The following is a 56,360-nucleotide window of genomic DNA, read 5'->3' as shown; positions in this document are numbered from 1 at the left end:
GACGCGGTCGCGCTGACAACCGAGCCATGCAGGTCGTGGGCGTGGTCGTGATGGTGGTGATAAATCGCCAGGCTTTGTGCGTTTTTTCCGAACAGCTCGACGAAAGCCGGATCGCCGCTGACGTGTTCCGGGTGCCCTGAGCAGCAGACATGGCGATTCAGGCAGACCACTTGATCGGTGGTGCTCATGACCAAATGCAAATCGTGGGAAACCATCAACACGCCGCAGCCGTGACGGTCGCGCAGACGGGTGATCAGGCTGTACAGCTCGGCCTGGCCGGCCACATCGACGCCTTGCACCGGCTCGTCGAGCACCAGCAATTCCGGTTCACGCAACAGCGCCCGGGCCAGCAGCACGCGCTGCATTTCACCACCCGACACCGTTTGCACCGGGCTGTCGATGACGTGCTCGGCGCCGACTTCCTTGAGCGCCGACAACGCACGCGCCCGGTCCACACCCGGCACCAGGCGCAAAAAGCGCAGCACCGAGAGCGGCAGGGTCGGATCGACATGGAGTTTTTGCGGCATGTAGCCAACGCGCAGCTTCGGCTTGCGCCAGACGTTGCCGCTGTCCGGTTTCAACAGGCCAAGGACCGCGCGCACCAGGGTGGTTTTGCCGGCACCGTTGGGGCCGATCAGGGTCACGATTTGCCCCGGCTCGACGCTCAGATCAATGTTTTCCAGCACGCTTTGCCCGGCAAAGGTGACGGCAACCTGCTCAAGACGGATCAGCGCGTTGCTCATCAAGCCCCCTGGCAACCCGAGCAGAGCCCGACCACTTCAACGGTCTGGGCTTCGACGACAAATCCGACATCCTTGGCGCTGAGGATGATCGCGTCGCCGATGGATTTCTGTTGCAACTCGATGGCGGCATGGCATTCGCGGCAAATCAGGAACTGGCCCTGGTGGGCGTGTTCCGGGTGATTGCAGCCGACGAAAGCGTTCAACGAGGAGATGCGGTGCACCAGGCCGTTATCCAGCAGGAAATCCAGCGCGCGGTACACGGTCGGTGGCGCCGCGCGGCGGCCATCCTGCTCGCTGAGTACCGCCAGGATGTCGTAGGCGCCCAGCGGTTTGTGGCTCTGCCACACCAGTTCCAGCACCCGCCGGCGCAAAGCGGTCAGGCGCAGGCCCTGACGTGCGCATAAGGCATCGGCCTCAGACAATGCGCTGTGCACGCAATGAGAGTGGTCGTGGGGACGGCTGGCAATCGGTGTTTTAGGCATGAGCGGCGACGAGTTTTGTGAGAGACGTTATTATGTTACCCGTTCTCGCCTCTTCGAGTGGTCATCGTGTCCCGACTTTTTTCTATCTGTGTCGCAATTATCGCTAGTTTCCTGCTGATCGGTTCGGCTCAAGCCCAAGTCACTGTGCTCACCAGCATCAAGCCGTTGCAGCTGATTGCCGCAGCCGTGCAGGACGGCGTGGCGATTCCGGAAGTATTACTGCCGCCGGGAGCCTCGCCGCATAACTATGCGCTGCGCCCGTCCGACGTACGCAAAGTGCAATCGGTGGATCTGGTGTACTGGATCGGCCCGGACATGGAAGGTTTCCTGCCCCGCGTGCTGAAAGGTCGTACGTTACCGACCGTGGCCGTGCAGGATTTGCCTGATCTGAAACTGCGTCACTTCGCCGAAGATAGCCAGTCTCACGCCGAAGATGCCGACGAACATGACCACGATCACCGCCCTGGCACGCTGGACGCGCATTTGTGGCTATCGCCGGTGAATGCCCGGGTGATTGCGACGAAAATGGCCGCCGACCTGAGCGCCGCCGATCCTGAGAACGCGGCGCGCTATCAGAGCAACCTCAAGGCTTTCGATGAGCGTCTGGATGCGCTGGACCTGCGCTTGAAGGCTCGATTGGCCGGCATCGCAGGCAAACCTTACTTCGTGTTCCACGAAGCCTTCGACTACTTCGAAGACGCCTACGGCCTCAAGCACACCGGCGTGTTCAGCGTTGCTGCCGAAGTCCAGCCAGGCGCCCAGCACGTCGCGGCGATGCGCACGCGTTTGCAGGAAGTCGGCAAAACCTGCGTGTTCAGCGAGCCGCCGCTGCGTCCGCGCCTGGCGGAAACCCTGGTGGCCGGCCTGCCGGTGAAACTGGCGGAACTGGATGCGCTGGGCGGCTACACCCCGGCGACCGCTCAGGGGTATGAGCAGGTGCTGGAGAAGTTGGGGAATGATTTGGCGGGGTGCCTGGAGTCGTTGTAACCCCATAAAAAAGATCGCAGCCTCCGGCAGCGCCTACACCGTTCTCTGTAGGAGCTGCCGAAGGCTGCGATCTTTTGACTTTCAAAGCGCAAACGGCAACGGATTGCTCACCTTCTGCCGCTGTGCCAAGCGCAACTGAAACTCCATCGGATCGTGAATCAACACGTCCTGCCCCGCAAAAGACTCCGCTGCAATCAACCGCGACAGCCAGAACCGCACGCACGCCACCCGCAGCATGGTCGGCCACAGCTCGGCCTCCGCCGCCGTGAACGGTCGCAGCGCCGCATAGGCGCCCAGCAAGGCCCGAGCCCGTGGCCCGTCAATCAAACCTTGCTCGTCCGAGCACCAGTCATTCAAGGCAATCGCTACGTCGTACAACATCGGCCCGGAACAGGCGTTGTAGAAGTCGATCAACCCGGTCAGGTGCGTACCTTCGAACATCGCATTGTCGCGGAACAGGTCCGCGTGGATATTGGCCCGAGGCAGCGCCAGAATTTTCTCTTTTTGCTGTGTGATTTCGTCCAACGCCCGTTGCAGCAGATCGCTTTGCTCGGCGTTCAGGTGCGAGAGCAACTGCGTGCCCTCCTCCAGCATCCAGTCCAGGCCACGATCGGTCTTGCGCTTGATCATGTTGGCCTGGGTCGCCAGATGCAGATGGCCGAGCAACTCGCCGACCTGGGCGCAATGCTGGGCGTTGGCTTCCTTGATGTGTTTGCCGGCCAGGCGTGGCTGCAACAGCGCCGGTTTGCCGGCCAGTTCACGCAGGGCGATGCCATCGGTGGTGCGCAGGGCGTAAGGCACTGGCAGATCAGCCTCGTGCAACACGTCGAGCAGCTCGATGAAGAACGGCATCTCCTGAACCGGGCCGCGCTCAACCAGGGTCAGGACAAACTCGCCCTGCTCCAGGCTGATAAAGAAATTGGTGTTTTCACTACCGGCGGCAATCCCCTGGAAATCGAGCAGGCGGCCGAGCCCGTATGGGGCGAGAAAGGTTTCCAGCTCGGGCCGAGCCAGGGGGGTGAACACAGACATGGTTAAAAACTGCTCAGTTCGGGCGCCGCGATTGGGGCGGCGCCGATTAAAGTTAAGAAACTACTTCCACTCAAAGATTTTCCACGACGGAATCAACATATCCGGCTGGTCCGAGCGGATGAAGTTTGCATCCGTGCCGTCCGCGCGCACCAGAAAATACGGAGGAAAGCCTTTCTGTGTGACCTTGATCGCATACAGGAAGCCGTTTTGGCGGTATTCCTGAATGACCTTGTCCCCTTCCGTGTGGATCGTGACTTCCGGCTCAGCCTTTGACACATCGTCAGCCGCCATCACGGCCAATGGAACGGTTGCAAACAACCCAGCCAGCAACAGGCGATTTAGTGTGCGCATGATAACCTTGTCCCTTTGTCGTCAACGGTCCCGCTATTCTAGCGCCGGACCCGCCGAAAAGGTTGATCCTGCTCATGAGCCAAGCCCCCCTCGTCCTGGTGGACGGTTCTTCTTACCTGTATCGCGCGTTTCATGCGCTACCACCGCTGACCACCTCCAAAGGCCTGCCGACCGGCGCGGTCAAAGGTGTGTTGAACATGCTCAAGAGTCTGCGCAAGCAGTACCCGGACAGCCCGTTCGCCGTGGTGTTCGACGCCAAGGGCGGGACGTTTCGCGACGAGATGTTCGCCGAGTACAAGGCCAACCGCCCGAGCATGCCCGACGACATGCGCGTGCAAATCGAACCGCTGCATCAAAGCGTGATCGCCCTGGGCTTCCCGTTGCTGTGCGTCGAAGGCGTCGAGGCCGATGACGTGATCGGCACCCTGGCCCGTAGCAGCGCGGCGGCCGACCGCCCGGTGGTGATTTCCACTGGCGACAAGGACATGGCGCAACTGGTCGACGGGCACATTACCTTGGTCAATACCATGACCGGTAGCAGCATGGACGTGGAGGGCGTGAAGGAGAAATTCGGCGTCGCTCCCGAGCAGATCATCGATTATCTGGCGCTGATGGGCGATTCGTCCGACAACATCCCCGGCGTTCCCGGCATCGGCCCGAAAACCGCGTCCGGCCTGCTGGTCGGCGTGAACGGCGGCCTGACCGAGCTCTACGCGCAGCTCGACATCGTCCCGACCCTGCCGATTCGCGGCGCCAAGACCCTGCCGGCCAAGCTTGAAGAGCATAAGGAGATGGCTTTCCTCTCCTATCGCCTGGCGACCATCAAGATCGACGTGCCGCTGGACATCGGCCTCGATGACCTGCAAATGGGCGAGCCGGACCACGACAAACTCGCCGAGCTCTACACCCTGCTGGAGTTCAAGAGCTGGTTCGAAGACAACCAGCGCGACGCCAAGCGTTCCGGTCAGGCTGTGGTCGCACCGGTGGTTGAAGAAGTCATCGCCGCCACCGAACTCAAGTACACGACGATCCTCACCCAGGCCGATTTCGATCTCTGGCTGAAGAAGCTGAACGACGCCAAACTGTTCGCTTTCGATACGGAAACCACCGGCATCGACGCTCAACAGGCGCAATTGGTCGGTGTCTCGTTCGCCGTGCAGGCCAACGAAGCAGCCTACATCCCGTTGACCCATTCCTACATGGGCGCGCCGGAGCAACTGGACCGCGACACCGTACTGCGCGCACTGAAACCGATCCTCGAAGACCCGAACAAGCTCAAGGTCGGCCAGCACGCCAAGTTCGACATGAACATCCTGGCCAACTGCGCCATCGGTGGCGATCAGAACTGCGGCATCAGCGTGCAAGGCATCGCGTTCGACACCATGCTCGAATCCTACGTGCTGGACTCCACTGCGACCCGCCACGACATGGACAGCCTGGCGCTCAAGTACCTGAATCACACCACCACCAGTTTTACCGACATCGCCGGCAAGGGCGCCAAGCAGCTGACCTTTGACCAGATCCCCGTGGAACAGGCCGGGCCTTACGCCGCCGAAGACGCCGACGTGACGTTGCGCCTGCATCAAACCTTGCAGGCCAAGCTCAACGCGATCCCGAGCCTGAGCAAGGTCCTGAGCGAAATCGAAATGCCGCTGGTGCCGGTGCTGGCGCGGATCGAGCGTCAGGGCGCACTGGTCGATGACAAGCTGCTGGGCGTTCAAAGCATCGAGCTGGGCAAGAAAATGGTTGAGCTGGAGCGTGAGGCGTATGCCATCGCCGGCGAAGAATTCAACCTCGGCTCGCCGAAGCAATTGGGCGCGATCCTGTACGAAAAACTCGGCCTGCCAATCCTCAGCAAAACCGCCAAGGGCCAGGCGTCCACCGCCGAAGCCGTGTTGGCGGAACTGGCCGACCAGGATTTCCCGCTGCCCAAGGTACTGATGCAGTACCGCTCGATGAGCAAGTTGAAAAGCACCTACACCGACCGCTTGCCGGAGCAGATCAACCCGCGCACTGGGCGGATTCACACCTCTTATCATCAGGCTGTCGCGGCGACCGGGCGTTTGTCCTCCAGCGATCCAAACCTGCAGAACATCCCGATTCGTACGGCCGAAGGCCGGCGGATTCGTCAGGCGTTCATCGCGCCAAAAGGCTACAAACTGCTGGCGGCGGACTATTCGCAGATCGAACTGCGGATCATGGCGCACTTGGCCAAGGACGAAGGCTTGCTGCACGCCTTCCGCAACGACCTGGATGTGCACAAAGCCACCGCCGCGGAAGTCTTCGGCGTTGAGCTGACCGAAGTCACCACCGACCAACGGCGCAGCGCCAAGGCTATCAACTTCGGTTTGATCTACGGCATGAGCGCATTTGGCCTGGCCAAGCAGATCGGTGTCGATCGCAAACAGTCCCAGGCGTACATCGACCGTTACTTCGCCCGCTACCCCGGCGTGCTCGAGTACATGGAACGCACGCGCACCCAAGCCGCCGAGCAGGGTTTTGTCGAAACCATCTTCGGCCGTCGCCTGTACCTGCCGGAGATCAACGCGAAAAACCCGGCCCTGCGCAAAGGCGCCGAACGCACGGCGATCAACGCCCCGATGCAAGGAACCGCCGCCGACATCATCAAGAAAGCCATGGTGGCGGTGGACAACTGGCTGACGTCGTCGGGCCTGGACGCCAAAGTCATTCTGCAGGTGCACGATGAATTGGTGCTGGAAGTGCGTGAGGACCTGGTCGATCAGGTGCGTGAAGAAATTCGGGCGCACATGAGCAACGCGGTGAAGCTGGATGTGCCGCTGCTGGTTGAAGTTGGCGTGGGCAACAACTGGGATGAGGCTCACTGAGCCGTCTGAAACAGAGGTTTCTGCTGCAGCATAGTGCCGCGGCAGAAGCGGGCTCGAAGGGTGCTTAGTTCGAAAAATGCGCCGGGTTATTCCAAAGGCATTTGAAAAAATTCTGAACTAATCTCGTCAACCGCCACTCAGAGTTACTGAATGGCTGGTGAAGCCCTTCGATGCTCCTATGTTGTGTTAAGTGTTGGCAGATATCTGGACCCCGCCCTAGCGGTCCGGAACTTGAACCCCGGAACTTCCCCCTCCCCATACGAAGTCCGGGGTTTTTTTTGCCTGCGATTTATTGCTCGGCAAGCTCCGAACCCTTGTCCGCCAGCTCCATCCAGCCTGCCAGTACAGTGTAGGCGTCTTCCAGGCCCAGGCGTTTTGGCGCCGAGAACAACTGGATACTGATCGCATCACCCCAGCCTTTGCGGATATCCGACTGAACCTTGAGCAGGACGTTTTTCGCCGCGCCGTAGGTCAACTTGTCGGCTTTGGTCAGCAAAATGTGCATCGGCATGCCGCTGGCAACCGCCCAGTCGAGCATCAGCAGGTCGAAATCGGTCATTGGATGACGGATGTCCATCATCAGGATCAGACCTTTCAAACTCTCGCGACCACCCAGATAGGCTTCCAGGTGACGCTGCCAGTGCAGCTTCAACGGGATCGGTACTTTTGCGTAACCGTAGCCCGGAAGGTCGACCAGACGACGATCATCGTCTAGTTTGAAGAAGTTCAAGAGTTGCGTGCGACCCGGAGTTTTCGAGGTCCGCGCCAGGCTGGCGTGCGTCAGGGTGTTCAACGCGCTGGATTTACCGGCGTTGGAACGCCCGGCGAAGGCCACTTCAAAGCCTTCGTCGTCGGGACATTGGTCGACTTTGGCAGCGCTGAGCATGAAGGTGGACTGTTGGCACAGGCCGAGGATGGGGTTCTTGAGTTGCATGGGATTTCCGATGTGGGCGGCGCCGGGAATGGACGCGGCAAGCGGTGTCGTTTCCGTTTCAGTAGCGCCAGTATATAATGCCGCAGATTTTGTGTGCGCTTTGTCCCAGCGTAGGATGAAGTTCACGAGAGCGATAGACCTTGATTGCGCACTAGAACGCAGAACGCTCTCTACCCTGAAAAGGTCGTTTTATGACGAAATGGCTGCTAGCTGCCGGTGTCTTGATGCCGCTTTACAGCGCTCAGGCTACACAGGATCCGGAAGCTGTGTACAACCGTGTTTGTGGTGCCTGTCATTCCGGCCAACTCCCCATGGCGCCTCAAAAGGGCGATCGGGAAGCTTGGACGCCGAGGTTGGCGAAAGGTATGGAGACGCTGGTGCAACACGTGACCCAGGGTTTCAAGGCGATGCCGCCGCGTGGTTTGTGCATGGACTGCAGTGCCGAGGATTACCAAGCCATCATCCATTGGATGAGCGAGTAAACCCGGCCCATAACTCTTTAACCCTTAGCCGTAGTTGGATTAGCTGATGAACAAATTGATCGTGAGTCTGCTGTTAACCGTGGGGATCTCCGGCATTGCCCATGCTGCAGGTGATGCAACCGCTGGCCAGGCGAAAGCCGCAGTGTGTGGCGCCTGTCATGGCCCGGATGGCAACAGCATGGCGCCAAACTTTCCGAAACTGGCAGGTCAGGGCGAGCGGTATCTGAACAAGCAGTTGCACGACATCAAATCCGGCAAGCGCACGGTACTGGAAATGACCGGCCTGCTGACCAACCTGAGCGATCAGGACCTGGCCGATATTGCCGCTTACTTCTCCAGCCAGAAAGGCAGCGTCGGCGCCGCCGACCCGAAAGTCGTGGCTCGCGGTGAAGCGCTGTTCCGTGGTGGCGACCTGGCCAAGGGCCTTCCAGCCTGCACCGGTTGCCACTCGCCAAATGGCGCAGGCAATGCCGCCGCCGGCTTCCCGCACCTGGGCGGCCAGCACGCTCAATACGTTGCCAAGCAACTGACCGAATTCCGCAAGGAAGAAGGCGGCCGCACCAACGATGGCGACACCAAAACCATGCAAACCATCGCAAAAAGGCTGAGCGACGAAGATATCGCCGCGGTGTCCAGCTACATTCAAGGCCTGCACTAAGGCCGGCGGATCGGGCGTTGCGCGGGATGGACATCCCCTGCAACGTTAACGCTCGATTAATCCGTCGATGCAAGCATAAAAAGGGTGGCTTAGGCCGCCCTTTTTTGTGGCCGCTGCCGTTACACTACAGAACTGATGCCCGCCAAGACCTGTCTGAAAACAGGTCGCGCGAGGCGCGCCCAATTTGTCCAGGAGTAAAGCATGCGTAATCTGATCATCAGCGCCGCACTCGTCGCTGCCAGCCTGTTTGGCATGTCCGCCCAGGCCGCCGAAGCCCCCGCAGCACCTTACGTCGAACTGAGCAAACCGGTTCCGGTTGCCGTGCCTGGCAAGATCGAAGTGGTGGAATTGTTCTGGTATGGCTGCCCGCACTGCTACGCATTCGAGCCTGTGATCAATCCCTGGGTTGAGAAACTGCCATCCGACGTGAATTTCGTCCGTATCCCTGCCATGTTTGGCGGCCCTTGGGATGCACACGGCCAAATGTTCCTGACCCTCGAAGCAATGGGCGTCGAAAGCAAGGTTCACGCGGCGGTATTCAACGCCATCCAGAAAGAACACAAGAAGCTGGTCGACAAGAACGAGATGGCCGATTTCCTGGCGACTCAGGGTGTCGACAAGGACAAGTTCCTGGCCACTTTTGACTCCTTCGCCATCAAAGGCAAAATCGTCCAGGCTCGCGAACTGGCCAAGAAATACGAGATTTCTGGCGTTCCAACCATGATCGTCAACGGCAAGTATCGCTTTGACGTGGGCTCCGCCGGCGGTGCCGAGCAAGCCTTGCAACTGGCCGACAAACTGGTCGATCAAGAGCGAGCGGCGAACAAGGCTGCTGCCAACTAAGCGCGGCCCCTGCCATGCGCCGCTGGGGTACTGAACGCGTCGTTGGCCTGCATGAACCGCAGGTCAACACGCATCACCTGGAATCGACGGGCTTGCCCGCGGACAGTCGTCTGCGTTTGCTCAGCTTCAATATCCAGGTCGGCATCAGTACCGAGCGCTATCGGCACTACCTGACCCGGGGCTGGCAACATTTGTTGCCGCACACCGGGCGTGCCGACAATCTGCAAAAAATCGGCAACCTGCTGGGCGACTTCGATCTGGTCGCCTTGCAGGAAGCCGATGGCGGCAGCCTGCGCTCAGGCTACGTCAACCAAGTCGAACACCTGGCCCAGCTCGGGGCCTTTCCTTACTGGTATCAACAACTCAATCGCAACCTCGGTCGCCTCGGCCAGCACAGCAATGGCGTGCTCAGCCGCCTGCGCCCATGGGCGATTGAAGACCATCCGCTGCCGGGCCCCAAGGGTCGCGGCGCCATCCTGGTGCGCTTCGGCGAAGGTCCGGAGGCGTTGGTGGTCGTGATGATGCACCTGGCCCTTGGCGCTCGGGTGCGCAGCCTGCAACTGGCCTATATCCGCGAGCTGATCGGCGGCTACAAGCACCAGGTGCTGATGGGCGACATGAACACCCACGCCAGCGATTTGCTGCAAAACTCCCCGCTGCGCGATCTAGGCCTGTTGGCCCCGCAACTGGAAGCGACGTTCCCCAGTTGGCGCCCCCAGCGCTGCCTGGACCATATTCTGCTCAGCCCGACCCTGACCCTCGAAAAGGTCGAAGTGCTGGCACAACCGATTTCCGATCACCTGCCGGTCGCGGTAGAGATTCGTCTGCCGGGTTCGCTCACGGCCGATGCATTGCCCGCGTTGAGTCCTGCCCCTCGCGGAACCCATGAATGAGCGACGACGCACAGCGCTGGAAAGAGAAATACCTCAAAAGCATCGAACAACAGGAAAAGCTCGAGCGGCGCTGGGATGCCCGGCTCGACTTGCTGCGTCGCGGGCTGGTACGCAGCACCCTGGCGGCCGAGGGCACCGACCGGGCTGTTGACCTGTGCATGAAGGAAATGCGCGAAGTCGTGCGCACCGACGACATGGACGCCGGCCTTGCGGCATTGCTGCCACGCCTGGAAAAAGCCGTGCTTGATTCCGAGCAGCGCCGCGAAACCCGGGTTGATCAGGTGGGCGCGGCACTGAACGCACTGGTCTCACAGCTCCAGGCATTGCCACTGCCCAGGGAAGTCAGCCGACCGCTCAAGGCCTTCGCCAAACAACTGGACGGTCGCGTGGGCCAGGCCCGTGAGATTCCATTGTTGCTCAGTGAGTTGAGCGGCTTGCAGGGCAAAGCCCTGACTTTGCTGGAAAACCCTGCCGAACCTGGCCGTCCGGGGTTGCTGCAACGGCTGTTCGGCAGTCGCGATGCGGAAGAGTCAGCGCCAGCGGTCGCCGCCCCCTCGGTGCAACCACTGACCCCACAATCGGCCGAGCCGGTATCGGCGCCGCCCGCCGAGGTTGCCCAGACAGAAACCGATACCGCGCCAGCCCCCAGCGCACCCCAAACGGTGGTGCCGGCAGCCGAAGTCATCACTGCTGCCGCCGAGCCGGTGGCGCCCCAGGTATCAGCGGCTCCCGAGGTGGTGGCGTTTGTTCCGCCTGTTCTGCCACCTCAAGCCACGCCCGCTCAAGCATCAGAGCCGCAGCCTGGTGCCGAACCAATGATCCCGGCACCCGTGATTCAAGCGCAACCGCTCAGCAACCCTGACGAACTGACCCCGACGCCGCAGCCCGATATCCCGGTCTTCCTCGACAGCCTGCCCCTGCCGTCGGCCATGGCCCAGGCACTGGCGGCGATTGACCCGGAACACCCCGAGCACGACATCCTCTACGCCTTGCCGGATTCTCCGGAGCCGTCCTACAGCTCCGTGGCCAAGCACATAGAAGACACGCTGCTGGGCCTGCTTGATGACCTGACACTGCCGGAACGCCATCGCCCACAAGCCGAGGCCATGCGCGAGCGCCTGAAAAATGGCCTGAACTGGTATGAATTGCTGCCGATCCTCGACGATCTGGCCACGTTGATGCTGGCCATCACCGACAGCGGTCAACACGAATTTGAAACCTACCTGCAACAACTGAATGAACGCCTCGAGTCATTCCAGAGCAACCTGCAAGCCGCCAGTGCCGGCCACGCCGATAACCGCTCGGCGGCGCGCGAGATGGACACGCAAATCCGCGAGCAGGTCGATGGCTTGCAAACCAGCATGCAGGACGCAGCCGATCTGGATGACCTCAAGAGCGTGCTGGAAAACCACCTGGAAGGCCTGCTGGGCACCATGGACCAGCATCAGAAACAGCGCGACGAACGTGAGCAGGAAGTCGCGGCGCGACTGCAAAGCCTGGCCGAACGGGTCGCGCACATGGAACAGGAAGCCCTCGGCTTCCGCGAACACCTTGAAGAACAGCGCCAGAAAGCCCTGATCGACCCGCTGACCGGCCTGCCCAACCGCGCCGCGTGGAGTGAACGGCTGGAGCACGAAATCGGCGAATGGCAGCAGCACGGCAACACCTTGATGCTGGCCATGCTCGATCTCGATCACTTCAAACGCATCAACGACAACTACGGGCACCTGGCCGGCGACAAAGTGCTGAAAATCATCGCCAGCGTGTTGCGCAAACGCCTGCGCGGCTCGGATTTCATCGCGCGGTTTGGCGGCGAAGAGTTCGTGCTGTTGATGCCCGCTACCGTACCGGCGGTCGGGGCAAAATTGCTGGAAACCCTGCGCGCGTCGATTGAAGCCTGCCCTTTTCACTTCAAAGGTGAACGGGTGACGGTGACGATTTCCATGGGGTTAGCAGCGTTCAGACCCGGTGAACATAGCGATATGGTGCTTAAAAGAGCCGATCAGGCGCTGTACCGCGCCAAAAACGCCGGACGCAATCGGGTGGAATTGGGCTGAGGCTTAATTGTTCCATTTTGTTTAACGTCGTCCTTTTGCCGTCGCCGCTCAAGGCATTACGTTACACTGTTGCATTATCGTCTTTCGCGTAATGCCTTCCGCCATGAAATATTTTGCCTTCGTTGTGTCGCTCCTACTGCTGGCCGGTTGTGCCAGCGGCCCTCGCTATGACGCCAGCCACCCTTCCGCCAACTTCGACAGCCGCGTGCAGTTTGTCGTGGTGCACTACACCAACGCCTCCCTGGAGCGTTCGCTGCAGTTGTTGACCCACGGCGAAGTCAGCGCCCACTACCTGATCGGTGATGACAAGGACGCGACCATTTACAAACTGGTCGATGAAAACCTGCGCGCCTGGCACGCCGGGGAAAGTGAATGGCAGGGCCGGACATGGCTGAACTCAAGCTCCATTGGCATCGAGATCGTCAATCCAGGCTTCCGCGACACGCCAACCGGCCGCATTTGGTATCCCTACAGCGAAGCCCAGGTCCAGGCCTTGATCGTCCTGCTCAAGGACATCAGCAAACGTAACGGCATCAGCCCCCGGCACATCATCGGCCACAGCGACATCGCGCCCCTGCGCAAACTCGATCCGGGGCCGCTGTTCCCCTGGAAACGCCTGGCCGCCGAAGGCCTCGGCATCTGGCCCAACGAGCAAGCCGTGGCAAGCCGCCAGGCACAGTTCGAGGCAGAACTGCCGAGCATCGGCTGGTTCCAGGAAGAGCTCGCGCGCCTGGGTTACGCAACGCCGCAGACCGGCGAACTGGATGTTGCAACACGCCATGTGCTGGCGGCCTTCCAGATGCATTACCGCCCTGCCCGTTTCGACGGCACCCCGGACGCGCAAACTGCGGCACTGCTGCTGGTGCTTAATCAGACAAAATAATGACGCCCGCCCGACGGTCAGCGCGTTTTCTCCATCAGCAGCTATAACTCATTGGTAATTCTTCGGATGTTCCAAAATGGCAGCGGCTCGAGAGAGGTTGCGTAGCTGGTTCTATCGCCCTTGGTTTTTGGCGATGCTGGCTGCTGTCTTCAGTGCGACGCTGTTGATGGCCGGCAGCCTGTTTATGGCCATGCACCAGGTCGAGCAGGATGAAAGCCAGGAAATGAACGCCCAGGGCGAGCGCTTTCTGGCTCGCCTGGAACAGCTGTTCGGGCAATTGCGCGAAAGCCTCGACGATCTGGAAGCCCAGCCGCTGCGCAGTTGCGACGACGAAATGATCGCCACGTTGCAGCAGATCAGCTTCAGCTACCGCTTTGTCTACGAAGCGGCTTACATGGACGCTTCGCGGATCTGCTCCAACCGCCCCCGCCAGGAAGGACTGTCGGTGATCCGCCCACCGGACATCCGAGGCCCCACCTACAGCTATTGGCTGAACACCACCACCGAACCCGATGAAAACCGCGCCGCACTGATGCTGGGGCGTGGCAATTTCAGGGTCGCAACTTCTCGCGGGCATCTGACCGACATGGTCGACCTCTCGCCCGGCAGCAGCCTGCTGGTGGTGCTCGACCACGGCAAACGGGCGATTCCGGTGCTGGGCGCCGAGCAGGTCTGGCCACCCACCGAGCCTTGGCCACCGAAAAGCCGCGACGCGCTGCAGGTGACGCAAAGCCGTTTGATCTACCGCATGCCCACCAACAATCCGGAATACCAATTGGTCCTCATCACCCCGCGCACCGGCATGCATGTGCCGGCGGTCTGGTGGTGGCTGCTGCCGGCGAGTCTGGCGCTGGGGACGATCGTCGGTTTCCTGGTGTTTCTGCTGGTGCGCCAGCGCCAGTCCCTGGACGCCGAACTGCATGGCGCGATACGCCGTGGCGAACTGCAAGTCTTGTATCAGCCGATCTTCGACCTCGACAGCCGCAACTGCGTGGGCGCCGAAGCCCTGCTGCGCTGGCGACGACCGGACGGCACGCTGACCAGCCCCGACCTGTTTATCCCCATGGCGGAAAACACCGGGCAGATCCGCCAGATGACTGACTTCGTTCTGCAACGTTTGCTTGAACAGTTGGGGCAACTGCTTCGCGCCAACCCGCAGTTGTACATCTCGGTCAACCTGGCGGCCTGCGATGTGATGGTGCCGCGGATCGGCCAAGTGATGGCACGCCTGCTGACCTTGCACCGGGTCGCGGCCAAACAAATTGCCTTCGAGGTGACTGAACGCGGGTTGATTGACGTGGTGGTGGCCCGGGAAAACCTGCAAGCCTTGCGTGATGTCGGGCATCAGGTGCTGATCGACGACTTCGGCACCGGCTATTGCAGCCTGGCCTACCTGCAAACCCTGCCGGTGGATTGCCTGAAAATCGACAAGGCTTTTATCGACGCCCTGGGCCATGACGCCGCCAGCAGCGGTGTCGCCCCGCACATCATTCACATGGCCCAGGCCCTGCAACTGAAGGTGATCGCCGAAGGCATCGAGCACGAATCCCAAGCGGCGTTCCTGAGCAGCGAAGGGGTGAAGTTCGGGCAGGGCTGGCTGTTCGCCCACGCGTTGAGCGCCGTGCAGTTCATCGAACTGATTACCCGAGGCCGACGATTGGCCGGCCGCCGACTGGATGACGAAGCGTAACCGCGCCTAAACCGCCAACGCCATGTAGAACTGGGTGCCCTGCCCCGGCCGCGAATAAACCCCCATCCGCCCGCCGTGCAATTGCACGATTTCCTTGCACAACGCCAAACCCAATCCGGCGCCACCCTTCTTGCGCCCGACCTGCACGAACGGTTCGAAAATCCGTCCCTGCTGGCCGTAGGCAATGCCTTCGCCGTTGTCCTCGACGCTGATAATTACCCGCTCGCCATGGCGCCGGGCCTGCAAGCGGATTTGCCCACCGGTGGCGGTATGCCGCAAGGCATTGTCGATCAGGTTGTCGAGCACTCGATCCAGCTGCGCCTGATCGGCCTGCAAGCGCGGCAGCGGTCCTTGCACTTCTACCAGCAACTCGATGCCCTTCTCGGCGGCGGTCCCGGCAAAACGACCGTGGGCCTGTTCCAACAGGTCTTCGATAGAACACGGCCCCAGCGTGAGTTTCTGCAAGCCGTTCTGGTAGCGGGAGAAGTTCAGCAGGTCGTTGATCAATTGCATCAAGCGCTGCATTTCTTCGTTCACGGTGTCGAGCAAGTCCGCTTCGCGGGAATCCTCTGGAAACTTCGCCCGCTCGCGGAACAGACCGAACGCCATGTGCATCCCGGTGACCGGCGTGCGCAACTCATGGGAAGCACGCAGCACGAACTCACTGCGCACCCGCTCGAATGCGCGCTGCTCGGTGACGTCATGCAGCACCATCACCGCGCCGAGGATATGGCCTTGGGTGTGGCTGACCGGGGTCAGGCTGTACGTCAGCAGCCGCGACTCGCCGTCGACTTCGACGCTCAAATCTTCCGGCGCCCGCTCCAGCGTCCCGCCGCGCAGCACCAGTTGCAGTTGTTCATCCAGCTCAGGCCGTTCCAGCGCCGAGCCCAAACCCTGGCCGAGCCGATCGGTGTCCCAACCCAATTGGCGCTGTGCCACCGGGTTAAGGTGCTCCAAATGCCCTTCGCGGTCGATCATCAGCAAGCCGTCGTCGATGCTGTCGAGTACCGCTTGCAAGCGCTGCTGGCCGGCCAGTAACTCATCGACATTGGTTGCCTGATGCTCACGCAGGGCTTCGGCCATGATCCCGAAGCGTTTGGTCAGCAGGTTCATTTCCTCCGCCGAGGAAATCGGCAGCGTCACTTCGAAATTGCCTTGGCCAATGTGGTCGGCAGCCTGGGCCAGTGCCTCGATCGGCGCGCCAAAACGCCGGGCGATCCCATGGGCGGTGATGAAGCCGATGATCAGCACCGCCAGCCCCACTAAACCGAGCAGGCCGGCGATCAGCAGCGCCCGGTCGCGGGCCTTGCGCTGGGTTTCATTAATGTTGTCCAGCGCACGCTTGTGTTCGGAAATCAGGCCGTTGCGCAAGGCGTTGAATTTTTCCGTGAGGGGTTCATTGCCGCTCAAAACATGTGTGGGGTCGCGGGACTCGCTGTAGGCCTGGAGAAAACTCAGGTAATCGGTCTTGGCTTGGGTAAAACCGTACTGAGCCCCATCGCCCGGTTGCTCATGGGCGATGCCTTCATCAAGCAACTGAAAATAATGCTGCTTGGAGGCTTCGAATGCGGCCGGGTCATGCTTGTCGCTGAGCATGATGAGCAGTTGATCACCCAGGGTCTGCCTCAGCTTGAGCCCCAAATCGAGGGTGGCGAAGTTATTGCGCACCAGGGCCTCTTGAGTCCCGGCCATCTGCATCACGCTGACCAGCCCCAGCAACAAACCCAGCAACGCCACGGTGATCAGCGCGGAAATACTCAGGAACAGCCGGGTCCGCAACTTCATCGCGAGTTTCATCGGATGACGCTCACAGGTTGTACTGCTTGCGTTTGCGGTACAGGGTCGATGCATCGATGCCCAGGGTCTTGGCCGCCTGATCCAGGGTCCCGGCGGTGGCCAGCACGGCGCCGATGTGGGCCTTTTCCAGCTCATCCAGGCTCAGCGCGGCGCCCACCCGTGGCGCGTTGTTGACCGGTTGTTCGGCCATGCCCAAGTGGCTGATTTCGACGCGTTCCTGTGGGCAGATGATGCTCGCCCGCTCCACCACGTTGCGCAGCTCGCGGATGTTGCCCGGCCATCGATAGCTGAGCAGAGCTTCCCGCGCTTCGTCACTGAAGCCCCGGGCCGGACGGGCATATTCCTTGACGAAGCGCGCGAGAAAGCGATCCGCCAGGTTCAGAATGTCTTCGCTGCGTTCGCGCAACGGCGGCAAATGCAAGGTGATGACGTTCAGGCGATACAGCAAGTCTTCACGGAAACGTCCGTCGCGGACCATGTCCTCCAGGTTGAGGTTGGTCGCGGCCAGAATCCGCACATCGGCGCGACGGGTCACCGGGTCGCCGACTCGCTCATATTCCTTGTCCTGGATGAAACGCAGCAATTTTGGCTGCAACATCAGCGGAAAATCGCCGATCTCGTCGAGAAACAGCGTACCGCCATCGGCCTGGTTGACCCGGCCCAAAGTGCTTTCGCTAGCGCCGGTGAACGCGCCACGGCTGTGACCGAAGAGTTCGCTCTCCATCAGTTCAGCGGTCAGGGACGGGCAGTTGATGGTGACGCAGGATTTTTTCTCACGTTTGCTCCAGCCGTGAATGGCCCGGGCCAGCTCGCCTTTACCGGTCCCGGACTCGCCGAGAATCAGGATATTGGCGTCGGTGCCGGCCACTTGGCGAGCGGTTTCGAGCACCACTTTCATGGCCGGGCTGTGAGAATCGAGGCCATCCTTGGTTTTGCGCATCTCGCCTTCGAGAGCCTCCAGGCGCGCCGAGAGCTGGCGCACTTCCAGTTGCTTGGCGGTGGCCAGACGCAACTGGTCCGGGCTGCACGGTTTGACCAGATAATCGGCGGCGCCGGCCTGGATGGCATCGACGGCGGTATCCACGGCGGAGTGTGCAGTGACAATCACCACCCGCATCCACGGTGCCTGGATGCGCATTTGCGCCAGCACGTCGAGGCCGTTGTCTTCACCCAGGCGCAAATCGAGGAAGCACAGATCAAACACCTGACGCTGCAACAGCGCATCGGCCTGGGCGGCGCTGTTGGCGGTGGCGACGGTATAGCCTTCGTCTTCGAGGCAATAACGGAAGGTACGCAGGATGGCGGACTCGTCGTCTACCAGCAGAATGCGGCCTTGATGCTCAGTGGCTGATTCCATTTTCCTACGCTCCTTAAAGAATGATGTTGGGTTAGTCCCGGAAAAATCGGGCAAGTTGCATGGTTGATTCTGGTCCATTCCAGCCTCGGCCGGGTAGCTATCTGCTTACCCTCTCGCTAATTGGCTGATTTTGTTAGTTTTTTGCAAAAAACCCGGCATTTCGGCGATGCCCCTGCTGAATCTCTGACACCCACGCCCTCCTCTCAATTCAAAAAATCTGAAAGTTCTTACAAAACTATCGTGCATTACGCACGACCCTCAGGACGCCATCGTGCAGGATGCGTCCGAAACGATTTTCATCACTTACGTAACTAATTGATTTTATTAACTATTTTTCTTACGAAAAGCTGGCATGCAGGCTGCAATAGTCTGGTTACAGCAGGACATTTATGGAATGAACGCCCCTAACCAGATCACCACCAATGTGGGAGGAGTTTCAGGATGAATCGCCAACGTGCCGCCCAATTGCGCATCTCGCCACTGCATATCCAGCAAGGCCTGTTTGCCGTGCTCGCCCTTTTGATCACCTTGATCGGCGGCCAGCAATTCGTCCGCTGGGAACAGAGCCAGCAGCCAGAAGCGCCGCGCCTGTCGATTCAACACGCCACCCAGACCCACTTCAGTGCCGTCAGCAGCAACCTGGCTGATAGCGCCCCGATGCGAATGATGGACGTCGGCCAGGCCCAGCCTGTGGATGAGATGCCCCGTCAGGAACGTTGGGTGTTCTAAAGAACCAGACTTGGCGCGCTCGTTGCGCCGGGAAAAGCACCCACAGACACACCTTTAAATAGAAACGTAAGGAGAATCACCATGTTGAGCTGGGCAATTACATTCTTGATCATTGCCATTGTCGCTGCCGTACTGGGCTTCGGTGGTATCGCGGGCACCGCCACGGGTATCGCCAAGATTCTCTTTGTCGTGTTCCTGGTGATGTTTGTTGCTTCGTTCTTCTTTGGCCGTCGCGGTCGAGGCTGAACATGAGCGTTTTGTTGAAGACACTGGCAGCCGCCCTGCTTCTGGGCGGTGGTGCCATGGCGATGGCGGCCAATGATGGCCAGGCGCGGGCCAACGAGTTGTTGAACGCAGACCCGCAGTATCGTGAAACCTGGACCAAAGTGGTCAAGAAGGAAGAGCGTCTGCCGGAATGGGTGATGAACCTGACGGGCGACGCCGAACAAATGAACGCCGTTCAAGAGGATGGTGACAAGTACCTGGTCGGGCCACTGTGCGAAACACAGCAGACGTGCCTGAACAAACGCTTGCTCGTGGCGTTCAGCTTCAACAAGAAGGATGCCTACGCGATGCTGGTTGAAGTGCCTGCGGGTCTGCCCGCCGACAAATCGCCAACACGCCATGCCACTTACCGCTTCCTCGGGAAGCCGAACCAGGGCATGCAGGACCTGTTGTTGGAACAACTGAAGAAAGATCCAAACTGGTACTGAGTTCGTCACATGAGAGGAGCAGCCTTGCTTCTCTCCATTGCGCCACCCGAGGAAGGCAGGCGCATGACCAAGGGGTCGGGACGTTCTGACTGTTTCAGGGTCGGAGTGACCTACGGGCACATGGAGTGCCTGCGCAAGGGCCGGGTCAGGTACAAGCTGCGACGCAAGTTCGCCGGCCCCGAGTGGCTCGACGGACTTGCGGAGAGCTTCAACGTGCAAAACGTTGATCTAGAGCACTGCGTTGAATTCCCCCTGCTGCATATTCCCCGCAAAACCGTTTCGCGGTGTTTCCTTATGACCGTATATCGAGAAACTTCCTCCTTTTGGCATAAGCAATTTCACTGTGAAACGTAGGCATTTTCCGAAGTTTCGACCGTAATCCACCTGCGCAAAAAACACCCAATCTGCTCTGAGATGGCCGGTTCACGGCACTTATGCCTGCCGAAATGTCGTATTCGAACCGGTTGGGACGCTAGTTTCATTTGAAAAATCTCATGCCGATTCGGCATAGGGTAGGCGTTTACGGCATTAGACGTCGCTTCCTTGCATCGGAATAGTTGCGCCTTTTTTCGCCTGCCGAAGAGCCGTAAACACGCGCTTCGGGGCACCTTATACGGGGGCAGATGCACAGACTTTTCCGCCATTGAGCGTTCCAGTTCGCGCACCTGCCCGAGTCAAACTGAAGTAAGGGTAATGATATGAAGAAGGCAAAGCTTAGCCTCGCCTGGCAGATCCTCATCGGTCTGGTACTGGGGATAGCAATCGGTGCGCTGCTCAACCATTTCAGCGCCGAAAAAGCCTGGTGGATCAGTAACGTCCTGCAACCTGCGGGCGATATCTTTATCCGTCTGATCAAGATGATCGTGATCCCGATCGTGATTTCCTCGCTGGTGGTCGGTATTGCCGGCGTGGGCGACGCGAAGAAACTCGGGCGCATCGGTCTGAAGACCATCATTTACTTCGAAATCGTTACCACCATCGCCATTCTGGTCGGTCTGGTGCTGGCCAACGTGGTCCATCCGGGCACCGGCATCGACATGAGCACCCTGGGTACCGTGGATATTTCCAAGTACCAGGCCACTGCCGCCGAGGTTCAGCATGAACACGCGTTCATCGAAACCATCCTCAACCTGATCCCGTCGAACATCTTCGCGGCCATGGCCCGTGGCGAGATGCTGCCAATCATCTTCTTCTCCGTGTTGTTCGGTCTCGGTCTGTCGAGTCTGCAATCGGACCTGCGCGAGCCGCTGGTGAAGATGTTCCAGGGCGTGTCCGAGAGCATGTTCAAAGTCACCCACATGATCATGAACTACGCCCCGATCGGCGTATTCGCCCTGATCGCGGTGACCGTGGCCAACTTCGGTTTTGCCTCGCTGCTGCCGCTGGCCAAACTGGTGGTGCTGGTGTACTTCGCCATCGCCTTCTTCGCCTTCGTGGTGCTGGGCCTGATCGCCAAGCTGTTCGGCTTCTCGGTGATCAAGCTGATGCGCATCTTCAAGGATGAACTGGTGCTGGCTTACTCCACCGCCAGCTCCGAAACCGTGCTGCCGCGCGTGATCGAGAAGATGGAAGCCTACGGCGCGCCGAAAGCCATTTGCAGCTTCGTGGTGCCGACCGGTTACTCGTTCAACCTCGACGGTTCGACCCTGTACCAAAGCATCGCGGCGATCTTCATTGCCCAGCTCTACGGCATCGACCTGTCGATCAGCCAGCAATTGCTGCTGGTGCTGACCTTGATGGTCACCTCCAAAGGCATCGCCGGTGTGCCGGGCGTGTCCTTCGTGGTGCTGCTGGCCACCCTGGGCAGCGTGGGTATCCCGCTGGAAGGCCTGGCGTTCATCGCTGGTGTCGACCGCATCATGGACATGGCCCGTACCGCACTGAACGTGATCGGTAATGCCTTGGCCGTGCTGGTTATCTCGCGCTGGGAAGGCATGTACGACGACGCCAAGGGCGAGCGCTACTGGAACTCCCTGCCGCACTGGCGCAGCAAGGAAAAATTGCCGGCGGGCGAGATCTCCAAGAACTGATCACGCCCCCTGTAGGAGCAAGGCTTGCCCGCGAAGAGGCCGCAACATTCAACATCTATGTTGATTGACACACCGCCTTCGCGGGCAAGCCTCGCTCCTACAAGGCAGAGTGCTGGTGATTTCTGTAGGAGCAAGGCTTGCCCGCGATGAACGATGACGCGGTGTAACTGAACACCGCGGCGCCGGCATCGCGAGCAAGCTTTGCTCCTACAGGACGGAGTAGGGCGCACATGATGCGAATGGCCCGACAGCTCAAAACAAACCCCGGAGAAATCCGGGGTTTGTCGTTTCTGGCGACCCCGCTATCATTCGCCGCATTCTTCGGGGGATTTAACTGATGCTCAATGGCCTGTGGCTTGGCTTCTTCATCGTGGCAGCCGTATCGGCGCTGGCGCAGTGGCTGATCGGCGGCAACGCCGGGATCTTCGCGGCGATGGTGGAGAGCATTTTCGCCATGGCCAAGCTTTCAGTCGAAGTCATGGTCCTGCTGTTTGGCACCCTGACCCTGTGGCTGGGCTTTCTGCGCATCGCCGAGAAGGCCGGGATCGTCGACTGGCTGGCCAAGGCCCTGGGTCCGCTGTTCCTGCGCCTGATGCCGGAAGTCCCGCCCGGCCACCCGGCCATCGGCCTGATCACCCTCAACTTCGCGGCCAATGCCCTGGGCCTGGACAACGCCGCCACGCCGATCGGCCTCAAAGCCATGAAAGCGCTGCAAGGGCTCAACCCCAGCGCCACCATCGCCAGCAACGCGCAAATCCTGTTCCTGGTGCTCAACGCCTCGTCCCTGACCCTGCTGCCGGTAACGATCTTCATGTACCGCGCCCAGCAAGGCGCGCCGGACCCGACCCTGGTGTTCCTGCCAATCCTGCTGGCCACCAGTTGCTCGACCATCGTCGGCTTCCTGTCGGTGGCGTTCATGCAACGCCTGCGCATCTGGGACCCGGTGGTGCTCGCGTACCTGATTCCCGGGGCCTTGGCCCTCGGCGCCTTTATGGCGCTGCTGGCGACGCTCTCGGCGACCGCGCTGGCCGGCCTGTCCTCGATCCTCGGTAACCTGACGCTGTTCGGGCTGATCATGCTGTTCCTGATCATCGGCGCGTTGCGCAGAGTGAAGGTCTACGAGGCCTTCGTCGAAGGTGCGAAGGAAGGCTTCGACGTGGCCAAGAATCTGCTGCCGTACCTGGTGGCGATGCTCTGTGCAGTCGGCGTGCTGCGGGCGTCCGGCGCGCTGGACTTTGGCCTCGACGGGATTCGGCATCTGGTGGCATGGGCCGGTTGGGACACGCGCTTCGTCGATGCGCTGCCCACGGCAATGGTCAAACCGTTCTCCGGCAGCGCCGCCCGGGCGATGCTGATCGAAACCATGAAGACGTCCGGCGTGGACAGCTTCCCGGCACTGGTGGCGGCCACCGTGCAGGGCAGTACGGAAACCACGTTCTATGTGTTGGCGGTGTACTTCGGTGCGGTGGGGATTCAGCGAGCGCGGCACGCCGTGGGCTGTGCGTTGCTGGCGGAGTTTGCCGGGGTGCTCGGCGCGATCTTCGTTTGTTACTGGTTCTTTGGGTGAATCAAAAGATCGCAGCCTTCGGCAGCTCCTACAGGTGTACCCCAAACCAATGCAGGAGCTGCCGAAGGCTGCGATCTTGGCAATTTCAAGGTTTAACAGGAACCAGCTTCTGGCCTTGCTCCACCGCCCAAGCCACCACCTGCGCCGTCAACTGATCGCTGGCCTGACCAAACCCGACGACCACCGCCGGCACCTTCACATCGCTCAGCGGCTGACGCACTTCAAAACGGTGGCTGGCAAGGATTCGCTGGTCATAACCACGCACCAGCAACGCATCCAGGCGTATGACCACGCTGGCCGCCGTGCCTTGGTACTCGGTCTGGAACGCTTGCAGGCTGCCACCGAGCTCCAGATCCGCCTGGAAATTGCTGTCATCGGTGCTCAGCAACGGCACCCGACCATCACGCTGAAACCCGTCCAGCAACCGATTACGCAGCAGCACCGGCGCCGGATCGCTCCAGCGCGAGGCCTTGTAGCTGCTGATCAGGTCGCCCTGGGGGATCACAGCGATTTTCGGGCTGTTCAGCGCCTCGCTGGCCTGGGGTTTGGCCACACGCAGCGACCAATGCTGCGGCGTGCCGTGACTGGCCGCTGCGGCGCTCTGGGCCGAGGGCAGGCGATAGACATCGGACGGCTCGGCCTTGGGCAGGATCGAGCAAGCGCTGACCAACGCAAAACTGGCGAGGAGGGCGAGGTGAGTCAGCTTCATGGCGTGAATTCCTTGTTCTTGTCGCTGCCCAGCAAGTAACCGCTGGGGTTGGCTTCCAGTCGCTGGGAAATCGCCCGCAACGACGTCAGGGTGTCGCGCAATTCACGCACCGCCGGCGCCAGGCCATTGAGGCCCTGCATGCCGCTGTTGAGGGAATCCTGATTGGTAGTCAGCAGTTTGTTGATGGTCGCGCTGCTTTGTTCCAGCGACTTCATCGCTTGCTCGGCGCTACCCACCGCCTGCTTGCCCTGATCGTTGAGCAGGCCATTGGCATTGCGCATCAGCGCCGACGTCTGCTCCAGCATGTTGCTGGCCTGCTTGCCGACCGACGCCAGTTGCTGCATCGCCTGACGGATATCGCCACGCTGGTCGGCGATGGTCCCGGTGGTTTGCTCCAGGTGCTCAAGGGTCTTGCTGATGCGCTCGACGTTCTCCGTGGAAAACAGCAGGTTGGCGTTCTGCATCAGGGTGTTGACCCCGGACATCAAGTCGTTGCTGTCGTTGAGCAAGCGCGCGATAGGTGAGGGCGCCGCGACAATCGTCGGCAAGTCGCCGTCCTTGCCTTTGAGCTTGGGACTTTGTGGCGTACCGCCGCTGAGCTGGATGATTGAGGTGCCGGTGATCCCGGTCAGCGCCAGTTTGGCCTGGGTGTCTTCCTTGATCGGGGTCTCACCGCCAAGGCGAATCCGCGCCAGCACCCGGCGTGGGTCTTTCGGGTCCAGGCGCAGGCTCACCACATCGCCGACCTTGATCCCGCTGTACTGCACGGAACTGCCCTTGGACAAACCGCTGACCGCCTCGTTGAAGACGATTTCGTAATCCTTGAACTCGGTGTCGACGCTGGACTTGGCCAGCCACAGACCGAAGAGCAGGGCGCCCGCCACCACAATCACGGTGAACAGGCCAATCAATACATGATGGGCTCGGGTTTCCATGTCAGACCTCGTTTATCTGTTGAGCGGCCGTCAGCGCCGCGCGGCCGCGAGGGCCATGGAAGTATTCGTGAATCCACGGATCATCGGTTTCCGAAACCTTGTCGATGGCATCCGCCACCAGCACTTTCTTTTGCGCCAGCACCGCCACGCGGTCGGTGATGGTGTAGAGCGTGTCGAGGTCGTGGGTCACCAGGAAAACGCTCAGGCCCAAGGCATCGCGCAGGGTCAGGATCAGTTGATCGAAAGCCGCGGCGCCAATCGGGTCGAGGCCGGCGGTGGGTTCGTCGAGAAACAGGATGTCCGGGTCCAGCGCCAAGGCACGGGCCAGCGCGGCACGCTTGATCATGCCGCCCGACAACGACGCGGGGTACTTGTCCGCCGCCGACAACGGCAACCCGGCCAGTGCCAGTTTCACCGCCGCCAGGTGCTCGGCGTCGGCGCGGCTCAGGCCGGCGTGTTCGATCAGGGGCAGGGCGACGTTCTCGGTCACGGTCAGCGACGAGAACAGCGCGCCTTTCTGAAACAGCACGCCGAAGCGCCGTTCGACCATCGAACGCTCATGCTCCGACAGCGTCGGCAGGTTCTTGCCGAAGACTTTCACCACGCCTTCGCTGGGCCGGCGCAAACCGACGATGCTGCGCAGCAACACCGATTTGCCGCTGCCGGAACCGCCGACCACCGCGAGAATTTCGCCTTTGTACAAATCCAGGTCGAGGTTCTCGTGCACGCTCTGGCTGCCGAAGCGGTTGCACAGTCCACGGACTTCGATGACCGCCTCGGAGGGCGCTCGCGGTTGTCGACTCACCAGCCCATCTCCATGAAAAACAGCGCGGCCACGGCATCGAGCACGATCACCACGAAAATCGACTGAACCACGCTGGACGTAGTGTGCGCACCGACGGACTCGGCGCTGCCGCTGACCTTGAAACCCTCAAGGCAACCGATGGCCCCGATCAGGAACGCGAAGATCGGCGCTTTGACGATCCCCACCAGAAAATGCTGAACACCGATGTCCGATTGCAGCAGCGAGAGGAACATCGCCGGCGAAATCCCCAGTGACACCGCGCAGACCACGCCGCCGCCAATAATCCCCGAGAGCATCGCCAGAAAGGTCAGCATCGGCAGCGCCACCAGCAGCGCCAGCACGCGCGGGACCACCAGCAACTCGATCGGATCGAGGCCCAGGGTGCGGATCGCGTCGATTTCTTCGTTGGCCTTCATCGAGCCTATCTGCGCGGTGAACGCACTGGCGGTGCGCCCGGCCATCAGGATCGCGGTCAGCAACACGCCGAACTCGCGCAGGAAGGAGAACGCCACCAGGTCCACGGTAAAAATACTCGCGCCGAAACTCGCCAGCACTGTCGCCCCGAGAAACGCCACCACTGCCCCCACCAGAAAGGTCAGCAGGGCGACGATGGGCGCGGCGTCGAGGCCGGTCTGTTCGATGTGCGCGACCATCGGCGTGATGCGCCAGCGCTTGGGCCGGAACAATCCACGGACGATGGTTTCGAGGATCAGGCCGACGAAACCCAGCAGTTGCAGGGTGTCTAACCAGACCGCGTCGACGGCGCGGCCGATGCGAGTCAGCAGTTGAATGCCGACGCCGGTTTCCGGTTCCTTGAGCGGGACGCAGAAATCCGTCAGCGAGCAATAAACGGTTTGCAGCAACGCGCGATCGGCGTTGGAAATGGTGCATTCGGGGTGTTCGGCCGAGCGGCCCAGGCGTTCGGAGCCGAGCAATTCCACCAGCAGCGACGCGCCGGCGGTGTCGAGGGCGCCGAGACCGTTGAGATCGATCTGGGTGGCGTCGTCGTACTGGCCGCGAAGCTTGTCGCCCAGGCGCTTGAGGTCGGCGTAATGGGCGAGCGTCCAGTCACCCGTAACCCGCAATTGAGCAGGAACATGGGTGGTGTCCAGGTGGGCATTGCCGGGCAATGTGCTGCTGGTCATAAGCTCCGTGCTTGTTCGGCTGGTACGCAGTTGTACGTAATAGCACGAACCGGATTACTTTTCTTTGGTCGGTGTGCTGTCCGTGACCTCGAAGCGCAACACACCGATCACCTGGCCATCTTCGGTCAACACCCGGACCTGCCAATCGCCCACCGGGTTGCCGGGGAAATTCTGCTTGTGGGTCCAGGCCCGATAGCCTTCCTTGCGCCCGCCATGGATATCCAGCGGGATGCGGTCGACTTCTTTGCCGTTGAACTGCCACACGTGATAAATCCGCTCATCCAGCCCACGCGGCGCGTTGATCGCGGTGTAGGCATAGAGTCCGCCGCCGCGAATCTGCTCGGCGCTGACTTGTTCCAGGCTGTCGCCAGGGGTGCGGTCCTGCATTTGCGTGCTGATGGCCACGTCGGTCATCCACAGCGTCGCCGGCGGCACCCATGAACGCAGCACCCAACCGAGGGCGCCGATGCCCAGGGTGATGCTGAGAATCGCCAAGGCGTTGCGCACCGTGCGGATCGGGAAGATCGACGCCAGGCTCGGGAACGACAGCAACACCGAGATGCCCAGGGCCAGTTTGAAACTCTGGGAGGTGGTCAGGTGCAGGATGACGGGCAGGGCGGTGAGCAATGCGGCGAACAGCGTCAGGGTATGCAGCGCCAGGAATGCCCAACGGCGAGGCGCCAGCCATTTGTAGTAGAGCGGGTCGGTGATGGAGATCAGCGCCGCAATGCCCAGCAACCCGGTAAACACCAGTTGGCCGCTGTTCCAGGTGGTGGTGATGAAGAAGAACGGCAGGACGAAGAACAGACTTTCCTGGTGGATCATCTGCGTCGCGTAACGCAGCAGCGGCTGGGGAATTTCGCGCTTGAAGACCCGAGTGAACAGTTGCGTGAGGCTGTTTTCCAGCATCAGCCAGACCCAACTGACCAGCATGATCGTGGTGATCCACGTCGCCAGGCCCTGTTGGCGATCCACCAGCATGAAACTGCAGACCCCGGAGATAAAACCACCGAGCGCAATGACCCCCGGATAGCGCTTCATCAATTCGAGGATGCGCTGGACGAAGGGGGGCAGGGTCGGCATTCGGCGGTTCACACTATTCGTAGGAAAAATCCTCGACAGGGTACCGCCGGCAGGGCGGTGTGGCGAGGGTCGTCATCCTTTATCTGTTTGGCTCAGAGGCCTTAAAAGATCGCAGCCTTCGGCAGCTCCTACAGGTGGATGCGTATCCCCGTAGGAGCTGCCGAAGGCTGCGATCTTTTAACCATTCAACCAGCGCCGCATCACTTGCGCCGAACACGCCACGCCAACACCCCAAACACCATCAACCCGAACACCCCAGCCAACGCCCACAGCAACTGATCATCACTGATCAACGGCTTCTCGATCCGCAAGTACCCCGGCTGCAACAGCAACTCGCGCATGGCCTTGTTCGCTTCTTCCAGCGTCACGCCTTGCAGTTCCTTGGCCGGGTCGGTGAAACGGCCGTCCTCGTAATCGCCCAGGGCGCTCCAGTAGTAATCGGCCAGCGCGCTGTTGCCTTGCACGGCCCAGGCCTGGCGGACGATAGCGGCTTGTTTGAGGCGGGCGAAGGTGTCGGCGTCGAGGCCGTTTTTGAGCAGCTCGGCCTTCATGTCCTCCAGCACTTGCTCGGCTTCGGCGATGTTCTCCCGCTCAAGGTCCGCGTTCAGGCTCATGAAGCCGACACTGCCGAACAATTCCCGCTCGGCCCAAGGGCCATAGGACAAGCCATGGGCCAGGCGCATCTGGCGATAGAGCGCCCAGTCCAGATAATCCTTGAGCAGGTCGAAGGTTTGATCCGGCACATCTTCCAGCACCGGTTCCGGGACCAGCCAGTGCAACTTGGCACCGCCCCCGACGAAGCCGTGAATCAGGCTGCGTTCATGGGCGGCGCTGGCGTTGATTTCCGGCAGCGGCAAATGCTCGGTGGGGTCCACCGCCTCCAGTGCGCCCCAGGCCCGTTCCAGATAGGCCGGCAGCAATTTGTCGAGGTCGCCGACCACAATCAGGGTCATGTTGTTGGGGGCGTACCAGGCCTTGCGCACCTTATCCAGTTGCTCGCGGGTCAGGTGATCGACTTCGGCCCGCTCGGGGCATTTGAGGCCCAGTTCCACGGCCAGTTGATTGCTGGCGGTGTGGCCGAGGTCTTGGCGGTCCATCCAGCGCTGCAAGTGCGAGTAGTGGCCGCCGTCTTCGCGCTCGACCACTTGCTTGGCGGCGTTGATGGCGTTGTCGTCGATACGGGTCTGGGTCAGCAGCGCCAGCAGCAGGTCGAGAACCTGACGCTGATTTTTCGCCGGGGCTTCGATCACAAACGTGGTGTCGGCGTTACTGGTATAGGCATTCCACTCGCCGCCCAAGGCCTGCATGCGCTCCTCCAGGCCCCCTTCACCGCTGGCGTCGATGCCGCTGAACAGCAAATGCTCGAGCAGGTGCGGCAATTCCTTGTCATCGCATTTGAAGTCATCGATGCCGACGCCAACCACCAGACGAATCGCCACATGCCCACGGTCAGCGCCGGGTTTGAGCAGCAATTGCAGGCCGTTGGGCAACGCATAGCCTTCAACCTGGAAGCGATCCAGGGCAAATGAAGGGAATGAACCGAGCAACAGACAGGCGAACAACAGACAACGCATAACGAGCTTCCAGGCAACCAATCGGAGATCCGTGTCGTCAGTCAGGCCGTCTTCGCGAGCAAGCCCGCTCCCACATTGGTTTGTGAACCCCGCAAATCAAGTGTGGGAGCGGGCTTGCTCGCGAATGGCCTTCAGGCTGAACCAATAGTACTGACTGACCACACTGCCAGACGTTCAAGGCGAATGTGTGATGTCAGCCAAATCGTCAGCCGCCAGCGCGCCGGTGTCGGAGGTTTCCAATACCGCGTAGGCGCTGCTGCAAAACAGTGAATTCAGACGTTTCATGTCGGCAATCAGCTCCAGGTGCAGCGAACTGGTTTCGATACTTTGCACGATCTTACGTTGCAAACGGCTGACATGAGCGTGGGCCAAGCGGCGTTCCTGTGCGCGAAAGCGACGTTTTTCCCGCAGTAACTGGCGGGCGCTTTCCGGGTCGCTGCTGAGAAACACCGACAGCCCCAGGCGCAGGTTGGCAATCAACTGGCGGTGCAACCCCGCCAACTCTTCCAGACCAACCTCGGAAAAGGACCGGCGTTGCGAGGTCTTCTGCTGCTGGACCTTGCGCAGCATGCGTTCGATCAGGTCGCTGGCCAGTTTGAGGTTGATCGCCAGTTCGATGATTTCCGCCCAGCGCCGACTGTCCTGATCGCTGAGGTCTTCCCGGGGCATCTGTGCCAGGTAGAGCTTGATCGCGCTGTAGAGCGCTTCGACATCGTCAGTCAGACGGCGCATTTCCTGGGTGACGGCGGTTTGCTTGCCGTGCAGCACATCGAGCATGGCTTCGAGCATGTTGTCGATCAGGTCGCCGATGCGCAGGGTTTCCCGGGCGGCGTTGGCCAGCGCCAGGCTTGGGGTGACCAGCGCGGTCGGGTCCAGATGGCGAGGCCTGGCCATGCCGTTGAGTTCCGGCCGCTCCGGCAACAACCAGGCGCAGAGCCTGGCCATCGGCCCGACGCTGGGCAACAGGATCAGGCAGCGCGTGGTGTTGTAGAGCAGGTGGAAGCCGATGACCATTTCCTGAGGGCTGTAATCGAGGCTGTCGATCCAGTGCACCAGCGGGTCGAGCACCGGGATGATCAGCAGCAGGCCGATCAGTTTGTACAACAGGCTGCCCAGCGCCACTTGGCGCCCGGCGGCGTTCTGCATGCTGGTGCTCATGAAGGCCAGCACACCGCTGCCGATGTTGGCGCCGATCACCAGGCCGATGGCCACCGGCAGGCTGATCACGCCGGCACCGGCCAGGGTCGCGGTCAGCAGCACGGCGGCCAGGCTTGAGTAGGAAATCATCGCGAACAACGCGCCAATCAGCGCATCGAGCAGGATGTCGCCGGTCAGGGAAGCGAAAATCACCTTCACCCCTTGGGCGTGGGTGATCGGGGCGGCGGCTTCGACGATCAGTTGCAGCGCGAGGATGATCAGCCCCAGGCCAATGGCCACACGGCCCATCTGTCCCACCCGGGTCTGTTTGCGCGACAGGAAGAAAATCACCCCGAGGAAAATCAGCAGCGGCGACAGCCACGACAGGTCAAACGTCAGCACCCGCGCCATCAGCGCCGTACCGACGTCGGCCCCCAGCATGGTTGCCAGGGCCGGGGTCAGCGCCATCAGGCCCTGGCCGACGAAGGAGGTGACGAGCATGGCGGTGGCGTTGCTGCTCTGGACCATGGCGGTCACGACGATGCCGGCGACAAACGCGAGCCCGCGCTTGGACATGTTCTGGCCAATCACATGACGCAAGTTGGAACCGTAGACCCGCAGGATGCCGGTTCGGACGATGTGCGTGCCCCAGATCAGCAAGGTCACGGCAGATAGCAAATTGAGCAGGGTCAGCATGCTGGGCCCCCTGTGGTGGTAGCGTCCCAAAGGGACAAGTTGACGGTGCCGCGCGACGTTCTACGTTCTGTACTTAAGCTGTAGTTGGCTAACGGCTTGGGCGCCAGCATCGCATAGCCAAAGTAGTGATTGAAACAAAACTGTCATAAAAACAGCTTGATTCGATTGAGAAAAAGCAGCGCAAAACCAATGTGGGAACGGGCTTGCTCGCGAAAGCGTCGGATCAGGCAACAGTAATGTCGACTGATACGCCGTCTTCGCGAGCAAGCCCGCTCCCACAGGGCATGCAGGGCAACGGCATTCGGGTTATTGACCCGGAATGTCCTTGCGCAGTTTCACCGGCTCTTGCTGTTTCTTCTTCTTCGCAATTGCGGTGCGCATCTTGATGTTGATCGCTTCGACCGCCAGCGAGAACGCCATGGCGAAGTAGACGTAGCCTTTTGGCACATGCACGTCGAACGATTCGGCAATCAGCACGGTACCGACGATCAACAGGAACGACAGCGCCAGCATTTTCAGCGACGGGTGCTTGTCGATGAATTCGCTGATGGTGCCCGACGCCCACATCATCACCAGCACGGCGACGATAATCGCCGCGACCATAACCGGTACGTGGGAGACCATGCCGACGGCGGTGATCACCGAGTCCAGCGAGAACACGATGTCGATGATCGCGATCTGGATGATGGTGTAGAGGAAGTTGCCGCCCTTGCCGCCTGGCTGCTCGTTGGTTTCGTCTTCACCTTCCAGCGCGTGGTACATCTCTTGCGAGCTCTTCCACAGCAGGAACAGACCACCGAAGAACAGGATCAGGTCACGCCCCGAAATCCCCTGGCCGAACACGACGAACAGGTCGGCGGTGAGGCGCATGACCCAGGTGATCGACAGCAGCAACAGGATTCGCGTGACCATGGCCAGGGCCAGGCCGAATATCCGGGTCCGCTGTTGCATGTGCTTGGGCATGCGGCTGACCAGGATCGAAATCATGATGATGTTATCGATACCCAGGACGATCTCCAGGGCTGTCAGGGTGAAGAAGGCAACCCAGATTTCAGGGTTGGTCAGCCATTCCATGTGTATTCCTTTGAGCGAGTGTTAAACCACGACGCCAGCATTGAGCTGGCGGCGGGGTGAGTTGATGCCGTTACAAAGTGCTGAACAGCGGGAAAGTCCCCAACAGCAAGGCGGCGACCAGTATGCACAGGCAAACCAGTACTGCCCACTTCAGGGTAAAGCGTTGATGATCACCGAACTCGATCCCGGCCAGTGCTACCAGCAAATATGTAGACGGTACCAGAGGGCTAAGCAAGTGGACGGGCTGACCGACGATCGAGGCACGCGCCATTTCCACTGCGGTAATACCGTAATGACTGGCCGCTTCGGCCAATACCGGCAACACGCCGTAATAAAATGCATCGTTCGACATGAAGAACGTGAACGGCATGCTCACCAGCGCCGTGATCACCGCCAGGTACGGGCCGAGGAAGTCCGGAATCACCGCCAACAGGCTTTTCGACATGGCGTCGACCATGCCGGTTCCGGTCAGGATGCCGGTGAAGATACCGGCGGCAAAAATCAGCCCGACCACCGCCAGCACGCTACCGGCGTGGGCCGCTACGCGATCCTTCTGCTGTTGCAGGCACGGGTAGTTGACGATCATCGCGATACTGAAGGCCACCATGAACAGCACCGGCAACGGCAACAGACCGGCGATCAGGGTGCCCATCAGGGCAACGGTCAGCGCGCCGTTGAACCAGATCAGCTTCGGACGACGGGCGTCCGGGAACTGAGAAACGCTGATTTCGCTGTGGTCCACTTCGTCGCCCGCCAAGTGCAGTTCACCCAGACGAGCGCGCTCGCGTTTACCGTAGAAGTAGGCAATCGCCAGGATCGCCACCACGCCAGCGAGCATCGCTGGAATCATTGGCACGAAGATGTCAGAAGGGTCCACATGCAGTGCGCTCGCGGCACGAGCGGTCGGACCGCCCCATGGGGTCATGTTCATCACGCCGCCGGCAAGGATGATCAAGCCCGCCATGATGCGCGGGCTCATGCCGATGCGGCTGTAGAGCGGCAGCATGGCGGCCACGCAAATCATATAAGTGGTCGCGCCGTCACCATCGAGGGAAACAACGAGCGCCAGAACGGCGGTGCCGACCGAAACTTTCAACGGGTCGCCCTTGACCAGTTTGAGGATCTTGCGCACGGCCGGGTCAAACAGGCCGGAGTCGATCATCAGGGCGAAGTACAGAATGGCGAACATCAGCATCACGCCGGTCGGCGCAAGCTTGGTGATGCCTTCGAGCATCATCGGGCCGATCTTCGGCGCAAAGCCGCCGAACAGGGCAAAGATGATTGGAATAATGATCAAAGCGATCAGCGCGGACAGGCGCTTGGTCATGATCAGAAACATGAACGTGATGACCATGGCAAAGCCAAGGAAAGTCAGCATGGGAATACTCCAGGCGTAGCGCGGCTAGGGAATGGGCGAACCGGGTGGGTCAGCGCAGAACGGGAAGCACGAGGCGTACGGGCGGAGTTGCAGCGAAGGGGCGGGTAGCAAAGGACATCAGAATCACCATTGTTGTTGTTAATTGGGCCGTGCGAGCGATAAAACACACGCGTGGCCAACCGGTCTGGTGCCGGTAGTGGGGGCGATCCTAATGGGGAAAGCTTTCAGCCAGCTTTCGTTACTGAAAGCATTGACCGGATGGGCAACCGGTCGTCGGACGAGGGACGCTGAACCGAGTTGAGGCCTTCGCGAGCAATCCCGCTCCCACACCACAGTGAGTTTCCTGTGGGAGCGGGCTTGCTCGCGAAGGCGGCGTGTCATTCAACTTCGATGTCGACTGACCATCGCCTTCGCGAGCAAGCCCGCTCCCACAATGATCGGCCTCGTCCTGCTACCCTTGCGCAAACGCCCACCCGAGAGGACCCATGGCCTTCCCCAGCCGCCATTCACTCTTCCCGTTTCTCAGTTGGTTGCCCAGGCAGAACCGCGCCAGCGTCAGTCGTGACCTGATCGTCGGCCTCAGCGGCGCGATTCTCGCGTTGCCGCAATCCATTGCCTACGCCTTGATCGCCGGTCTCCCACCGGAGTACGGCTTGTACGCGGCGATTATCCCGGTGCTGATCGCCTGCCTCTGGGGTTCGTCCTGGCATTTGATCTGCGGTCCTACGGCAGCGATTTCCATCGTCCTGTACGCCAGCGTCAGTCCTCTGGCCGTGCCTGCGTCCCAGGACTACATCACGTTGATCCTGCTTCTTACGTTGCTGGCGGGCATTTTCCAGTGGTTGTTGGGGATGCTGCGGTTCGGCGCGCTGGTGAATTTCGTCTCGCATTCGGTGGTGCTGGGTTTCACCCTTGGTGCCGCCGTGGTCATTGCCATCGGGCAGATGCCGAACCTGTTGGGCCTGGACTTGCCCAACCAGGCCACCGCGCTTAGCAGCCTGGTGACGTTGGTCACGCACCTCGGGGCGGTGGATAAACCGTCCCTGGTGCTGGGTCTGGCCACAGTGGTGGTCGGCATCGTCCTGAAACTGCTGCTGCCCCGCTGGCCGACGTTGTTGATCACCCTGGTGCTGAGCGGCGTGCTGGTCTGGCTCTGGCCGTCGATGTTCGGGCATGTGAAGTTGGTCAGTGCGTTTGTGGGACGCTTGCCGCCCTTCAGCGCCGTGCCGCTGGACCTGGAACTGGTGTTGCGTTTGCTGCCGAGCGCGGTGGCGGTTGGCATGCTCGGGCTGGTGACGAGCCTGTCGATTGCCCGCTCGTTGTCGGCGCGTTCGCAGCAATTGCTCGACGCCAACCAGGAAGTCCGCGCCCAGGGTTTATCGAACATCGTCGGTGCGTTTTTTTCCGGATCGCTGTCCGCCGGTTCCTTCACCCGTTCAGGGTTGAGCTACGAAGCGGGCGCCTGTTCGCCGCTGGCCGGGGTGTTTTCGGCGTTGTGGGTGGCGCTGTTTGCGATCTTCGGCGCCGGGTTGATCGCACACATTCCGATCCCGGCGATGGCCGGCAGCATTTTGTTGATCGCCTGGGGTCTGGTAGACCACCGGGGCATTCGCGCGTTGCTGCGGGTCAGCCGCGCCGAATTCGTGGTCATGGCCCTGACCTGTGTCGCCACCTTGCTGCTGGAATTGCAGACGGCGATCTACGCCGGGGTGCTGGCGTCGCTGTTCTTCTACCTCAAACGCACCTCGCAGCCACGGGTGCAGCATTGGCAAGAGGGCGATGAAGACATCCTGCGGGTCGGCGGGTCGATCTTCTTCGGCGCCAGCCATTACCTGCAAGTGCGCCTGCAACGGATGCACGGCGCGCGGGTGGTGATCGAGGCGCAGCACATCAACTTCATCGACTATTCAGGGGTGGAAATGCTGCACCAAGAGGCGCGGCGGTTGCTCAAGCAGGATCGCAGCCTGACGTTGCGCGGGGCGCGAGCGCCGGTGGTGGATGAGTTGAGGAAGCTGGAAGGGGCGGAGAAATGCCCGATCCGTTTCGAAGATTGAAACCCCACCACCCTGTAGGAGCGAGGCTTGCCCGCGAAGCTTTTGGCGAACCCGAGTACGCCTTCGCGGGCAAGCCTCGCTCCCACAAGGGCAAGGTTATGCGGCGAGTTGGCGGCGCAGTTCGGCCAGCACCGGCGCGGTGTCCGGGCGCACGCCGCGCCACAGGAAGAACGCTTCCGCCGCTTGTTCCGCGAGCATGCCCAACCCATCCATCGACACCAAGGCGCCATGGTCCGTGGCCCAACGGCAGAACGAGGTCGGTTCCTTGCTGTACATCATGTCGTAGCACAGCGTCCGACCCGGCTCGATCAAACTTCCGGCAATCGGCGGTACATCCCCTGACAGACTGGCGGATGTCGCGTTGATGATCAGGTCCACCGGCTCCTGCAACCAATCGAAACCACTGGCGGACACCGGCCCCAGGTCGGCAAACAATTGCGCCAGCCTCTCGGCTTTTTCCACCGTGCGGTTGGCGATGATCACCGACGCCGGTTGCTCGGCCAGCAACGGCTCCAGCGCCCCGCGCACTGCACCGCCGGCCCCCAGCAACAGGATGCGTTTGCCCTTGAGGCTGAAACCGGCGTTGACCGTCAGGTCCCGCACCAGCCCGGCGCCGTCGGTGTTGTCACCCAACAACGTACCGTCGGCCAGTTTGCTCAAGGTGTTCACCGCACCGGCCCGCTGCGCCCGCGCCGTCAGGCTGTCGGCCAGGCGATAGGCCTCTTCCTTGAACGGCACGGTGACATTGGCGCCGCGACCTTCAAGGAAAAACTCCCGGGCAAAGTCGGAAAAGTCGTCGAGCGGCGCCAGCGAAGTGCTGTAGTCCAGTTGCTGAGCAGTCTGCTCGGCAAACAACCGATGGATCAGCGGCGACTTGCTGTGGCCAATCGGGTTACCGAAAACAACATAACGATCCATCAACACACCTCACCCGTAGGAGCTGCCGCAGGCTCGGGCCGCGATCGGACGATCTTGGCGCAAGCCGCGACAACACAATACTCAGCCCTTGGCCAACCAATCACGATCTTGCAGGAAGTATTCAGTCAGCCGCGCTTCTTCGCTGCCCGGCTCGGCCTTCCAGTCATAACCCCAACGCACTTGCGGCGGCAGGGACATCAGGATCGACTCGGTACGCCCACCGGATTGCAGACCGAACAACGTGCCACGGTCGTAAACCAGGTTGAACTCGACGTAACGACCACGGCGGAATTCCTGGAACTCACGCTGCTTGGCAGTGAACGCATCGTTTTTGCGGCGCTGCACGATTGGCAGATACGCGTCGATGTAGGCGTCACCGATGGCGCGCATGAAGGCGAAACTGGTGTCGAAGTCCCACTCGTTCAAGTCATCGAAAAACAGACCGCCGATGCCCCGGGGTTCGTGGCGATGCTTGATGTGGAAATAGGTGTCGCACCAGGCTTTGTAACGCGGGTAGACGTCCGGCCCGAACGGTGCGCAGGCCTGTTCGGCGACGCGGTGCCAGTGCACGCAATCTTCTTCGTTGCCGTAGTAAGGGGTCAGGTCGAAGCCGCCGCCAAACCACCACACCGGCTCTTCACCTTCTTTTTCCGCGATGAAAAAGCGCACGTTGGCGTGGGACGTCGGCACATGCGGGTTGTGCGGGTGAATCACCAGGGACACGCCCAGGGCTTCGAAACCACGCCCGGCCAGTTCCGGCCGATGAGCGCTGGCGGACGGTGGGAGACCGCTGCCAAAGACGTGGGAAAAGTTGACGCCGCCCTTTTCGATGACCGTGCCGTTTTCAATCACCCGGGTGCGACCGCCACCGCCGGCAGGGCGGGTCCAGGCGTCTTCGACGAAGCGCGTGCCGCCGTCCTCGGTTTCCAGGGCGGCGCAAATGCGGTCTTGCAGGTCGAGCAGGTAGGCTTTTACGGCCTCGGTGCGGGTCGTCATGTCATCACCTTGAATCGGGCAAAACTACGCGGCGCTCCAGCAGAGCGGGGGCCGGCGCAAATGGGCGCGTAGCATAACATCGCCGATGCACCTGCCGCAGTTGACGAAGATCATGCTTAGGAGTCCGATAGGGAGCTTCGCAACGACGACTGACAGGAGAAGGCAAATGGCAAAGCGTATCCAGTTCCGCGCCCATGGCGGCCCCGAAGTGCTCGAGTATGTCGATTACCAACCCGCCGAGCCCGGCCCGCTGCAAGTGCGCGTGACCAACAAGGCCATCGGCCTGAACTTCATCGATACCTATTTCCGCAGCGGCCTCTATGCGCCACCTGCCTTGCCGTCGGGCCTGGGGGCGGAAGGCGCGGGCGTGGTTGAAGCGGTGGGCAGCGACGTCACCCGGTTCAAAGTCGGTGATCGCGTCGCTTATGGCAGCGGTCCGTTGGGTGCCTACAGCGAAGTCCACGTGTTGCCGGAAGCCAATCTGGTGCACTTGCCGGACGCCATCAGCTTCGAACAGGCCGCCGGCGTGATGCTCAAGGGCCTCACCGTGCAGTACCTGTTGCGTCAGACTTATGAACTCAAGGGTGGCGAAACCATTCTGTTCCACGCCGCTGCCGGCGGTGTCGGGTCCCTGGCCTGCCAATGGGCCAAGGCCCTGGGCGTGAAGCTGATCGGCACGGTCAGTTCACCGGAAAAAGCCGCACTGGCCAAAGCCAATGGCGCGTGGGCGACCATCGATTACAGCCACGAAAATGTCGCACAACGGGTGCTGGAATTGACGGACGGGAAAAAAGTCCCGGTGGTGTACGACGGCGTGGGCAAGGACACCTGGCTGACTTCGCTGGACAGCGTTTCGCCTCGGGGTCTGGTGGTGAGTTTCGGCAATGCGTCGGGGGCGGTGGACGGGGTGAACCTGGGGATTCTGTCGGCGAAGGGTTCGCTGTACGTGACCCGGCCGACCCTGGCGACTTACGCCAACAACGCTGAAAACCTGCAACGCATGGCCGATGAGCTGTTTGAGATGATCATCAGCGGCAAGTTGAAGGTGGAGATCAGCCAGAAATACCCATTGGCGGAAGCGGCGAAGGCGCAGACCGAGTTGTCGGCGCGGCGGACCACGGGGTCGACTGTTTTGTTGCCTTGAGGACGCCATCGCGGGCAAGCCTTGCTCCTACAGGATTTGAGTCGTTCGCAAAGTGCGTGTACGACTCAATCCCGTAAGAGCGAGGCTTGCCCGCGAAGAACGATGACGCGGCCTCAGTCCGGGCGCACCACGTGCCCGGTCGCCAGATCACGAATCACACTCGGATTCTTGCGCCCCCCCAGATTCCCGCCCAGCACGAAATCAATCTGCCCACGGAAATACTGCTCGATGCGAAGCCGCGTGCGCGCCGCCGGCTTACCCTGCGGGTTGGCGGAGGTGGACACCAGCGGCCCGACAATGGCACATAAATCCCGCACCAGCGGATGATCGCTAACCCGCAGCGCCACGGTTTCGTGCACGCCGGTAATCCATTGCGGCAACATATTCTGATGCGGCACCAGCCAGGTGTTCGGCCCAGGCCAGGTGCTGGCCATACGGTCCATCCACAGTTCCGGGAAGTCCTCGAAGAGGAAGTCGAACTGGCGAATGTTGTCAGCCACCAGAATCAGGCCTTTGTCCATCGCCCGGCCCTTGATCATCAACAAACGATTCACTGCGTCCTGGTCCCAAGGGTCGCAACCCAGACCCCAGACGGCTTCGGTTGGGTAGGCAATCACCGCGCCCGCGCGAATCGCTTGTGCGGCTTGCTTCACCCGCCAACTGTTGACCATGAAAAAACTCTCCGGAATAAGGCTCTGCGCAGTTTACCGATCTTCCTTATAAAACCTAGCTCACCCGCGCAAACCAGCGTCCGCTTTCGCACACCGCCCGGCCGTCCATTTCCAGTTCCGTCAGCGCCGCCAGCACTTTGGGCAAGGCCCAGCCGCTGCTGTGCGCCAGTGCCTCACTGGTATGGGGCGCGGCGTGGAGCAACGTCAGCAGCGGATGAGCCGGCGGCGGGGCCACTGTGGATAACGGCAACTGCTGCCAGCCACGCAGGGCTTCGAGGATGTGCTCGATGGTTTCCACCAGCATCGCACCGTCACGAATCAACTGATGACAGCCCTTGGCGCCGGGGTGATGAATCGACCCCGGGATCGCATACACCTCGCGCCCCTGTTCCGCCGCGAGCCTGGCGGTGATCAGCGAACCGCTGGCGACACTGGCCTCGACCACCAGCACGCCAAGGGACAAACCGCTGATGATCCGGTTGCGCCGGGGAAAGTTGCTGGCGCTCGGGCCGGCGTCCAGCGGGAACTCCGAAAGCACCGCGCTGCCCGAGGCAATCATGGCGTCCGCCAGCCGTCGGTTGCGCTGTGGATAAAACTTTTCAAGACCCGTGCCAAGCACCCCGACCGTTTGGCCGCCAACGTCCAAAGCCGCCTGGTGTGCGGCGGCATCGATGCCCAGGGCCAGACCGCTGGTGATGACGAATCCGGCACCGGCCAGGCTGCGGGAAAACGCGGCTGCCGTGTCCATCCCCGGCCTTGAAGCGCGGCGACTGCCGACCATCGCCAATTGCGGTTTTTCCAGGATGCCCGGATCACCGGCGACAAATAACAGCGGTGGTGCGTCGCTGATTTCTGCCAGCAATGCCGGGTACTCGGGTTGGTCCCACATCAGCAAATGCTGGCCCGGACGCTCTAGCCAGGCCAATGCGTGGCTGGCGCCGTCGCGGATTTCATTGCTGCGTCGAGCCTCGGCGCAGGCCAGCGGCAAACCCAGCGAACGCCAGGCACTGGCCGGCGCACTGATGGCTTTTGACGCCGAGCCAAAGGCTTCGAGCAGTTTTTTAAATCGCGCCGGACCGAGTTCGGGCAAGCGGTGCAGGCGTAGACGAGCTTCCAGTTCCGCAGGGGAAACCGGGGTAACAGCGGAAAGCGACATGGATCATCCTTGATCGTTATGAGCCCCGTGCAAACGGGAATAAGCTGTGGATAACTCTGTTGGTAACTTGTGGAGCAGGCTAAGGATTTCGCACCTTGTCCATCACTGCCAAAGAGCGCGATGCGTTAAGGACCAAACCGTAACTAAGTTTGTCGTAAGTGCGGAAAACCATCAGCAGACCGGCGCGCTCATCGGGAATCTTCAGCGGTTGACCGGTGATGCGGTCACGCACGGTTTCCCCGGTTTTCATCACCACCAGCACGTTGCCTTCGGCCAGGCCGTCCCGTTGGCCCTTGTTCAACGTGACCACGTCCATCGCGCCAATCTGCGTGACGCCACGGGGCACATCGATGATCAAGCCGTTGATCTCGCTTTGGGGCGCGCTGGGCATGAACGTCGAGTTGATGGCCCGCTCTTCGCCGCTGAACAAGCGGTCGCCGAGGCGCACTTCCTGGGTGGTGCGTTGCAGCGCCAAGGTGGCGACGTCACCTTCGGTCGCAACAATTTCGCCGCCACCAATGTCGTCGGCGTTGATCCCCAGAAACTCCTTGCTCTGCGGATCGGTGTAGACCTTGCCTTGGCGGAAGATGCCGTACACCGGTTGGTTCGGGTCGAAATGCCCGCGCGCGAAAATGCGATCCCCGGTGCCGCTGAGCACTCGTTCGGCATCGCCGGCGACGATGTAGGGCGCCTTGTCGAAATCCTCGACCTTGTCGACGATGCGGTTGCTCAGCAGAAAGCTGTTGATCGATTGCAGCGGAATGCTCGGGATCGCGTCGGCCACCGGGCTGCTGCGGATGCGTGGCGAAAGCTTGATGGTGCCCCGGGATTCGCCGCGATTGAGGGTCAGGCGTGGCTGGCCGTTGATGTAAGTCAGCGTCAACAAATCCCCTGGATAGATGAGATTGGGGTTCTGGATCTGTGGATTGACCTGCCAGAGCTCAGGCCACTTCCACGGTTCGCGCAGGAATTTCCCGGAGATGTCCCAAAGTGTGTCGCCCCGTACCACGGTGTATTGCTGCGGAAAACCTTCCTTGAGTTGCACTTGCCCGTGCGCCAAACCGGCCGAGGCCAGAAGGAGCAAGGCGAGTAGTGATTTCCTCATGCGGTGAATCCCTTTATTATGTGCGTTCGCGTAAAACGCCAGAGCCCCCGTGGCTCGCTCCTCGCTCTTCTCGAAGAAAGGAGCTACGTTTTACAACGGTAGCCTGCATCTTCGGACCCGCCAGGCCATCGACCCGACTTTACCTCACATGTGCAGCAATTAAGCTTATGGCCATTTTAGACATCCTCGAATTTCCCGACTCGCGCCTGCGCACTATCGCCAAACCAGTGGCCGTAGTGGACGACGAAGTGCGTCAGTTGGTCGATGACATGTTTGAAACAATGTATGAAGCGCCAGGCATCGGCCTCGCCGCGACCCAGGTCAACGTGCACAAACGTATCGTCGTGATGGACCTCTCCGAAGACCGCAGCGAACCCCGGGTGTTCATCAACCCCGAGTTCGAAACCCTGACCGACGAGATGGAGCAATACCAGGAAGGCTGCCTCTCGGTGCCGGGCTTCTACGAAAACGTCGATCGCCCGCAGAAGGTCAAGATCAAGGCCCTGGACCGCGACGGCAAGCCTTACGAACTGATCGCCGAAGGCCTGCTCGCCGTGTGCATCCAGCACGAATGCGACCACCTCAACGGCAAGTTGTTCGTCGATTACCTGTCGAATCTCAAACGCGACCGAATCAAGAAGAAACTGGAAAAGCTCCATCGCCAGAACGCTTGATGCCCTCCTTTCAAAGGCTTGCTGCGGCAAGCCTTTTTCTTTTCAGAGATTGCTCCCATGACTGAGCCACTGCGCATCGTCTTTGCCGGCACCCCGGAATTCGCCGCCGAACACCTCAAGGCCCTGCTCGACAGCCCTTACGAGATCATCGCGGTCTACACCCAACCGGACCGTCCGGCGGGTCGCGGGCAAAAACTGATGCCGAGCCCGGTCAAGCAATTGGCTCTGGAACACAACATCCCGGTGCTGCAACCACCGACCCTGCGCAACGAAGATGCTCAAGCCGAAATGGCCGCGCTCAAGCCCGACTTGCTGGTGGTGGTCGCCTACGGCCTGATCCTGCCGCAAGTGGTGCTGGATATTCCGCGCCTGGGTTGCATCAACAGCCACGCATCCTTGCTGCCACGCTGGCGCGGTGCGGCGCCGATCCAGCGCGCCGTCGAAGCGGGCGACAGCGAAAGCGGCGTGACCGTAATGCGCATGGAGTTGGGCCTCGACACCGGGCCGATGCTGCTGAAAGTCACCACACCGATCACCGGCGACGACACTGGCGGCAGCCTCCACGACCGTTTGGCTGAATTGGGCCCACCGGCGGTGATTCAGGCGATTGCCGGCCTGGCTGCCGGCACCCTCAAAGGCGAAGTGCAGGACGACAGCCTCGCCACCTACGCGCACAAATTGAACAAAGACGAAGCACGTATCGACTGGAGCCGTCCGGCGGTTGAGCTGGAACGCCTGGTCCGCGCCTTCAACCCATGGCCGATCACCCACAGCACGCTGAACGGCGAAGCGCTGAAAGTGCTGGCCGCACACCTTGCCGAAGGGCAGGGCGCGCCGGGGCAAATCCTCAGCGCCAGCAAGGACGGCTTGATCGTCGCTTGCGGTGAGCAGGCGCTGTGCCTGACCCGCCTGCAATTGCCCGGCGGCAAGGCGCTGAACTTCAGCGACTTCTTCAACAGCCGTCGTGAGAAATTCGCCGTCGGCACCGTGCTCGGTCAAGTGGCGGACGCGCAATGAACCCGCGTCTGGCCGCCGCCAAGGCACTCGCCGCTGTTCTGAACGGAAAAGCCTCGCTCAACAGTTCCTTGCCGACACAAATGGACAAGGTTGAAGACCGTGATCGCGGTTTCACCCAGGACCTGGCGTTCGGCACCGCACGCTGGCAGCCGCGTTTGTCGGCGCTGGCGGCCAAGCTGTTGCAGAAGCCGTTCAAAGCCGCCGATGCCGATGTCGAGGCGTTGTTGCTGGTCGGCCTCTATCAACTGCTCTACACCCGCGTCCCGGCCCACGCCGCCATCGGCGAAACCGTCGGTTGCGCCGAAAAATTGAAGAAACCCTGGGCCAAAGCCTTGCTCAACGCCGTGCTGCGCCGTGCCCAACGGGAAAGCGAAGCGCTGCTCGCGGAGCTGGAACACGACCCGGTGGTGCGCACCGCCCACCCGCGCTGGCTGCAAAAATCCTTGAAAGCGTTCTGGCCGGAACAGTGGGAAGCCATTTGCGAAGCGAACAACGCACACCCGCCGATGATTCTGCGGGTCAACCGTCGCCATCAGACCCGCGATGCGTATCTCGGCTTACTGAGTGACGCGGGCATCGCCGCCAACCCGTGCGTTTACAGTCGCGACGGCATCATCCTCGACACCGCTGCCGACGTGCGCAGCCTGCCGGGTTTCGCCGAAGGCTGGATCAGCGTGCAGGACGAAGCCGCGCAACTGGCCGCCGATTTGCTCGACCTGGCGCCCGGCCAACGGGTGCTCGACGCCTGCTGCGCCCCCGGCGGCAAGACCTGCCACATCCTTGAAGCCGAGCCGGCACTGGCCGGCGTCGTCGCCGTGGACCTGGAAGCCAAGCGTCTGGTGCGCGTGCGGGAAAACCTCGCGCGCCTGGGCCTGAGCGCCGAACTGATCGCCGCCGACGGCCGCGACACCGCGACCTGGTGGGACGGCAAGCCGTTCCAGCGCATTTTGCTGGATGCGCCGTGCTCGGCCACCGGCGTCATCCGTCGTCACCCGGACATCAAGTTGACGCGCCAACCGGACGATATCGCCGCGTTGGCGGTGCTTCAGGGCGAATTGCTCGACGCCCTGTGGATAACCCTGGAAGTCGGCGGGATTCTGCTTTACGCCACGTGCTCGACGTTGCCGACCGAGAACACCGAAGTCATCGAAGCTTTCCTCGCCCGCACGCCGGGCGCCCGTGAACTGGACCTCGCCACCACGGCCGGGATCAAGCAGCCCCACGGTCGCCAACTGCTGGCCCAGCAGGGCGGCCACGACGGGTTCTACTACGCCAAGCTGATCAAGATCGCCGCTGCGCGCGGTTAACCGGATTTTCAAGGGAGTGACTGGATGAAAATCATCATCCTAGGCGCAGGGCAGGTCGGCGGTTCGCTGGCGGAACACTTGGCCAGCGAAGCCAACGACATCACCGTGGTCGACACCGATGGCGAACGCCTGCGCGACCTCGGTGATCGGCTGGACATCCGCACCGTGCAGGGCCGCGCGTCGTTTCCGACGGTGTTGCGCCAGGCCGGCGCCGACGATGCCGACATGCTGGTGGCCGTCACCAACAGCGACGAAACCAACATGGTCGCCTGCCAGGTCGCCCACACCCTGTTCCACACCCCAACCAAAATCGCCCGGGTTCGCGAAGCCGCGTACCTGACGCGCGGCGGGCTGTTCAACAACGAAGCGATCCCGGTGGACGTGCTGATCAGCCCGGAACAAGTGGTCACCAACTACATCAAGCGCCTGATCGAACACCCCGGCGCCTTGCAGGTGATCGACTTCGCCGAAGGCAAGGCGCAACTGGTGGCTGTGAAGGCGTACTACGGCGGGCCGTTGGTGGGTCAGCAACTGCGGCAGTTGCGCGAGCACATGCCCAATGTGGAAACCCGCGTCGCGGCGATTTTTCGCCGCGACCGGCCGATCCTGCCCCAGGGCGACACGGTGATCGAGGCCGACGACGAAGTATTTTTCATCGCCGCCAAAGCGAATATTCGCGCAGTAATGAGCGAAATGCGCCGCCTCGACGAAACCTACAAACGCATTGTGATTGCCGGCGGCGGGCAGATCGGCGAGCGACTGGCCGAAGCCATCGAAAGCCGCTATCAGGTGAAGATCATCGAGATGAACCCGGCACGCTGCCGCCATCTCTCGGACACCCTCGACAGCACCGTGGTGTTGCAGGGCAGCGCCTCCGACCGCGATTTACTGATGGAAGAGAACATCGCCGACGCCGATATCTTCCTGGCCCTGACCAACGATGACGAAGCCAACATCATGTCGTCGTTGCTGGCCAAACGGCTGGGGGCGAAGAAGGTGATGACGATCATCAACAACCCGGCTTACGTGGATTTGATCCAGGGCGGCGACATCGACATCGCCATCAGCCCGCAACTGGCGACCATCGGCACCTTGCTGGCCCACGTGCGTCGCGGCGATATCGTCAGCGTGCACTCACTGCGGCGCGGGGCGGCGGAAGCCATCGAGGCGATTGCCCATGGGGATGCGAAGTCGAGCAAGGTGATTGGCAGGGCCATCGAGAACATTGGTTTGCCGCCGGGGACGACGATTGGCGCGATCATTCGTGATGAAGAAGTGATCATTGCCCACGACGATACGGTGATCAAAACCGGCGACCATGTGATTCTTTTCCTTGTGGATAAGAAGCATATTCGGGATGTGGAGAAGCTGTTCCACGTGGGGTTGAGCTTCTTCTGAGCCAAAATCGCCAAGATCGCAGCCTTCGGCAGCTCCTACGCCGATCTTTGTAGGAGCTGCCGAAGGCTGCGATCTTTTGATCTTCTCTTCAGCGCAATTAAGGAATCCAGCCATGCTCGAATCCCTGGAAAAAATGCTCGCCAAGGGTGTGGATAACTCTCTGCTGCGCTTCGGCCTGGGCAAGGGTTATCTGGATCTTGGGGAGAACGCCAAAGCGGCCGAGCATTTCCAGCGTTGCGTCGAGTTCGATCCAAAGTATTCGGCGGCATGGAAGTTATTGGGCAAAGCGCATCTGGCGCTGGCCGACCATGGGGCCGCGCGCCAGGCCTGGGAGCAAGGGCTGGAAGCCGCTCGCGCCCATGGCGACAAGCAGGCAGAGAAGGAAATGACGGTGTTTCTGAAGAAACTCGAGCGTCAGGCCCACTGATCACAGATAGCGCAGGCCAATCCCTTCGGCATCCACCAACACCACTTCCATGCGCACGCGCGGCGCGCCGGTGGGTAAGCCTTGCACCTGACCGTAGACCACCGCGCCCTTGGGCAAGACCGACAGGCTCGGGTGTTTCACGTACACGCCCGTGGTCGAGAGGTTGCGGGTTTGCCCCAGGCACTCGCCGAAGCTTTCGTGACTGATTTTGATGCGGAAGGATTTACGGTGTTCGGACATCTTCTGCGCCCTTGCTGAACTGTGTTGTGGATAATTTTTACTGTAGGAGCGAGGCTTGCCCGCGAAGCTTTTGGCGTTATCAAGGACGCCTTCGCGGGCAAGCCTCGCTCCTACAGGACGTAGTTATCCACAGATCGTGCCATTAACGTCAGTACCAGCGCTCTTCGCCGGGTGGACGCTTTTTGAAGCGCTTCATGCTCCACATGTACTGGCTCGGGTAAGCCCGCACGTAGCGTTCAACCACTTTGCTCATCGCAGCACAGGACGTCTCGGTATCCGTGCTGTACATGGCTTCCGGCGCGGCTTCGAGGATCACTTTGTAGCCCGAGCCGTCCGGCAGCCGCAGGGCATGCAGGAACACGCCGACCGCTTTGCCGCCCGCCAGCATGTTCGGCACGAATTTGCTGGTCAGCGCCTGGGTGGCGAAGAACGGCACGAAAATCCCGGCGGATTCGGCCGGTTCCGGGTCAGCGGGGATGCCCACTGCACCACCTTTGCGCACTTCCTTGATCACACTGAGGATGCCTTCCTTGGTGGAAGCGGCCACGCGGTTACCCAGTTGCACGCGCTGTTTGCGCAGCAAATCGTCCACAGCTTTCAATTTCGGCGGACGATAGAAAATGATCGGTTTGCACTGGCTGCAATAGAAGTGGTTCAACACTTCCCAGTTGCCCAGGTGACTGGTAATGCCGACCACGCCTTTGCCGGACGCCAACGCCTCCTTCAACACGTCGAGGCCTTCGACTTCGCGCACCAGGTCGATGGAACGCTGGGCCGGCCAGATCCAGGCGCAGGCACTTTCGGTCAGGGACTTGCCGATGTCTTTCAGGCTCTGGCCCACCAGACGCTCGCGTTCGGCCGGGTCCATCTCCGGGAAGCACTTGGCCAGGTTGATCCGCACTACATCGCGGGAACGGTTGGGGGTTTTCCACATCACCCAGCCAATCGCCGAGCCCACCGCTTGCACGGCTCGCCATGGCAGCAGGGCAAACAGCCGCAGAGCGCCTACCAGCAAGGCGCCTTTAAACTTATCCACAGGTCACTCCTGATTTTGTGCTGTGTACGAGGCGGCCATTCTAACCGCCGTTCGCCAGCGCCGCGTAGCGATCGCAATCCCGGGTGTGGTCCATGACCATGCCCGAGGCCTGCATCAGCGCGTAGCAAATGGTCGGGCCGACGAAGGTGAATCCGGCCTTTTTCAGGCCTTTACTCATCTCCACGGCAATCGGCGTGATGGCCGGCACCTGGCTGCGATCCTTGAAATGATTGATCAGCGGTTTATCGCCGACGAAGGACCAGAGAAACTTCACCGGGTCCTCCAGCGCCAGCCAGGCCTGGGCATTGCGCCGGGCCGCGTTGAGTTTGAGGCGATTGCGGATGATGCCGGGATCGAGCATCAATTCATCGATTTCCGCGTCGCTCATCTGCGCCACGCGCTGTACGTCGAAGCCGAACAACACCTCGCGATAACGCTCACGTTTGCGCAATACGGTGATCCAGGAGAGGCCGGCCTGGAACCCTTCGAGCAAAAGCAACTCGAACAATCCCTGCGCATCCCGTAGCGGCGTGCCCCACTCCTGATCGTGATAAGCCATGTACAACGGATCTTCGGAACACCAAAAGCAGCGTGGCATAAGGCTCCAGGGGGCGTGCGCAGCAACGAATCGGGTATACTCCCGCTCTTTAAATCGCAGCCCAAGAAACAGGTGAATTTCGTGAGCCAGCCTACGCCAGCCGTGCGTACCTTCCAAGACTTGATCCTCGCCCTCCAGCAATACTGGGCCGAGCAAGGTTGCGTGGTACTTCAGCCCTACGATATGGAAGTAGGCGCCGGCACTTTCCACACAGCCACGTTTCTGCGCGCCATCGGCCCGGAAACCTGGAACGCCGCTTATGTGCAGCCCAGTCGTCGCCCGACTGACGGCCGCTACGGCGAAAACCCGAACCGTCTGCAGCACTACTACCAGTTCCAGGTAGTCCTGAAGCCGAACCCGGACAACTTCCAGGAACTGTACCTGGGCTCCCTCAAGCACGTTGGCCTGGACCCGTTGGTCCACGACATCCGCTTCGTCGAAGACAACTGGGAATCGCCGACCCTGGGCGCCTGGGGCCTGGGCTGGGAAGTCTGGCTCAACGGCATGGAAGTGACGCAATTCACTTACTTCCAGCAAGCGGGCGGCATCGAGTGCTACCCGGTGACCGGCGAGATCACCTACGGTCTTGAGCGTCTGGCCATGTACCTGCAAGGCGTGGACTCGGTCTACGACCTGGTCTGGGCTGATGGCCCGATGGGCAAAGTCACCTACGGCGATGTGTTCCACCAGAACGAAGTCGAGCAATCGACCTACAACTTCGAACACGCCAATGTCGAGAAGCTGTTCGAGCTGTTCGATTTCTACGAGAGCGAAGCCAAGCGCCTGATCGAACTCGACCAGCCGCTGCCGTTGCCGAGCTACGAAATGGTGTTGAAGGCGTCCCATACCTTCAACCTGCTGGATGCGCGCCGGGCGATCTCGGTGACTGCGCGTCAGCAATACATTCTGCGTGTACGCACCCTGGCGCGTTCCGTTGCGCAAGCCTACCTGCTGGCTCGCGCCAAGCTCGGCTTCCCGATGGCGACCCCGGACCTGCGTGATGAAGTGTTGGCTAAGCTGGAGGCTGCACAATGAGTGCTCTGGATTTCCTGGTTGAATTGGGCACCGAAGAACTGCCACCCAAAGCCCTGAACACCCTGGCCGATGCGTTCCTGGCCGGTATCGACAAGGGCCTGCAAGCTGCCGGCCTGAACTACGAAGCCAAAACCGTCTACGCCGCGCCGCGTCGTCTGGCTGTGCTGATCACCGCGCTGGCCACTCAGCAACCGGATCGCAGCATCAACCTCGACGGCCCGCCACGTCAGGCCGCGTTCGATGCCGACGGCAACCCGACTCAAGCCGCCCTGGGCTTCGCCAAGAAGTGCGGCGTCGACCTGAGCGAAATCGATCAGAGCGGTCCGAAACTGCGTTACAGCCAGAGCATCGCCGGCAAACCGACCGCGAGCCTGCTGCCGACCATCGTTGAAGATTCCCTGAACGACTTGCCGATCCCCAAGCGCATGCGCTGGGGTGCGCGCAAAGAAGAATTCGTTCGTCCGACCCAATGGCTGGTGATGTTGCTCGGTGACCAGGTCATCGATTGCACGATTCTCGCCCAGAAGGCTGGCCGCGATTCCCGTGGTCACCGCTTCCATCACCCGCAAAGCGTGCGCATCACCGCGCCGGCCAACTACCTGGCCGACCTTCGTGGCGCTTACGTGTTGGCCGATGCCAACGAACGTCGCGCACTGATCAGCAAGCGCACCGAAGAGTTGGCGACGCTGCAGGAAGGCACGGCAATCGTTCCGCCAGCCCTGCTCGACGAAGTGACCGCGCTGGTTGAATGGCCGGTGCCGCTGGTGTGCTCGTTCGAGGAGCGTTTCCTCGACGTGCCGCAAGAAGCCCTGATCACCACCATGCAGGACAACCAGAAGTATTTCTGCCTGCTGGATGCCGACGGCAAGTTGCTGCCACGTTTCATTACCGTGGCCAACATCGAAAGCAAAGACCCGCAACAGATCATCGCCGGTAACGAGAAAGTGGTTCGCCCACGCCTGACCGACGCCGAGTTCTTCTTCAAGCAAGACAAGAAGCAGAAACTCGAAGACTTCAACCTGCGTCTGCAAAACGTGGTGTTCCAGGAAAAACTCGGCAGCGTCTACGACAAGGCCGAGCGCGTTTCCAAACTGGCCGCGTTCATCGCCCAGCGCATTGGCGGCAACGCAGCCTGGGCTTCTCGTGCCGGCCTGCTGTCCAAGTGCGACCTGTCGACCGAGATGGTCGGTGAGTTCCCGGAGATGCAAGGCGTCGCCGGTTACTACTACGCCCTCAACGACGGCGAGCCGGAAGAAGTTGCCCTGGCGCTGAACGAGCAGTACATGCCACGCGGTGCCGGCGCTGAACTGCCGACCACCCTGACCGGTGCGGCCGTGGCCATCGCCGACAAGCTCGACACCCTGGTCGGCATCTTCGGTATCGGCATGCTGCCCACCGGCAGCAAAGACCCGTATGCCTTGCGCCGTGCTGCACTCGGCGTGTTGCGCATCCTGATCGACAAGAAGCTCGACCTCGACCTGAACGACGCCGTGGCCTTCGCCGTGAACGCGTTCGGCACCAAGATCAAGGCTGCCGGCCTGAATGAGTCGGTGCTGGAGTTCATCTTCGACCGTCTGCGTGCGCGTTACGAAGACGAAGGTGTGGACGTCGCGACTTACCTGTCGGTACGTGCCCTGAAGCCGGGTTCGGCGCTGGACTTCGATCAGCGTGTGCAAGCGGTTCAGGCCTTCCGCAAGTTGCCGGAAGCTGCGGCACTGGCCGCGGTGAACAAGCGTGTGTCGAACTTGCTGAGCAAGGCCGAAGGCTCGATCCCGTCGGTGGTTGAAGCCAAGTACTTCGACAATGCCAACGAGTTCTCGCTGTACTCGGCGATCCAGCAGGCGGACCAGGCTGTTCAGCCGATGGCCGCTGCCCGTCAGTACAGCGAATCCCTGGCGCGCCTGGCTGCCTTGCGCGAGCCGGTGGATGCGTTCTTCGAAGCGGTGATGGTCAACGCGGAAGACGCCAAAGTGCGCGCCAACCGTTATGCACTGCTGTCGCGTCTGCGTGGGCTGTTCCTCGGCGTCGCCGATATTTCGCTGCTGGGGTAAGACTGTTTGAAACTGCTGATTCTCGATCGGGACGGGGTGATCAACTACGACTCCGACGCTTACATCAAGTCGGTGGAGGAGTGGATTCCGCTCCCCGGCTCGATCGAAGCCATCGCGCAGTTGAGCAAGGCCGGCTGGACGGTGGCAGTCGCCACCAACCAGTCGGGCATCGCTCGCGGCTATTACGACATCGCCACCCTGGACGCCATGCACGAGCGCTTGCGCACGCTGGTGGCGGAGCAGGGCGGTGAAGTCGGGCTAATCGTCTACTGCCCCCACGGGCCGGACGACGGCTGCGATTGCCGCAAGCCGAAACCCGGGATGTTGAAAACCATCGCCGCGCATTACAACGTATCGCTGACCAATCTTTGGTTCGTCGGCGACAGTCTCGGTGACCTGGAAGCCGCCAAAGCCGTCGATTCTCAGCCAGTTTTGGTAAAGACCGGGAAAGGCGAAAAGACTCAGGGCAAGACCCTGCCGGTAGGCACCTTGATTTTTGACGATCTGGCGGCGATTGCCGCAGAACTTATCCACAATTAGAGCGTTTCGAGATTCCTGACCAAGGATTGATCGGGATTGCGCTTTATATAGACGGGCAGCGCCCGCACGGTAAACGTCACCATGTCGATACTGCAGGCCATCAGAACGTTCCTCTTCTATCTGTTGCTGGGCACCAGCTCTTTGCTCTGGTGCAGCCTGAGCTTTTTTATCGCGCCGTTTTTGCCGTTCAAGGCGCGTTATCGCTTTATCAACGTGTACTGGTGCCGTTGCGCCTTGTGGCTGAGCAAAGTGTTTCTGGGCATCCGCTACGAAGTGAAAGGCGCCGAAAACGTGCCCGACCAGCCCTGCGTGATTCAGTCGAACCACCAGAGCACTTGGGAAACGTTCTTTCTGTCGGCCTACTTCGAGCCGTTGAGCCAGGTGCTCAAGCGTTCATTGCTGTTCGTGCCGTTCTTTGGTTGGGCGATGGCCATGCTGCGACCGATCGCCATCGACCGCGACAACCCGAAAGCCGCACTCAAGCATGTGGCGAAGAAGGGTGATGAATTGCTGAAGGATGGCGTCTGGGTGCTGATCTTCCCCGAGGGCACTCGCGTTCCCTATGGCACTGTCGGCAAGTTCTCACGCGGCGGTAGCGCTTTGGCGGTCAACGCCGAGCTTCCAGTGCTGCCGATTGCACACAATGCCGGCAAATTCTGGCCGAAAACCGGTTGGGCGAAGAAGCAGGGTGTGATCACCGTCATCATCGGCGAACCAATGTACGCCGAGGGCACTGGGCCGCGAGCCATTGCTGCGCTGAATGATCGGGTCCAGGCCTGGAACGAGCAGATGCAGCGTGACATGGGTTCGTTGCCACCCACGCCTCAGGCCCCCGCTGCGACGGATCAAGTGGCTGTCTGAGATTCTGTGGATAACCTGTGTACCGTTTCGTCGAAAAGCGGCGAATTTAGTTTGTAGGTTTATGATTTATATACATATTTCTTAAGCTCATAAAATTCCGAAAAAGGTGCATAAGTTTTTTCGGACGTAAAAAAACCGGCGGATATAGCCGGTTTTTTTATGCCCTGAAAATCACTCTGCCAGCAGAGGAAAATGAAGGTTGAAGCGGGTGCCTTGGCCGACCTCGCTTCGGCACTCGATTCGCCCGCCATGGCGATCCACCACGGCTTTCACCATCGATAATCCCAACCCCACGCCATCGATGCCTTGTGCCGACTTGAACCGTCGGTACTGACTGAACAACTCAGGCAATTCATCGGCGGCGATGCCTTTGCCCTGATCGGCCAACTCGCAGGTCAGCCAGCCCTCGTTGCAACTGACCTTCAGGCTGATGCAGGTGCCGGCCTCGCTGTACTTGATGGCGTTCTCCAACAGATTGAACAGCGCCCGGGTCAGCAGCCCTTGATCCGCCATGATCAAGCATTCCTGGGCATCGTCATCCAGGTCATGGACCAGTTCGATCTGCTTTAACTGGGCAATGCTCAAGGCCTGGTCGAATACATCCAGCACCAGCATCGCGAACAGGCTTGGCTGAAATTCATAAGCCACAGACTCTGCCCTGGCCAGTTGCACGAAGCCGTCGGTCAGGTCCAACGCCCGACGCACCTGACGTTCGATCTGATCGAACAACTGCGGATCGCCGCCCACTTGTTGCCGATGCACGTCGAGCAGGGCGAGGATCGCCGAATGCGGCGCTCGCAGGTCGTGGGATAAAAAGCGCAACAGCACGCCACGTTGTTCCTCGGCATCGCGTTCGACACTCAGGTCAGTCAGGCTCCACAGCCAGCCGATCGGCGTTTCCCCGTCCACCGGCAACAACGCGGCGCGTTCCAGGCGCAGGCTGCGGCCGTGGATGTCTCGGAACTCCAGCAGCGCCAAACCGGATAGAAGCGCACGCTGGTCATCGAGCAGGTCCGGATAGCCCAATCGCGCCAATTGCTCGAGCACGTCATCACCTACCAGATCAGCGCCGAAGAGTTCTCGGGCGTTGCGGTTACCCAGCAGAATCTTGCCGTTCGGATCACTGATCAGTGTGGCCACCGGCAAATATTCCAGGCCATCGGCGATGAAGCGGCGGGTATCCCGGGTGCGGCTCATGGCTTGTTCCAGCGCCATGATTTGCCCCTGCAAAGGATCGCCCGTGGGAAATTGCACGCGGCGGCGTTCCGGGAATACTTTCGGCTCGTTGTCCAGGCGCGCCAGCTCCCAACCGAAGTAACTCAGCACCACGCTCAGCCGCCGCCAGTTCCAGATCAGGTAACCGAACAACATCCCCAACAGGCTCGCCGCCGGCGACCACCACCAGCGCAGCTCCGCCAAACAGGCGCTGACCAACAGCGCGCAGCTCATGCCGCCCAGCGTCAGCCACAACGCCAGTCGAGGGCGCAGCAGCAGTAAACCGAGTACACAGGCCACTAGCGTGACCGAGAGCAATGCGCCCAATGTGCCTGAGTCTTTGAGTTCACTGGATTGGGCACTGTACGAAAGCAGGGCAGTCAGCGGCAGCAGGATCAGACTTATCCACAGCCACTCTCTGACCAATTGGCGGAACAAACGCTGAACCTGAGTCGGCTCCCGGCTCTCGCGGCGGCGCAGATTGGTCATGGGGAAGTTTTATAAAGGAGGGGAGAGGGAATCAGGTTCATGGTTACGGGTCTGATAAGGAAGTTTAAACCTGAAGAATCATAGCGGACGGCGACCAACGGGGGGCTGCTTACTTTTCCTGCCCCAATCGAGCCGGTATCGTCTGTTGTCGAGTTGCCCGCCCTACCTGCATTCAAGGAAGTACCGCACATGCGTGTCGCAATACTGGACGATGAGCCCGCCGAACTGCGCCGGGTGGAACAGACCCTGCGCCAAATGGCCGAACCGGGCGAACAGCCCTGGTCATTGCACAGCTTCGAACGTGCAGAAGACCTGTTGCGTCAACTGCGCCGAGAAACCTTCGACCTGCTGATCCTCGACTGGCAACTGCCGGACCTCAGTGGCCTGGCGCTGCTGCGCTGGACCCGCGAGCACATGGACGCACCGCCCGCCGCCATCATGCTCACCAGCCGCGATGCCGAGAGCGACATCGTCCAGGCGCTGAATGCCGGGGCCGATGATTACGTCAGTAAGCCGTTTCGTCCCAATGAACTGAAAGCCCGGGTCGCCGCCGTATTACGTCGGCATAGCCAGCAACGCGCGGTGATCAGCGAAGTACTGAGCTTCAATGACCTGGTGTTCGACGATGCCGAACTGACCGTTACCCGCGCCGGTACACCCATCGGCATGACCGAGCGGGAATATCGTTTGGCACGGTGCCTGTTCAGTAACCTGGGGCGGCCGCTGTCCCGGGAATATCTGTATGGCCGGTTCTGGAGTCATGAAGAGATGGTTTCTTCGCGACCGCTGGATACTCACATTTATCGCCTGCGCAATAAGCTGGGGCTGACGGCTGATCGGGGTTGGCAGTTGTTGACGATTTATGGGTATGGGTATCGGTTGGAGAGTGTGGGGGCGGTGAGCGAGTAAAGGTCAAAAGATCGCAGCCTTCGGCAGCTCCTACGGGTGGGCATATATCCTGTAGGAGCTGCCGAAGGCTGCGATCTTTTGATTTCTGGAAGCCATAAAAAAGGCCAACGCTTATGCGTTGGCCTTTTTCGTTTGGCGCTACCGCTGGATGTAGGTGGGCAAAGTTAACCGACTTTGACAGATTGAAATATCAGAGGTATACGGCACGTTTGGGCAAAGTTAATCTTCCTATTGGAATAAGTTAAAGTGCGGAAACCTATTTTCGGCCAAAGTTAGACGCCATGGAAATGAACAACGATTCTAAAATTTGGTTGATTGACAATTTGTCAAAAGAGAATATAAATTTAAACTATATAATTCACTTATTCAAGTACGTCTTAGTAAGTTAATACAAGTCTCTTTCGGCAACTTGTAACCAGTCCTAACACCCACCTCCGCCCCATCACTGTACATAAATACAGCCATATCAGCTGATCCATGACGATATACGCTGGCCGAAAGCATAGAAGAGGAGCCGCTGCTCAGTTTGGGCAGATACTCCTGCTCCGTCACCATCACGTAATAAAGAGTCGCTAGGCTGAATCGAATGGGCCAGCCTTCTCTGGCCTAGAGGAGGCCTATTGCCCTCTCCATCCATGCGGACAAATTCAACAGACCGCTCTGATAGCTTGGTACCGGCTGCAGAGTACGTTCGCATGTCCACTGATCACCAACGGTACTCTACCGAAAACCAATCAGCAGCCATCCATGCATACGCAATGAGCCATGGCATGGAAATCATCACAACTTACCGAGACGAAGGGAAAAGCGGCCTGGACATCGGCGGTCGTGATGCTCTGCGCAGGCTGCTAGACGACGTCCAGACCGGACATACCCAGTTCCAGGTCATTCTTGTCTATGACGTCAGCC

At 60.6% G+C, this 56,360-nt stretch carries 52 protein-coding genes (1 of these 52 running past the window's edge); 27 read left to right on the top strand and 25 right to left on the bottom strand.

The features are described 5' to 3' along the window. Together znuC and V5E99_RS24205 are read right to left on the bottom strand one after the other, a co-directional pair. A protein-coding gene (gene znuC, locus V5E99_RS24210) for a zinc ABC transporter ATP-binding protein ZnuC (RefSeq protein WP_499804757.1) crosses the window boundary here: on the bottom strand, positions 1-743 show its 5' portion. The gene continues 43 nt to the left of window position 1, outside the view; 743 of the gene's 786 nt are visible here — the first part of the coding sequence; its start codon is at positions 741-743; the stop codon falls past the left edge of the window. After that, entirely contained in the window at positions 743-1,225 is a 483-nt protein-coding gene (locus V5E99_RS24205; protein ID WP_499804756.1) for a Fur family transcriptional regulator, read from the bottom strand. The genes znuC and V5E99_RS24205 overlap by 1 nt, the downstream gene beginning before the upstream one ends. Positions 1,226-1,291: 66 nt before the next feature. On the opposite strand from V5E99_RS24205, the gene znuA reads away from it, so the two are divergent. Then, positions 1,292-2,212, top strand: coding sequence for a zinc ABC transporter substrate-binding protein ZnuA (gene znuA / locus V5E99_RS24200; RefSeq protein ID WP_499804755.1), 921 nt, complete (start codon positions 1,292-1,294; stop codon positions 2,210-2,212). Positions 2,213-2,293: 81 nt separating this feature from the next. Here znuA and V5E99_RS24195 read toward each other — a convergent pair whose 3' ends face one another. Next, positions 2,294-3,244: a homoserine kinase gene (locus V5E99_RS24195; protein WP_499804754.1), complete on the bottom strand. Its 951-nt coding sequence runs from the start codon at positions 3,242-3,244 to the stop codon at positions 2,294-2,296. A 60-nt stretch (positions 3,245-3,304) separates the two neighbouring features. Then, a complete protein-coding gene (locus tag V5E99_RS24190; protein ID WP_499804753.1) occupies positions 3,305-3,595 on the bottom strand; it encodes a DUF2782 domain-containing protein in 291 nt (96 codons plus the stop codon). Between the two features lie 74 nt (positions 3,596-3,669). On the opposite strand from V5E99_RS24190, the gene polA reads away from it, so the two are divergent. Next, positions 3,670-6,441 (top strand): DNA polymerase I, encoded by a 2,772-nt coding sequence (polA, locus tag V5E99_RS24185; RefSeq protein WP_499804752.1) that lies wholly within the window; start codon positions 3,670-3,672, stop codon positions 6,439-6,441. A 289-nt stretch (positions 6,442-6,730) separates the two neighbouring features. Here polA and yihA read toward each other — a convergent pair whose 3' ends face one another. After that, positions 6,731-7,375 carry a ribosome biogenesis GTP-binding protein YihA/YsxC gene (gene yihA, locus V5E99_RS24180; protein ID WP_499804751.1) on the bottom strand — a complete coding sequence of 215 codons (645 nt, stop codon included), beginning with the start codon at positions 7,373-7,375 and terminating at the stop codon, positions 6,731-6,733. A 191-nt stretch (positions 7,376-7,566) separates the two neighbouring features. Between yihA and V5E99_RS24175 the strand changes: the two genes are divergently transcribed. From V5E99_RS24175 to V5E99_RS24145, 7 genes are all read left to right on the top strand, one after another. Beyond that, on the top strand, positions 7,567-7,857 hold the full coding sequence (locus V5E99_RS24175; protein WP_499804750.1) for a c-type cytochrome: 291 nt from the start codon (positions 7,567-7,569) through the stop codon (positions 7,855-7,857). A gap of 46 nt (positions 7,858-7,903) precedes the next feature. Next, positions 7,904-8,515, top strand: coding sequence for a c-type cytochrome (locus V5E99_RS24170; protein ID WP_499804749.1), 612 nt, complete (start codon positions 7,904-7,906; stop codon positions 8,513-8,515). Between the two features lie 201 nt (positions 8,516-8,716). Next, entirely contained in the window at positions 8,717-9,358 is a 642-nt protein-coding gene (locus V5E99_RS24165; RefSeq protein ID WP_499804748.1) for a thiol:disulfide interchange protein DsbA/DsbL, read from the top strand. A gap of 14 nt (positions 9,359-9,372) precedes the next feature. Further along, positions 9,373-10,251: an endonuclease/exonuclease/phosphatase family protein gene (locus V5E99_RS24160; RefSeq protein ID WP_499804747.1), complete on the top strand. Its 879-nt coding sequence runs from the start codon at positions 9,373-9,375 to the stop codon at positions 10,249-10,251. After that, positions 10,248-12,308: a diguanylate cyclase gene (locus tag V5E99_RS24155; protein WP_499804746.1), complete on the top strand. Its 2,061-nt coding sequence runs from the start codon at positions 10,248-10,250 to the stop codon at positions 12,306-12,308. Before V5E99_RS24160 ends, V5E99_RS24155 begins: the two co-directional genes overlap by 4 nt. A 103-nt stretch (positions 12,309-12,411) precedes the next feature. Next, on the top strand, positions 12,412-13,191 hold the full coding sequence (locus tag V5E99_RS24150) for an N-acetylmuramoyl-L-alanine amidase (RefSeq protein ID WP_499804745.1): 780 nt from the start codon (positions 12,412-12,414) through the stop codon (positions 13,189-13,191). Between the two features lie 133 nt (positions 13,192-13,324). After that, positions 13,325-14,881, top strand: a complete 1,557-nt coding sequence (locus V5E99_RS24145; RefSeq protein WP_499804744.1) for an EAL domain-containing protein — start codon at positions 13,325-13,327, stop codon at positions 14,879-14,881. A 6-nt stretch (positions 14,882-14,887) separates the two neighbouring features. On the opposite strand, the gene V5E99_RS24140 is transcribed toward V5E99_RS24145, so the two are convergent. After that, positions 14,888-16,666: a KinB sensor domain-containing domain gene (locus V5E99_RS24140; protein ID WP_499804743.1), complete on the bottom strand. Its 1,779-nt coding sequence runs from the start codon at positions 16,664-16,666 to the stop codon at positions 14,888-14,890. 22 nt (positions 16,667-16,688) lie between these two features. Next, positions 16,689-18,035 carry a sigma-54-dependent response regulator transcription factor AlgB gene (gene algB, locus V5E99_RS24135; RefSeq protein ID WP_499804742.1) on the bottom strand — a complete coding sequence of 449 codons (1,347 nt, stop codon included), beginning with the start codon at positions 18,033-18,035 and terminating at the stop codon, positions 16,689-16,691. Between the two features lie 441 nt (positions 18,036-18,476). On the opposite strand from algB, the gene V5E99_RS24130 reads away from it, so the two are divergent. From V5E99_RS24130 to V5E99_RS24110, 5 genes are all read left to right on the top strand, one after another. Further along, positions 18,477-18,764 (top strand): hypothetical protein, encoded by a 288-nt coding sequence (locus tag V5E99_RS24130; RefSeq protein ID WP_499804741.1) that lies wholly within the window; start codon positions 18,477-18,479, stop codon positions 18,762-18,764. Positions 18,765-18,845: 81 nt separating this feature from the next. Beyond that, entirely contained in the window at positions 18,846-19,010 is a 165-nt protein-coding gene (locus V5E99_RS24125) for a DUF1328 domain-containing protein (protein WP_007989444.1), read from the top strand. A 2-nt stretch (positions 19,011-19,012) separates the two neighbouring features. Beyond that, positions 19,013-19,477 (top strand): inhibitor of vertebrate lysozyme family protein, encoded by a 465-nt coding sequence (locus V5E99_RS24120; RefSeq protein WP_499804740.1) that lies wholly within the window; start codon positions 19,013-19,015, stop codon positions 19,475-19,477. A 698-nt stretch (positions 19,478-20,175) separates the two neighbouring features. Beyond that, positions 20,176-21,507 (top strand): glutamate/aspartate:proton symporter GltP, encoded by a 1,332-nt coding sequence (gltP, locus tag V5E99_RS24115; protein ID WP_499804739.1) that lies wholly within the window; start codon positions 20,176-20,178, stop codon positions 21,505-21,507. Positions 21,508-21,844: 337 nt separating this feature from the next. After that, positions 21,845-23,074 carry a nucleoside recognition domain-containing protein gene (locus tag V5E99_RS24110; RefSeq protein WP_499804738.1) on the top strand — a complete coding sequence of 410 codons (1,230 nt, stop codon included), beginning with the start codon at positions 21,845-21,847 and terminating at the stop codon, positions 23,072-23,074. Positions 23,075-23,159: 85 nt separating this feature from the next. Here V5E99_RS24110 and V5E99_RS24105 read toward each other — a convergent pair whose 3' ends face one another. The 9 genes from V5E99_RS24105 to V5E99_RS24065 all read right to left on the bottom strand — a co-directional run bounded on the left by V5E99_RS24105 (position 23,160) and on the right by V5E99_RS24065 (position 33,610). Continuing rightward, positions 23,160-23,783 (bottom strand): ABC-type transport auxiliary lipoprotein family protein, encoded by a 624-nt coding sequence (locus tag V5E99_RS24105; RefSeq protein WP_499804737.1) that lies wholly within the window; start codon positions 23,781-23,783, stop codon positions 23,160-23,162. Beyond that, positions 23,780-24,718 (bottom strand): MlaD family protein, encoded by a 939-nt coding sequence (locus tag V5E99_RS24100; protein WP_499804736.1) that lies wholly within the window; start codon positions 24,716-24,718, stop codon positions 23,780-23,782. Before V5E99_RS24100 ends, V5E99_RS24105 begins: the two co-directional genes overlap by 4 nt. A 1-nt stretch (position 24,719) precedes the next feature. After that, the gene (locus V5E99_RS24095) at positions 24,720-25,523 is read right to left on the bottom strand and encodes an ABC transporter ATP-binding protein (protein WP_499804735.1); all 804 of its coding nucleotides are present in this window, start codon (positions 25,521-25,523) and stop codon (positions 24,720-24,722) included. Further along, positions 25,520-26,668: an ABC transporter permease gene (locus tag V5E99_RS24090; RefSeq protein ID WP_499804734.1), complete on the bottom strand. Its 1,149-nt coding sequence runs from the start codon at positions 26,666-26,668 to the stop codon at positions 25,520-25,522. The genes V5E99_RS24095 and V5E99_RS24090 overlap by 4 nt, the downstream gene beginning before the upstream one ends. A gap of 54 nt (positions 26,669-26,722) precedes the next feature. Then, positions 26,723-27,751, bottom strand: a complete 1,029-nt coding sequence (locus V5E99_RS24085) for a DUF5924 family protein (protein ID WP_499804733.1) — start codon at positions 27,749-27,751, stop codon at positions 26,723-26,725. A gap of 200 nt (positions 27,752-27,951) precedes the next feature. Next, the gene (locus V5E99_RS24080; RefSeq protein WP_499804732.1) at positions 27,952-29,325 is read right to left on the bottom strand and encodes a M16 family metallopeptidase; all 1,374 of its coding nucleotides are present in this window, start codon (positions 29,323-29,325) and stop codon (positions 27,952-27,954) included. Between the two features lie 174 nt (positions 29,326-29,499). Beyond that, entirely contained in the window at positions 29,500-31,158 is a 1,659-nt protein-coding gene (locus V5E99_RS24075; RefSeq protein WP_499804731.1) for a Na/Pi cotransporter family protein, read from the bottom strand. Positions 31,159-31,464: 306 nt separating this feature from the next. After that, positions 31,465-32,232, bottom strand: coding sequence for a TerC family protein (locus tag V5E99_RS24070; protein ID WP_499804730.1), 768 nt, complete (start codon positions 32,230-32,232; stop codon positions 31,465-31,467). Positions 32,233-32,302: 70 nt separating this feature from the next. Beyond that, on the bottom strand, positions 32,303-33,610 hold the full coding sequence (locus tag V5E99_RS24065; RefSeq protein ID WP_499804729.1) for a CitMHS family transporter: 1,308 nt from the start codon (positions 33,608-33,610) through the stop codon (positions 32,303-32,305). 485 nt (positions 33,611-34,095) lie between these two features. On the opposite strand from V5E99_RS24065, the gene V5E99_RS24060 reads away from it, so the two are divergent. Further along, entirely contained in the window at positions 34,096-35,664 is a 1,569-nt protein-coding gene (locus V5E99_RS24060) for a SulP family inorganic anion transporter (protein ID WP_499804728.1), read from the top strand. Positions 35,665-35,760: 96 nt separating this feature from the next. Here V5E99_RS24060 and aroE read toward each other — a convergent pair whose 3' ends face one another. After that, a complete protein-coding gene (gene aroE / locus V5E99_RS24055) occupies positions 35,761-36,582 on the bottom strand; it encodes a shikimate dehydrogenase (protein WP_499804727.1) in 822 nt (273 codons plus the stop codon). Positions 36,583-36,663: 81 nt separating this feature from the next. After that, positions 36,664-37,578, bottom strand: coding sequence for an oxygen-dependent coproporphyrinogen oxidase (gene hemF / locus V5E99_RS24050; RefSeq protein ID WP_499804726.1), 915 nt, complete (start codon positions 37,576-37,578; stop codon positions 36,664-36,666). Positions 37,579-37,744: 166 nt separating this feature from the next. Between hemF and V5E99_RS24045 the strand changes: the two genes are divergently transcribed. After that, a complete protein-coding gene (locus V5E99_RS24045; protein ID WP_499804725.1) occupies positions 37,745-38,722 on the top strand; it encodes an NADPH:quinone reductase in 978 nt (325 codons plus the stop codon). Between the two features lie 113 nt (positions 38,723-38,835). Here V5E99_RS24045 and tsaC read toward each other — a convergent pair whose 3' ends face one another. From tsaC to V5E99_RS24030, 3 genes are all read right to left on the bottom strand, one after another. Then, positions 38,836-39,393, bottom strand: a complete 558-nt coding sequence (tsaC, locus tag V5E99_RS24040; RefSeq protein ID WP_499804724.1) for an L-threonylcarbamoyladenylate synthase type 1 TsaC — start codon at positions 39,391-39,393, stop codon at positions 38,836-38,838. Between the two features lie 55 nt (positions 39,394-39,448). Continuing rightward, on the bottom strand, positions 39,449-40,549 hold the full coding sequence (gene dprA, locus V5E99_RS24035; protein WP_499804723.1) for a DNA-processing protein DprA: 1,101 nt from the start codon (positions 40,547-40,549) through the stop codon (positions 39,449-39,451). 79 nt (positions 40,550-40,628) lie between these two features. Further along, entirely contained in the window at positions 40,629-41,654 is a 1,026-nt protein-coding gene (locus tag V5E99_RS24030) for a LysM peptidoglycan-binding domain-containing protein (protein ID WP_499804722.1), read from the bottom strand. A gap of 167 nt (positions 41,655-41,821) precedes the next feature. Between V5E99_RS24030 and def the strand changes: the two genes are divergently transcribed. From def to V5E99_RS24005, 5 genes are all read left to right on the top strand, one after another. Then, on the top strand, positions 41,822-42,328 hold the full coding sequence (def, locus tag V5E99_RS24025; RefSeq protein WP_092275647.1) for a peptide deformylase: 507 nt from the start codon (positions 41,822-41,824) through the stop codon (positions 42,326-42,328). 57 nt (positions 42,329-42,385) lie between these two features. Further along, a complete protein-coding gene (gene fmt / locus V5E99_RS24020) occupies positions 42,386-43,345 on the top strand; it encodes a methionyl-tRNA formyltransferase (RefSeq protein ID WP_499804721.1) in 960 nt (319 codons plus the stop codon). Further along, a complete protein-coding gene (rsmB, locus tag V5E99_RS24015) occupies positions 43,342-44,652 on the top strand; it encodes a 16S rRNA (cytosine(967)-C(5))-methyltransferase RsmB (protein ID WP_499804720.1) in 1,311 nt (436 codons plus the stop codon). Before fmt ends, rsmB begins: the two co-directional genes overlap by 4 nt. A gap of 24 nt (positions 44,653-44,676) precedes the next feature. After that, the gene (gene trkA / locus V5E99_RS24010) at positions 44,677-46,050 is read left to right on the top strand and encodes a Trk system potassium transporter TrkA (RefSeq protein WP_499804719.1); all 1,374 of its coding nucleotides are present in this window, start codon (positions 44,677-44,679) and stop codon (positions 46,048-46,050) included. A gap of 112 nt (positions 46,051-46,162) precedes the next feature. Then, the gene (locus V5E99_RS24005) at positions 46,163-46,477 is read left to right on the top strand and encodes a tetratricopeptide repeat protein (RefSeq protein WP_499804718.1); all 315 of its coding nucleotides are present in this window, start codon (positions 46,163-46,165) and stop codon (positions 46,475-46,477) included. Here V5E99_RS24005 and V5E99_RS24000 read toward each other — a convergent pair whose 3' ends face one another. The 3 genes from V5E99_RS24000 to tag form a co-directional block, all read right to left on the bottom strand. Beyond that, complete coding sequence (locus tag V5E99_RS24000) at positions 46,478-46,717, bottom strand: PilZ domain-containing protein (protein WP_499804717.1); 240 nt, start codon at positions 46,715-46,717, stop codon at positions 46,478-46,480. It abuts the gene before it with no gap. A 148-nt stretch (positions 46,718-46,865) separates the two neighbouring features. Beyond that, positions 46,866-47,753: a lysophospholipid acyltransferase gene (locus V5E99_RS23995; RefSeq protein ID WP_499804716.1), complete on the bottom strand. Its 888-nt coding sequence runs from the start codon at positions 47,751-47,753 to the stop codon at positions 46,866-46,868. 40 nt (positions 47,754-47,793) lie between these two features. Then, positions 47,794-48,351: a DNA-3-methyladenine glycosylase I gene (gene tag, locus V5E99_RS23990; protein ID WP_499804715.1), complete on the bottom strand. Its 558-nt coding sequence runs from the start codon at positions 48,349-48,351 to the stop codon at positions 47,794-47,796. Between the two features lie 102 nt (positions 48,352-48,453). Here tag and glyQ point away from each other — a divergent pair, with 102 nt between their 5' ends. From glyQ to V5E99_RS23970, 4 genes are all read left to right on the top strand, one after another. Continuing rightward, a complete protein-coding gene (gene glyQ, locus V5E99_RS23985; RefSeq protein ID WP_499804792.1) occupies positions 48,454-49,386 on the top strand; it encodes a glycine--tRNA ligase subunit alpha in 933 nt (310 codons plus the stop codon). Next, positions 49,383-51,437 carry a glycine--tRNA ligase subunit beta gene (gene glyS, locus V5E99_RS23980; protein WP_499804714.1) on the top strand — a complete coding sequence of 685 codons (2,055 nt, stop codon included), beginning with the start codon at positions 49,383-49,385 and terminating at the stop codon, positions 51,435-51,437. The genes glyQ and glyS overlap by 4 nt, the downstream gene beginning before the upstream one ends. Before the next feature lie 6 nt (positions 51,438-51,443). Further along, positions 51,444-51,977, top strand: a complete 534-nt coding sequence (gene gmhB / locus V5E99_RS23975; protein WP_499804713.1) for a D-glycero-beta-D-manno-heptose 1,7-bisphosphate 7-phosphatase — start codon at positions 51,444-51,446, stop codon at positions 51,975-51,977. Positions 51,978-52,058: 81 nt separating this feature from the next. After that, a complete protein-coding gene (locus V5E99_RS23970; RefSeq protein WP_499804712.1) occupies positions 52,059-52,838 on the top strand; it encodes a lysophospholipid acyltransferase family protein in 780 nt (259 codons plus the stop codon). Positions 52,839-53,009: 171 nt separating this feature from the next. Here the strand turns inward: V5E99_RS23970 and V5E99_RS23965 are convergent, their stop codons facing one another. Further along, the gene (locus V5E99_RS23965) at positions 53,010-54,542 is read right to left on the bottom strand and encodes a sensor histidine kinase (protein WP_499804711.1); all 1,533 of its coding nucleotides are present in this window, start codon (positions 54,540-54,542) and stop codon (positions 53,010-53,012) included. Positions 54,543-54,731: 189 nt separating this feature from the next. Between V5E99_RS23965 and V5E99_RS23960 the strand changes: the two genes are divergently transcribed. Both V5E99_RS23960 and V5E99_RS23955 read left to right on the top strand, forming a co-directional pair. Continuing rightward, positions 54,732-55,451: a response regulator transcription factor gene (locus V5E99_RS23960; RefSeq protein WP_499804710.1), complete on the top strand. Its 720-nt coding sequence runs from the start codon at positions 54,732-54,734 to the stop codon at positions 55,449-55,451. A gap of 635 nt (positions 55,452-56,086) precedes the next feature. Continuing rightward, positions 56,087-56,360 (top strand): recombinase family protein (locus tag V5E99_RS23955; protein ID WP_499804791.1); only part of this gene is annotated, 274 nt, incomplete at its 3' end.

Origin of the sequence: Janthinobacterium sp. LPB2021202312-11-4 (assembly GCF_037049705.1) — a bacterium.
Lineage (GTDB): Bacteria > Pseudomonadota > Gammaproteobacteria > Pseudomonadales > Pseudomonadaceae > Aquipseudomonas.
The sequence above is the reverse complement of the archived record's forward strand: the minus strand, read 5'-3'. Positions and strand labels throughout refer to the sequence as shown.

What these genes read in the sequence shown, in the direction of transcription:
- V5E99_RS23970 (WP_499804712.1), top strand. Translation starts at nt 52,059, where the DNA reads ATGTCGATACTGCAGGCCATCAGAACGTTCCTCTTCTATCTGTTGCTG.
- V5E99_RS24005 (WP_499804718.1), top strand. Translation starts at nt 46,163, where the DNA reads ATGCTCGAATCCCTGGAAAAAATGCTCGCCAAGGGTGTGGATAACTCT.
- tag (WP_499804715.1), bottom strand. Translation starts at nt 48,351, where the DNA reads ATGCCACGCTGCTTTTGGTGTTCCGAAGATCCGTTGTACATGGCTTAT.
- V5E99_RS24045 (WP_499804725.1), top strand. Translation starts at nt 37,745, where the DNA reads ATGGCAAAGCGTATCCAGTTCCGCGCCCATGGCGGCCCCGAAGTGCTC.
- V5E99_RS24085 (WP_499804733.1), bottom strand. Translation starts at nt 27,751, where the DNA reads ATGCCGACCCTGCCCCCCTTCGTCCAGCGCATCCTCGAATTGATGAAG.
- V5E99_RS24000 (WP_499804717.1), bottom strand. Translation starts at nt 46,717, where the DNA reads ATGTCCGAACACCGTAAATCCTTCCGCATCAAAATCAGTCACGAAAGC.
- V5E99_RS24190 (WP_499804753.1), bottom strand. Translation starts at nt 3,595, where the DNA reads ATGCGCACACTAAATCGCCTGTTGCTGGCTGGGTTGTTTGCAACCGTT.
- V5E99_RS24165 (WP_499804748.1), top strand. Translation starts at nt 8,717, where the DNA reads ATGCGTAATCTGATCATCAGCGCCGCACTCGTCGCTGCCAGCCTGTTT.
- trkA (WP_499804719.1), top strand. Translation starts at nt 44,677, where the DNA reads ATGAAAATCATCATCCTAGGCGCAGGGCAGGTCGGCGGTTCGCTGGCG.
- polA (WP_499804752.1), top strand. Translation starts at nt 3,670, where the DNA reads ATGAGCCAAGCCCCCCTCGTCCTGGTGGACGGTTCTTCTTACCTGTAT.
- V5E99_RS24145 (WP_499804744.1), top strand. Translation starts at nt 13,325, where the DNA reads ATGCTGGCTGCTGTCTTCAGTGCGACGCTGTTGATGGCCGGCAGCCTG.
- V5E99_RS24205 (WP_499804756.1), bottom strand. Translation starts at nt 1,225, where the DNA reads ATGCCTAAAACACCGATTGCCAGCCGTCCCCACGACCACTCTCATTGC.
- V5E99_RS24175 (WP_499804750.1), top strand. Translation starts at nt 7,567, where the DNA reads ATGACGAAATGGCTGCTAGCTGCCGGTGTCTTGATGCCGCTTTACAGC.
- V5E99_RS24080 (WP_499804732.1), bottom strand. Translation starts at nt 29,325, where the DNA reads ATGCGTTGTCTGTTGTTCGCCTGTCTGTTGCTCGGTTCATTCCCTTCA.
- glyS (WP_499804714.1), top strand. Translation starts at nt 49,383, where the DNA reads ATGAGTGCTCTGGATTTCCTGGTTGAATTGGGCACCGAAGAACTGCCA.
- yihA (WP_499804751.1), bottom strand. Translation starts at nt 7,375, where the DNA reads ATGCAACTCAAGAACCCCATCCTCGGCCTGTGCCAACAGTCCACCTTC.
- V5E99_RS24195 (WP_499804754.1), bottom strand. Translation starts at nt 3,244, where the DNA reads ATGTCTGTGTTCACCCCCCTGGCTCGGCCCGAGCTGGAAACCTTTCTC.
- tsaC (WP_499804724.1), bottom strand. Translation starts at nt 39,393, where the DNA reads ATGGTCAACAGTTGGCGGGTGAAGCAAGCCGCACAAGCGATTCGCGCG.
- V5E99_RS23965 (WP_499804711.1), bottom strand. Translation starts at nt 54,542, where the DNA reads ATGACCAATCTGCGCCGCCGCGAGAGCCGGGAGCCGACTCAGGTTCAG.
- V5E99_RS24130 (WP_499804741.1), top strand. Translation starts at nt 18,477, where the DNA reads ATGAATCGCCAACGTGCCGCCCAATTGCGCATCTCGCCACTGCATATC.
- V5E99_RS23960 (WP_499804710.1), top strand. Translation starts at nt 54,732, where the DNA reads ATGCGTGTCGCAATACTGGACGATGAGCCCGCCGAACTGCGCCGGGTG.
- V5E99_RS24170 (WP_499804749.1), top strand. Translation starts at nt 7,904, where the DNA reads ATGAACAAATTGATCGTGAGTCTGCTGTTAACCGTGGGGATCTCCGGC.
- V5E99_RS24125 (WP_007989444.1), top strand. Translation starts at nt 18,846, where the DNA reads ATGTTGAGCTGGGCAATTACATTCTTGATCATTGCCATTGTCGCTGCC.
- V5E99_RS24160 (WP_499804747.1), top strand. Translation starts at nt 9,373, where the DNA reads ATGCGCCGCTGGGGTACTGAACGCGTCGTTGGCCTGCATGAACCGCAG.
- aroE (WP_499804727.1), bottom strand. Translation starts at nt 36,582, where the DNA reads ATGGATCGTTATGTTGTTTTCGGTAACCCGATTGGCCACAGCAAGTCG.
- gltP (WP_499804739.1), top strand. Translation starts at nt 20,176, where the DNA reads ATGAAGAAGGCAAAGCTTAGCCTCGCCTGGCAGATCCTCATCGGTCTG.
- V5E99_RS24065 (WP_499804729.1), bottom strand. Translation starts at nt 33,610, where the DNA reads ATGCTGACTTTCCTTGGCTTTGCCATGGTCATCACGTTCATGTTTCTG.
- V5E99_RS24060 (WP_499804728.1), top strand. Translation starts at nt 34,096, where the DNA reads ATGGCCTTCCCCAGCCGCCATTCACTCTTCCCGTTTCTCAGTTGGTTG.
- V5E99_RS24120 (WP_499804740.1), top strand. Translation starts at nt 19,013, where the DNA reads ATGAGCGTTTTGTTGAAGACACTGGCAGCCGCCCTGCTTCTGGGCGGT.
- hemF (WP_499804726.1), bottom strand. Translation starts at nt 37,578, where the DNA reads ATGACGACCCGCACCGAGGCCGTAAAAGCCTACCTGCTCGACCTGCAA.
- fmt (WP_499804721.1), top strand. Translation starts at nt 42,386, where the DNA reads ATGACTGAGCCACTGCGCATCGTCTTTGCCGGCACCCCGGAATTCGCC.
- def (WP_092275647.1), top strand. Translation starts at nt 41,822, where the DNA reads ATGGCCATTTTAGACATCCTCGAATTTCCCGACTCGCGCCTGCGCACT.
- V5E99_RS24075 (WP_499804731.1), bottom strand. Translation starts at nt 31,158, where the DNA reads ATGCTGACCCTGCTCAATTTGCTATCTGCCGTGACCTTGCTGATCTGG.
- V5E99_RS24070 (WP_499804730.1), bottom strand. Translation starts at nt 32,232, where the DNA reads ATGGAATGGCTGACCAACCCTGAAATCTGGGTTGCCTTCTTCACCCTG.
- rsmB (WP_499804720.1), top strand. Translation starts at nt 43,342, where the DNA reads ATGAACCCGCGTCTGGCCGCCGCCAAGGCACTCGCCGCTGTTCTGAAC.
- V5E99_RS24140 (WP_499804743.1), bottom strand. Translation starts at nt 16,666, where the DNA reads ATGAAGTTGCGGACCCGGCTGTTCCTGAGTATTTCCGCGCTGATCACC.
- V5E99_RS24155 (WP_499804746.1), top strand. Translation starts at nt 10,248, where the DNA reads ATGAGCGACGACGCACAGCGCTGGAAAGAGAAATACCTCAAAAGCATC.
- V5E99_RS24030 (WP_499804722.1), bottom strand. Translation starts at nt 41,654, where the DNA reads ATGAGGAAATCACTACTCGCCTTGCTCCTTCTGGCCTCGGCCGGTTTG.
- V5E99_RS24150 (WP_499804745.1), top strand. Translation starts at nt 12,412, where the DNA reads ATGAAATATTTTGCCTTCGTTGTGTCGCTCCTACTGCTGGCCGGTTGT.
- dprA (WP_499804723.1), bottom strand. Translation starts at nt 40,549, where the DNA reads ATGTCGCTTTCCGCTGTTACCCCGGTTTCCCCTGCGGAACTGGAAGCT.
- V5E99_RS24090 (WP_499804734.1), bottom strand. Translation starts at nt 26,668, where the DNA reads ATGACCAGCAGCACATTGCCCGGCAATGCCCACCTGGACACCACCCAT.
- V5E99_RS24110 (WP_499804738.1), top strand. Translation starts at nt 21,845, where the DNA reads ATGCTCAATGGCCTGTGGCTTGGCTTCTTCATCGTGGCAGCCGTATCG.
- V5E99_RS24105 (WP_499804737.1), bottom strand. Translation starts at nt 23,783, where the DNA reads ATGAAGCTGACTCACCTCGCCCTCCTCGCCAGTTTTGCGTTGGTCAGC.
- V5E99_RS24100 (WP_499804736.1), bottom strand. Translation starts at nt 24,718, where the DNA reads ATGGAAACCCGAGCCCATCATGTATTGATTGGCCTGTTCACCGTGATT.
- algB (WP_499804742.1), bottom strand. Translation starts at nt 18,035, where the DNA reads ATGGAATCAGCCACTGAGCATCAAGGCCGCATTCTGCTGGTAGACGAC.